We start from the raw sequence: 56,838 nt of genomic DNA, 5'->3' as shown, positions 1-56,838 counted from the left end.
GTTCAGGACGTCGGCCAGACTGCGCGCCGCCTGGGCGTCCATCTGGTCGCGGGTGACGACGGAGATCGACTGCGGCGTTTCCAGGATCGGCGTGTCGGTCTTGGTGGCGGTGGCGCTCTGGCGCGCGGCGTAGCCCATGACCGGGCCGGTCGCCCGCTCGCGCGTGCCCTCGACGGTCACCGGGTCCAGCACCGTCTCGCCGGCTTGCTGCCGCGACAGCACGGCGCGGCCGGGGCCGGTCATCTGGTACGACACGCCGGTGCCGGACAGCAGGCGGCGCAGCGCCTCGTCGGCGCTCATGGTGCCCGACACGCCGGGCGAGGTCAGGCCGCGCGCCACCTCGGCCGGGAAGCCGACCTCCCAGCCGCTGGCCGTGCTGAAGGCGTTGAGGGCCGTCACCAGCCCCTGCGGGGCGATGTCGAAGCGCTGCCCCGTCACTTGCCCGCCCATCGGCCCAGACGCTTGGGCCACCTGCCCGCCGGTCGTCGCCGGCGCCGCCAGGGCGGTGCTTCCCGCCGCCACACCCAATCCGGCCACCGCCGACGACAGCAGCGCCGCCCGCAGCAGGGCCGTCCCCCGACGCCCCCCCCGCGCACCCCGATCCATCATCCCCGCACCCATCGTAACGCTTTCCCCATGATCGCGACGTATCGACCGGCCGGAGCACGCCGCTTGTTGCAATTGCGACGCATTCCTAATAGCCGTGCCGACCTGACGTTCGGGCATCGTGAAAAGCGGAAATTTTTTTTTGGAGAGGTTTCGCGGGCTGGAAAAGCCGGTGGCCTCAGGGGCGTGGCCTCAGGGGCGCGGGCGCAGGATCAGCAGGGCGTCGGACACCCGCAGCGTCTCGGCCCGCACCAGCCCGGCCAGGGCGGTCGCCGTCCGCACCGGATCGTCCAGCCGGTAATTGCCGGTGATCCGGCGGTCGGCGAGGGAGTCGGGAACCAGGATCAGCCCCGGATAATAGCGGTCCAGCTCATCCAGAACCTCGCCCAGGGGGCGGTCCTCGAAGACCAGCCGGCCATCGACCCAGCCGAGCGCCGCGGAGAGGTCGGCGGGGTGCTCCGCGCCGACGCCCGACGCCGTGACCACCACCTCCTCGCCCGCGCGCAGCCGCACGGCGGGGCCGCCGGACCGCGCCACATCCACGGTGCCGTGGCGCACCGTCACCGTCACCCGGTCGTCGAGGTAACGGACGGCGAAGGCGGTGCCGACCACGGTCACCACGGCGGGACCGGCCGCGACCCGGAAAGGACGGGCGGAGTCGGGCGTCACCTCGAAGAAGGCGGCCCCGCGCAGCAGCCGGGTCCGCCGCTCGCCCCCCTCGACGTCGGTGGCGAGCGCCGTCCCGGTGTCCATCAGCACCCGCGATCCGTCGGCCAGTTGCAGACGCTCCTGCACGCCGGTCGCGGTGCGGTGGTCGGCCTGCAGGCGCAGCGGCAGGTCGGCGGCCAGACCGAGACCGACCGCCACCAGGAGGCCCGCCGCCCACGCCATCGCCCGGCGCGCCAGCGGCCGGAAACGGCGTGGCTGCCGGAGCGGAGCGGTGGGCGCGTGGCGGCGGGGCGGGCTGTCCGGAACGGCGGTGGCCGAAGCCGCCGTGACCGCCAGCGCTTCGCTGAGGAGGGGCGAGGCCCACATGTCCTGCGCCAGGGCCCAGGCGCGGGCGTTGCGGGGATCGGCGGCGCACCAGTCGGCGCAGGCCCGCCGGCATTCCTCTCCCGCGTCCTCCGCCTGCAGACGGATGAACCAGTCGATCGCCTGTTCCAGCGGTAAGGAGGGGTCGGTGTCGTCAGGCGTGGAGGGAGGCATGGGCGTCGCGGGTGGTGCCGTCACGGTTTGTCTCTTTGTAAGACGTTCGGACCGGCGGAAACCCGCAATCCTTCCCGGTCGAGCCGGGCGAAAATCTCCAGGCAGGCCAGCAGGGCGGACTTCAGGTCCTTCTGCACGGTGCTGACCGAGACGTCGAGCCGCTCGGCGATCTGCGCGTGGGACAGCCCCTCCATCCGGTTCAGCAGAAGAATGCGGCGCTGCCGCTCCGACAGGGTCGCCAGCGCGGCGTTCATCCGGGCCAGCCGCTGGCGGTCGCCGGCCTGGGTTTCCGGAGAGGGCAGGGGGGCGGCGATCTCCTCCATCCCCTCGGCGGTCACGTCCTGCACCACCACCCCGGCGAGCCGGCGCTCCCGCCGCAGATGGTCGAAGGCCAGATTGCGCGCCGTCTGGAACAGGAAGGGCAGGGGATGGTCCACCGGCCGGTCGCGTTCCGCCGCCCTCACCTTGAGATAGGCCTCGTGCGCCAGATCCTCGGCGGTGGCGGCGCTGCCGACCATGCGGGAGAGCAGGCGGACCAGCGTGCCCCGGTGCCCCATGAAAACCGTGTCGAGCGACGGCTTGACGGTGTCAGCCATGCACCACCGGACGGGGAACCGGCGCCTTCACGCGGTGCGGATCGGGCCTGCGATGCGGATCGGGCATGGCGTCGCCCCGTTGCTCCACGGAAAAGCGGCGTGGCCGCGCCATGACCGGCTCATGGCGGCGGCAATATACTTAGAATGCGTATTATTCGCAATGATATGTTCCGCCTGTGGAACCGCCGCGCACCGGGGCACGGCGGTTCCCTGTGGGTCAGCGGGCCAGCTCGAAGCGGATCGGCTGCGCGCCCTGCCACAGGGTGCGCTTGCCGAGTTCGGCCAGATTCTCCAGCCCGTCGGTGATGGTGATGAAGTGGTTGCCGGCGAGCTGGCCCATCTTGCTGGAGAACTGCACGCCGCCGTAGGCCAGCAGGATCTCGGTCTCGCTGATGCCGCCCGGATAGAGAATGATCTGGCCCGGCGCCGGGTGGCTGGTGTGGTTCTCGTAGCCGAGGCCGAAATCGGTGTCGCCCAGCGGAATCCACACGCCTTCGCCGCTCCAGCGGACATGGACGATCTGGCCCTCGTAGGGCAGCAGGCTGCGGAACTTGGCGCAGGTCTTCGGCGCGGCGGCCGATTCGAAGCGGGCGCCGAAGGTGAAGGGGCCGGCGGTGATGGTCAGGGCGTCCATGGTGTGGCGGTCCTCGTGTCCTGGGTTCTTATAAGGCCCCACCCTAATCCTCTCCGGCCCGGTGGGGGAGGGTTCAGGGTGGGGGAAAAGTGCTTTGTGGGGAGAATGTGCTTTCTCAGACCGCCGCCACCTTCGGCCGCGCCAGATCCGGCGTGTCGCAGCGCAGGAAGGCGCCCCGGCCGGGCTGCGCCACGCAGGCGCCGCCCTCCACCACGACCTCGCCGCGCGACAGCACGGTTTCCGGCCAGCCGGTCACCTCAAGCCCCTCGTAGGGGGTGTAGTCGACGTTGTGGTGCAGCATGGCGTTGGTGATGGTGACCTTGCGGTCCGGGTCGTAGATCACGATGTCGGCGTCGGCGCCGATGGCGAGGCTGCCCTTGCGCGGGTGCAGGCCGTACATCTTGGCCGGGTTGGTCGAGGACAGCTCGACGAAGCGCTGGAGGCTGATGCGGCCCTTCTTGACGCCTTCCGAGAACAGGATCGGCAGGCGCGTCTCGATGCCCGGCACGCCGTTGGGGATCCAGTTGAAGGGCGTGTTGGCGCCGTGCAGCATCTTGCCCTTGGGGTCCTGGTAGCGGAACGGCGCGTGGTCGGACGACACGATGTGAAAGGTGCCGCCGGCCAGCGCGTCCCAGACCGCCGCCTGGTTGGCCTTGTCGCGCGGCGGCGGGCTGCAGATGCACTTGGCCCCCTCCATCCCGTGGCCGTGCAGGTCGTGCTCGGTCAGCACCATGTATTGCGGGCAGGTCTCGGCGTAGATGCGCATGCCGCGGCCCTGCGCCCAGTGGATCTGCTCGATCGCCTCGCGGCCCGAGACATGGACGATCAGAATCGGCACGTCGGCCAGTTCAGCCATGGCGATGGCGCGGTGGGTCGCCTCGCGCTCCACCAGCATCGGCCGGGAATCGGCGTGGTAGCGCGGCGCGGTGTGGCCGGCGGCGAGCAGCTTGTCGGTCAGCCAGCCGATGAAGTCGGCGTTCTCGGCGTGGATCATCGCCATGGCGCCGTCGCGCCGGGCGACGCTCAGCAGCTCCAGCACCTGCCGGTCGTTCAGCTTCATGTCGTCGTAGGTCATGTAGATCTTGAACGACGTGTAGCCGTCATGGATCAGCGCCGGCAGGTCCTGGCCGAGGAGCTGGTCGGTCGGGTCGCTGACGATGAGGTGGAAGGCGTAGTCGATCACCGCCTTGCCGTCGGCCCGCCGGTGGTAGTCGGTCACCGCGTCGCGCAGCGACTGGCCCTTGAACTGGCAGGCGAAGGGGATGACCGTCGTGGTGCCGCCGCAGGCCGCCGAGCGCGTGCCCGTCTCGAAATCGTCGGCCGACTGCGAACCGTCGCTGGTCGGCTGGTCGAGGTGGCAATGGCCGTCGACGCCGCCGGGCAGCACCAGCTTGCCGGTCGCGTCGATCTCGCGGGCGCCCGGCCCGAGCCCGGTGCCGATGGCGGCGATGCGGCCGCCGATCACGCCGAGGTCGGCGGCGAACACGTCGGACGCGGTGGCCAACGTGCCATGGCGGATCACGGTGTCGAACTGCGGCATGGAACTCTCCTTGGTCCTTGAAGGGCGGTCCTTTAAGGGACGGTTCTTGCGGTGACCGGAATCACAGGAAATAGCCGCCCGGGTTGGCCTCGGCGGCGATGGCGCGGCGGGCGTCGTCCTGGAGGTTGCGCAGATGCGCCAGCATGGCGGCCGTGGCCGCGGCGGCGTCGCGCCGCTCGACCGCCTCCAGCACCGCGCGGTGCTCCGTGTCGATCTCGCCCTTGCGGTGGAAGGCGCTGGAGATGCGGAACAGGCGGGCGACGACGCGCATCCGCGTGATGGTCTCGGCCAGCGTCGCGTTGCCGCTGACGCGGGCGAAGAAGCTGTGGAAGTGGTTGTCGTAGAGCCAGTGCTGCATGTCGTCCTCGCTGCCGTTCAGCGATTCGAGCCCGCGCCGCAGCTCGGCGAGGTCGGCGTCGCCGACCAGCGGCACCGCCGTCGCGATGGCGTGGCACTCCAGCAGCTCGCGCATCTGCATGCACTCGAAGAACTCGCGGGCCGAGACGACGCGGACGCGGTAGCTGCGCTCGCTGGTGCGCTCCAGCAGCCCCTCGCCGACCAGCCGGACCAGCGCTTCGCGCATCGGCGTGCGCGACACGCTCAGCCGCTCGGCCAGCCGCCCCTCCGGCACCTCGGCGCCACCGGGGATCTGGCGGCTGAGGATCAGCTCGCGCAAATGCCCGTAGGTCTGGTCGCCGAGGTTGGCGGGCCGGGGGAACAGCGGGTCGGGCGGGGGAGGGGTCATGAGCGCAGCCTCACTGGCCGTCGACGATCGCGATGTTGCGGTAGGCGCGGCCGAAATGGCGCTCGATGCGGCGCTGGACGATGTCCCACAGCGAGGTCATCAGCAGATAGTAGAGGGCGGCCACCGTGAACAGCTCCAGCACCATGAAGCGTTCCTGGATGAGCAGCTGGGTGCTGCGCAGCAGCTCCTCCATCGAAATGACGGAGGTGACCGAGGTCGTCTTCAGCAGCCCGTTCACGCTGTTGCCGAGCGCCGGGATGATGATGCGGATGGCCTGCGGCAGCACGATGTAGACCATCACCTGGGCCGAGTTCAGGCCGAGCGCGCGGCCGGCGTTGCTCTGCCCGGCGGCGACGCCGAGGATACCGCCGCGGATGATCTCGGCCAGATAGGCGGCCTCGTTGAGGATCAGGCCGATCAGCGCGGATTCCGTCACCGACAGCTTGATGCCGATCTGCGGCAGGCCGGTGTAGATGATGATGAGCTGGACCAGCAGCGGCGTGCCGCGGAACACCCAGATGTAGGCCTGCGCCGCCGCCGACACCCAGCGGTAGGGCGACAGCCGCAGCAGCGCCAGCAGGCAGCCGACCACGAGACCGCCGGCGATGCCCGCCAGCGTCAGCCACAGGGTCGTGATCGCTCCGCTGAGCAGGTAACCGTTGAACAGGTAGTCGAAGAAGCCGTCCCAGTTCCAGCCGCTGGTCATTCCGTCAACCTTTCGCTCTTATCCGTCGCGCGGGCGGCGGCCGGGACGCGCCCCGCCGCCGCCCGCACCCACTCACATGCCCGGGCCGTTGACCTTGAAGGCGCCGTCGTTGGGCAGCAGGCCGTACTCCTCCATCAGGGCCTTGTAGGAGCCGTCCTTCTGCATGTCGTTGAGGACGGCCACCACCGCCTCGCTCAGCGCCTTGCTCTTCATCGCCAGGGCGACCGGGGTGGGGAACAGGCCGTGCAGGGCGCGGTCGAAGTCGCCGCGCTTGCTGTATTCGGCCGCCGTCGGGTCGATGGCCACCGACGCCTCGGTCTGGCCGGCGCGCAGCGCCTGATAGGCCGTGGCGAAGTTGTCGAAGGTCTTGATCTCGATCGGCTTCAGCCCCTTGGCGACAATCATCTTGTCGAGTTCGCGGAGCTTGCGCTCCTCGAAGCCGCCCAGCTCGACGCCGACCGGGCGGCCCGACAGGTCCTCCGGCTTGGTGATCTTCAGCGGGTTGCCCTTGGACACCGAGATGCTGATCGCCTGGGATTCATAGTTGATCATCGGCATCATCTTGGCCCGCTCCTCGGTCCAGAAGATGCCGGTGTTGATCAGGTCCCAGCGGCCGGCCTGGAGGCCGGGGATCATCGCCGAGAACTCGATGCGGACATATTCCGGGGTCAGGCAGAGCCGCTTGGCGATCTCGTTGCCCAGCGTGATGCGCATACCCTTCAGCTGGCCGTTGGAGTCGACGAACTGCATCGGCGGCAGGGTCGGGTTGGTCGACATCACCAGCGTGCCGGGCTTGACCAGCTCGGAATCGGCCACCGCCGGCTTGCAGGCGGTTTGGGCGGCGGCCGGCAGCGCGAACAGGGTCAGGCCGGCGGCGATCAGCAGCGTGCGAATGGTCATCGTGGTCACCTTCTGTCTTGGTTGGACGGTCCAGCACTCACACCCGGTCAGCGCCCGGCTCCGGCAACGGAGGGAGCGCCCAGGGAATTGATCAGCCCGTAAGCCGCCAGATCGGCGCGCAGGGCCTCGGCGTCGCCCGCCGGCAGCGGCAGGCGCGGCGCGCGCGGTTCGCCCACGGCCAGGCCCATCATGCCCAGCCCGGCCTTCGACGCGGCGACGTAGCGGTGGCCGCCGACCCAGCGGACGATCGGCAGCATCTTCTTGTAGAGCGCCAGCGCCTGATCCTTGTCGTTGTGGTCGGCCACCAGCTCGAACAGCCGGGCCGAATCGCGCGGGATCAGGTTGGAGCAGACGGCGACCCAGCCCTGGGCGCCAAGCCAGAAGGATTCGTAGCCGAGGATGCCGGCGAACACCGTCATGCGGTCGCCGCACAGCTCGATGATGTCGCGGACCCGCGTCACCTCCAACGTCGATTCCTTGATGTAGAGCACATTGTCGATCTCGCTCAGCCGCGCGACGATCGGCGGGGTGAGGTCGACGTTGGCGGTCGCCGGGTTGTTGTAGATCATCACCGGCAGCGAGATCGCCTCGCCGATGCGGCGGTAATGCTCGAACAGCTCGTCGGGGGTCGGGGAGCTGTAATAGGGCGGGATCACCATGATCCCGTCGGCCCCCATCCGCTCCGCTTCCTTGGCGTGGGCGACGGCGTCGCGGGTCCATTCCGCGCCGGTGCCGATCAGCACGGGCACGCGGCCCGCCGATTCTTGCACGCAGATCTCGATGACCTGGGCCCGCTCCTCCGGGGTCATCGACAGGAACTCGCCGGTGCTGCCGAGCGGGATCAGCCCGTGGATGCCCTGCTCGATCTGCCAGTTCACCAGCTTCTTGAGGGCCGGAACGTCCACAGCGCCGCCGTCGGCGGTGAAGGGGGTGATGAGAACCGTGTAGGTGCCGCGCAATGCCGTCATGGGTTCCCCCAAGCTCCTGCCTAATTTTTGACCTTGCCTAAATACTACTCGTATACTATCTGTATACAGGAATCCAGCGCATTTTGACGCACCCTCGAAATGCCGCTTCCCACCGCAATCCGGACACAGCCGCCCGCCCATGCGCCTCGACCATCCCAACGTCCGCCGCGACGGCGCCCCCATCGAGATCACCTACGACGGCGAGCGGATTCCCGCGCTGGCCGGCGAGACCGTGGCGGCCGCCCTGGCGGCGCACGGCGTCGCGGCCTACCGCCACACCCGCGACGGCGGGCGTCGCGGCCTCTATTGCGGGATGGGCGCCTGCTTCGAGTGTCTGGTGACGGTGGACGGCAAGGCGAGCCAGCGCGCCTGCCTGACCAAGGTGGCCGAGGGGCAGGTCGTCCGCTCGCAGCCGCCGGCCGGGACCGCCGCCGATCCGCTGGCCCCGCTGGTGCCGCCGCCGCAGGGCGCGGCGCCGGAGGAGCGGACGCCGGATCTGCTGGTGCTCGGCGCCGGCCCGGCCGGTCTGGCGGCGGCGGAAGCGGCGGCGCGGCGCGGCGCCGAGGTGGTCGTGCTCGACGAACGGCCGCAGAGCGGCGGCCAGTATTTCAAGCCATTGGCCCCGTCGCACCGGGCCGACCGGCCGACCGACCGCCAGTTCCGCGCCGGCCGCGCCCTGGTCGACGCGGCGCGGCTGGCCGGCGCGACGATTGTCCAGGAGGCGACGGTGTGGGGCGCCCATGCCCCCGACGAGGTCGTCGCCGTCGTCGCCGGGCGCGAGACCGTCTACCGGCCGCGCCGGCTGGTGATCGCCAGCGGCGCCTACGAACGGCCGGCGCCCTTCGCGGGCTGGACGCTGCCCGGCGTGATGACCACCGGGGCCGGGCAGACCCTGGCGCGCGCCTACCGGGTGGCGCCCGGCCGCCGGGTGGTGATCGCCGGCAACGGCCCGCTGAACCTGCAACTGGCCTGCGAACTGGTCGAGGGCGGCGTCACCGTCGCCGCCGTGCTGGAAAGCGCGCCGCGCCCGTCGCCCGCCCAGTGGCGCGCCCTGTGGACGGCCATCCGCTCGTCCCCCGGCCTGATCGGCGACGGCGCCCGCTATCTGCTGCGGCTGCGGCGCGCCGGGGTACCGGTGCTGTGGTCGCACGGGATCGTCGCGGCGGAGGGCGGGGAGCGTCTGGAGCAGGTGCGCTACGCCCCGCTCGGTGCCGACGGCGCGCCGCGGCTGGGCGAAGCCGTCTCCGTTCCCGCCGACGCGCTGTGCCTGGGCTACGGCTTCATCCCCTCCACCGAGATCGCCCGCGCGCTCGGCTGCGCCCATCGGCTGGTCGACCGCCATCTCGGCTACCTCGCCACCGAGACGGCGGAGGACGGCGCCACCAGCCTGCCCGGCGTCTTCGCGGTCGGCGACGGCGTCGATCTCGGCGGGTCGAAGGTGGCGCAGGCGCGCGGAACCCTCGCCGGGATCGTCGCCGCCGCCCAGCTCGGCTTCGTCGACACCGACCCGGAGCAGGGCCGGCGGGCGCGGACCGACCTGCGGCGGGCCGAGGGCTTCCAGGCCGCGCTGTGGTCGATCTACCAGGCACCGCCGCCGCGCCTCGACGCCGTGCCCGACGAGGCGATGCTGTGCCGCTGCGAGGAGGTCACCTTCGGGCAGGTCCGCGCCGAGATCGCCGCCGGCCACGACAGCCTCGCCGCGCTGAAGCGCAACACCCGGCTCGGCATGGGCCGCTGCCAGGGCCGCTACTGCGCCGCGACCGCCGCCCTGCTGCTGGAGCAGGCCACCGGCCGGCGGCGCGCCGCCGAGCAGTATCTGGCGCCGCGCCTGCCGGCCAAGCCGACCCCGGCCGGCGCCTTCGCCTTCGAGAAGCCGGAATGGGGCGGCCACCAGCGCGCCATCACCCCCAACCTCGCCCGCCCGCTGGAGGACGGCCCGCTGCCCGACCAGGAGGCCGAGATCCTGATCGTCGGCGGCGGCGTGGTCGGCGCCTGCCTCGCCTACTATCTGACCCAGGCCGGCCGCGACGTGCTGGTGGTCGAGCGCGGCGACACCAACCTGCAGGCCTCAGGCGCCAACGCCGGCAGCCTGCACGTCCAGCTCCTGTCCTTCGACTTCGGCGCCAAGGCCGAGGCGGGCGGCGGCCCGGCGGCGGCGACGCTGGCGCTCGGACCGCGCTCCATCGCGCTGTGGCGCGACCTGGAGCGCGCCTGCGGCGTCGATTTCGAGCTGGCCGTCACCGGCGGCCTGATGGTCGCCGACAGCCCGGCCGGCATGGACTTCCTGCGCGCCAAGGCGGCGCTGGAGCGGCGGTACGGCGTCGAGAACGCCATCATCGACGCGGCCGAGCTGCGCCGCCTCGCCCCCGCCTTGTCGGAGGAGCTGGTCGGCGCCGAATACGCCCCGCAGGAGGGCAAGATCAACCCGCTGCGCGCCACCTACGCCGTGCTGGAGCAGGCGCGCCGCCACGGCGCCCGCTTCCTGCGCGGGGTCAACGTCACCGGCATCGCCGCGGCTCCGGCGGTCGAGGGCGGCGGCTGGCGGGTGGAGACCCCGCGCTGCCGCATCCGCGCCAAGCAGATCATCAACGCCAGCGGCCCCTGGGCGCGCGAGACCGGGCGGCTGGTCGGCATCGACGTGCCGGTGCACAGCGCACCGCTGCAGATGATCGTCACCGAGCCGGCGCCCAAGCTGGTCAGCCAGCTCGTCGCCCACGCCGACCGCCATCTCAGCCTGAAGCAGGCGGTCACCGGCGGGCTGATCATCGGCGGCGCCTGGACCGCCGTCTTCGACCCGGCGCGCCGCTTCAACACGGTGTCACGCTCCAGCATCGAGGGCAACCTGTGGGTCGCTCGCCATGTGCTGCCGCAGATCGCTGGGCTGCATGTCGTGCGCGCCTGGGCGGCGATGAACATCAACATCGACGGCGCGCCGATCATCGGCCCGGTGCCCGGCCTGCCCGGATTCTTCAACACGGTGACGTCGAACGGCTACACGCTGGCCCCGGTCGTCGCCCGCATGACCGCCGACCTGCTGCTGGACGGCCGCACCGACATCGACCCGACGCCCTTCCTGCTCGACCGGTTCCGCTGACGCGTCCGCCGAACCGCCCCCGTCCTTCAACGCCCGGCGCCGCAGCGGCGCCGCCCATCCGCAAGAGAAGCCGCATGATCGCCATCGAGAACGTCAGCAAGCACTACGGCACCTTCCAGGTCCTGAAGAACTGCACGACCACCGTGCGGAAGGGGGAGGTCGTGGTGGTCTGCGGCCCCTCCGGCTCGGGCAAGTCGACGCTGATCAAGTGCGTCAACGGGCTGGAGCCCTTCCAGTCCGGCCGCATCCAGGTGGACGGCATCGACGTCGGCGGGCGGAGCACCAACATGACGGCGCTGCGCGCTCGCGTCGGCATGGTGTTCCAGAACTTCGAGCTGTTCCCCCACCTGACCATCATGCAGAACCTGACCCTGTCGCAGCGCAAGGTGCTGGGCCGCGCGACGGCGGAGGCCGAGGCCAAGGGCGAGGCGCTGCTGAGGCGGGTCGGGCTGGGCAATCAGGCGCACAAGTATCCCGGCCAGCTCTCCGGCGGGCAGCAGCAGCGCGTCGCCATCGCCCGCGCGCTGGCGATGGACCCGATCGCCATCCTGTTCGACGAGCCGACCTCCGCGCTCGACCCGGAGATGATCAACGAGGTGCTCGACGTCATGGTCGAGCTGGCCAACGAGGGCATGACGATGATCTGCGTCACCCACGAGATGGGCTTCGCCCGCAAGGTCGCCCACCGGGTGATTTTCATGGACCATGGCAGCATCATTGAGGATTGCACCAAGGCCGAGTTCTTCGAGACCCAGCGCTCGGAGCGCGCCACCCAGTTCCTCGCCAAGATTTTGCAGCATTGAAAAGGGCGCCGCGCCGCATCCCGCCATCCGGATGGATCGTCGAGAAGCTTTGCAGGACAACGATTCGTCTGCTTTGTTAGAGAGAAATCAGCGTCAGGTGGCAGGACTTGGTATGAGCACGGACATGGACGGCCCGAAAACCGCGAGCCCGGCAACCGCCGGCGTGAATCTGGCGAGCATGGCCTACCGGACCATCCTGGAGATGATCCTCGACCGCCGCATCCCCAGCGGCGAGGTGATCGTCGAGGACCGGCTGGCCACCGCGCTCAGCATCTCGCGCACGCCGATCCGCGAGGCGCTGGTCCGGCTGGCCAGCGAGGGGCTGATCCGCAAGGAGTTCAACCGCCCCTACCGGGTGCGCGAGGTCTCCAACCGCGAGTATTTCCAGAGCATGCGCCTGCGCGAGATTCTGGAGGGGGAGGCGATCGCCGCCGCCGCGTCGCGCATCGACCCGGTCCGCCTGCAGGCGGTGAAGGCCGAGATGCTGCGGCTGCGCGACGAGCCCAAGATCCGCTTCGAGGATCATTGGGCGGCCGACGAGGAGCTGCACACCTTGATCGCCGAGGCGTCCGGCAACGCCGTGCTGGCGCAGATCATCCGCGACCTGCGGGTGACCACGCGGCTGTTCGAGCTGTCCGGCCTGCCGTCGCGCATCCGTCCGGACTGCGACGAGCATCTCGACGTCATCGCTGCTTTGGAAACCGGCGACCCGGCGCAGGCCCGCGCCGCCATGGAGGGGCACATCCGCAGCCTCGCCAAGGACGTGCTCGGCGAGATCGCCAAGAGCTGAGACGCCTCAGGCCCCGCCGGCCTCGCGGAAGGCCGCCGTCAGGTCGCCGTAGAGGCGGCGGAACAGGCGGCGGCGTGGCGCCAGGGCGGCAGCCAGGGCCGGGTCCGGCTCCACGGTGTGGCGGATCTCCAGGGGCCGGCACACGGCGTCGGGCTCCTCGCCCGTCACCGCGAGGCGCGCCAGACGGGCCGCCCCGAAGGCCGGGCCGACCTCGCCCCCCACCGGGTAGTCGAGCGGCCGGCCGAGCGCGCTCGCCAGGATGCGGCCCCACAGGGCGCTGCGCGCGCCGCCGCCGATCACCAGGAACCGCTCGACGCGCCCGCCAGCTTCTTCCAGGGACTCCAGCCCATCAGCGAAGGCGAAGGCCACCCCCTCCAGCACCGCGCGGGCGAGCGCCCCGCGGTCGGTGTCGTGGGTCAGGCCGAAAAAGACGCCCTTGGCGTGCGGGTCGTTGTGCGGCGTGCGCTCCCCCGACAGGTAAGGCAGGAAGACCAGGGCGCCGGGGTCGCCGTCATAGGCTTCGGCCTCGCGCAGCAGCGCCGCCTCGTCCGCGGCGCCGGTCAGGCGGGCGGCGAAGGACAGGCAGCTCGCCGCGCTCAGCATCACCGACATCTGGTGCCAGCGGCCGGGCAGGGCGTGGCAGAAGGCGTGCACCCCGCGTTCGGGGTTGGGCGCGAAGCGGTCGCCGCTGACGAACAGCACGCCCGAGGTGCCCAGCGACAGGAAGGCGCTGCCCGGCGCCACCACCCCGACTCCCACCGCGCCGGCCGCGTTGTCCCCGGCCCCGGCCGCCACCACGGTTCCCGGCGGAACGCCCCAGTCGGCGGCGACCTCCGCCCGCAGCGCACCGGTGGGCTGGCATCCTTCGTACAGCCGCGGCATGTGCGCCTCGCCGAGCCCCGTGGCGGCCAGCAACTCGTCCGACCACGCGCGCCGGCCGACGTCCAGCCACAGCGTGCCGGCGGAATCCGACAGATCCGAAGCGTGGTCGCCGGTCATGCGCAGGCGCAGCCAGTCCTTGGGCAACAACACCTTGGCGACCGCCGTGAACAGCTCCGGCTCGTGTGCGGCGACCCACAGCAGCTTGGGCGCGGTGAAGCCGGGCATGGCGCGGTTGCCGGCGATGGCGCGCAGGGTGGGCGCGCGGCGCTCCAGCTCCGCGCATTCCGCACCACTGCGCCCGTCGTTCCACAGGATGGCCGGGCGCAGCACGCGATCCTGCCGGTCGAGCAGGGTCGCCCCGTGCATCTGCCCCGACAGGCCGATCCCCCGCACCGCCGCCATCGCGTCGGGATGGGCGGCGCGCAGGCCGGCGACGGCGCGCCCGGTGGCGGCCCACCAGTCCTCCGGGTCCTGCTCCGACCACAGCGGGTGCGGGCGGCTGACATCCAGCGGCGCGGTGGACTGGCCGACGAGGCGCTGTGCTTCGTCGACCAGCACCGCCTTGACGCCGGACGTCCCCAGGTCGATGCCGAGATACATGGAGCCTCCCCCAATCAGCCGGCGGCCTCAGACGAGGCGGTTCACCAGATTTTCCAGCATCTCCTGCCGGCCCGAGCGTGGCCGGGGATCGAGGCCGAGGCCGGCGTCCGCCGCGCCGGCCAGATCCAGCCCGCCGAGGAGCCTTTGCCCGAGAACGCCCTTCCAGCCGGCGTAGCGCTCCGCGCGCAAGTCTCGCAGCCGGCCGTCCTCGACGAGGCGCGCCCCGGCCAGCAGCGCGCGGGCCAGCGTGTCGATGCCGCCGACATGGGCGTGCAGCAGGTCGTCCGGTTCGACGCTCTGGCGCCGGATCTTGGCGTCGAAGTTGAAGCCGCCGCTGGTGAATCCGCCAGCCTCCAGGATGCGCGCCATGGGCAGCGCCAGCTCCACATGGTCGTTGGGGAACTGGTCGGTGTCCCAGCCGTTCTGCGGGTCGCCCCGGTTCATGTCGATGGAGCCGAAGACGCCCAGCGCCAGCGCCGTCGCCACCTCGTGCTCGAAGCTGTGGCCGGCCAGCGTGGCGTGGTTGACCTCGATGTTGACGGCGACCTCCCTCTCCAGCCCGTAGCGTTTCAGGAAGCCGTAGACCGTCGCCACGTCGTGGTCGTACTGGTGCTTGGTCGGCTCCATGGGCTTGGGCTCGATCAGGATGGTGCCGGTGAAGCCGATCCTGTGCTTGTGCTCGACCACCATCGTCAGGAAGCGGCCGAGCTGGTCCAGCTCCCGCGCCATGTCGGTGTTGAGCAGCGTGTCGTAGCCCTCACGCCCGCCCCACAGCACGTAATTGACGCCGCCCAGCCGGTGCGTCGCCTCCAGCGCGTCGCGCACCTGCGCCGCCGCGCAGGCGAAGACCTCCGGGTCGGGGTTGGTGGCCGCGCCGGCCATGTAGCGCGGGTGCGAGAACAGGTTGGCGGTGCCCCACAGCAGCTTGACGCCGCTGCGCTCGATGCAGCCCTGCAGCCGCTCGGTCAGGCGGGCGAAGGTCGCCTGGGTTTCCCGCAGCGAGCCCATCTCGGGCGCCACGTCGCGGTCGTGGAAGGTGAAGAAGGGCGCGCCGAGCTTCTCGAACAGCTCGAACGCCACGTCCATCTTCGCTTCGGCCAGCGCCACCGGATCGCCGCCGCCCATCCAGGGCCGGTCCAGTGTGCCGCCGCCGAACGGGTCGGAGCCGGGCCAGCAGAAGCTGTGCCAGTAGCAGACAGCGACGCGCAGATGGTCGGCCATGCGCCGGCCCAGGACCATGCGGTCGGGGTCGTACCAGCGGTAGGCGAGCGGGGTGTCGCTGTCCGGCCCTTCGTAGCGGATGCGCTCGACGCCGGTGAAATAGGCTTCGGTCATGGCAAATCCTTTCAAATCTCGACCCAGGCGGCGTCCCGGCGGCTCGATTCCACGGCGGCGTGGATGAAGCGCACGCCGCGCACGCCGTCCCGGACGGTGGGGACGAGGGCCGCCTGTTCACCGGCGGTAGCACCGCCCATGCGGGCGACGATCAGGTCGGCGGCGTCGCGGTAGATCTGGGCGAAGCCTTCCAGATAGCCTTCGGGATGGCCCGACGGGATGCGCGTGGCGTGCGCCGCCGCCCCGTCAGATCCGGGGCCGCCGCGGGTGATGGTGCGCGGCGGCTCGCCGAGCGGGCTGAAGCGCAGGTGGTTCGGCTGCTCCTGGAACCACTCCAGCCCGCCCTTGTCGCCGTAGACGCGCAGGCGCAGCCCGTTCTCGTGGCCGGGCGCCACCTGGCTGGCCCACAGCATGCCGCGCGCGCCGTCGCCGAAGCGCAGCATCATGTGCGCGTTGTCGTCGAGCCGGCGCCCCTCCACGAAGGCGGTCAGATCGGCGGCGACCCGCGTGCAGCGCAGGCCGGTGACGAACTCCGCCAGCTGGAAGGCGTGGGTGCCGATGTCGCCGACGCAGCCGGCGATGCCGCTGCGCGCCGGGTCGGTCCGCCATTCCGCCTGCTTCTGCCCGCTCTCTTCCAGCCGGGTGCTCAGCCAGTCCTGCGGGTATTCGACCTGAACGACGCGGATGGTGCCCAGGTCACCGGCCGCCACCATGGCGCGGGCCTGCCGCACCATCGGGTAGCCGGTGTAGTTGTGGGTCAGCGCAAAGACGAGGCCGCTGCGCTCCACCGCCGCCGCCAGATCCTCCGCGTCCTCCAGCGTGGTGGTCAGCGGCTTGTCGCAGATGACGTGGATGCCCGCCTCCAGGAACGCCTTGGCGGCGTCGTGGTGCAGGTGGTTGGGCGTGACGATGCTGACCACGTCGATGCCGTCGTCGCGCGCCGCCTCGGCCCGCGCCATCTCCGCGAAGCTGGCGTAGCAGCGCTCCGGCGGCAGGAACAGGTCGGCGCCGCTGGCTTGGCAGCGCTCCGGGTCCGAGGAGAGCGCCCCGGCCCGCAGCTCGTAACGGTCGTCGAGGCGCGCGGCGATGCGGTGCACCGCCCCGATGAAGGCGCCCCGCCCGCCGCCGACCATGCCCAGGCGCAGCCGGCGGTTCGGCCCGGAGGCCGTCTTCCCTTCGATGGTCATGGTTCCCTCCCGCTCAGCCGATGCCGAGCATGCGCCGGTTGGCCGAATCGTCGGTGCCGGCTCCGGCGAAGTCGTCGAAGGCCTTCTCGGTCACCCGGATGATGTGCGCGTCGATGAATTGCGCGCCTTCGGCGGCCCCCTGCTCGGGGTGCTTCATGGCGCATTCCCACTCCAGCACCGCCCAGCCGTCGAAGCCGTACTGGGTCAGCTTGGAGAAGATGCCGCCGAAATCGACCTGCCCGTCGCCCAGCGAGCGGAAGCGCCCGGCCCGGCCGATCCAGGGCTGGTAGCCGGAATAGACGCCCTGGCGCGGGGACGGGTTGAACTCCGCGTCCTTGACGTGGAACATCCTGATCCGCTCGTGATAGACGTCGATGTAGCCGAGATAGTCGAGCTGCTGCAGCACGAAGTGGCTGGGATCGTAGAGGATGTTGCAGCGCGGGTGGTTGCCGACGCGCTCCAGGAACATCTCGAAGGTGGCTCCGTCGAACAGGTCCTCGCCGGGATGGATCTCATAGCAGAGGTCCACCCCCGCCGCGTCGAAGGCGTCGAGGATCGGTCGCCAGCGCCGCGCCAGCTCGTCGAAAGCCGTTTCGATCAGCCCCGCCGGGCGCTGCGGCCAGGGGTAGACGTAGGGCCAGGCCAGCGCGCCGGAGAAGGTGACGTGCGCCGTCAGCCCCAGGTTGGCCGAGGCCTTGGCCGCCATCAGCAGCTGGTTGACCGCCCATTCCTGCCGGGCCTTCGGGTTGCCGCGCACCTCCGGTGCGGCGAAGCCGTCGAACGCCTCGTCATAGGCCGGGTGCACGGCGACGAGCTGCCCCTGGAGGTGGGTGGACAGCTCGGTGATCTGCACGCCGGCCTCGGCCAGCACGCCCTTCACCTCGTCGCAGTAGCCCTTGCTCTCCGCGGCGCGGGCGAGGTCGAACAGGCGGCCGTCCCAGGACGGGATCTGCACGCCCTTGAAGCCCAACCCGGCGGCCCAGGCGCCGATGGCCGGAAGGCTGTTGAACGGCGCCGCGTCCCCCGCGAACTGCGCGAGGAAGATCGCCGGTCCCTTGATCGTTTTCATGATGGGTCTCCCCATGAGTGTGCTGGTGTTCCCTCCACCGCCAAAGGCGGGGGAGGGCCAGGGAGGGGGCAGAGGTTCTTAGAACGGCGAGTCCGGGTAGTAGTATTTCGCGGCGTTCTCCGGGGTCACCAGTGTCGCCTCGATGATGTATTCCTTCTGGATCGGCGCCTTTTCCACCAGATGTTTGGCGGTGATCTCCATGGCCTCGGCGATCATCGCGGGCGGGTAGAGGACGTCGGCGGGGACCAGCACGTCCTTGTCCATGACGCGCTTGATCATGTCCTTCATGCCGGCGCCGCCGAGGATGAACATCTCCTTCTCGCGGCCGGCCTGCTTGACCGCCTCGATGACGCCGAGCGCGATGTCGTCGTCCTGCGCCCACACCGCGTCGATCTTCGGGAAGCGGGACAGGAAGTCCTGCATCACCTTGAAGCCGTCATCGCGGTTCCAGTTGGCGTACTGCATGCCCAGCACCTTGATCTGGGTGCCCTCGATCTCCTTCATGAAGGCGTCGACGCGCTGGTTGTCGATCACGGTCGGGATGCCGCGCAGCACCACGATGTCGCCCTTGCCGCCCATCTTCTCCTTCATGAACCGGGCGGAGACCTCGCCCATCTGCGGGTTGTTGCCGGCGACGTAGAGGTCCTGGATGGACGGGTCGGTCAGGCCGCGGTCCACCACGGTGACGAACTTGCCGGCCTGCTTGACGGCGCGCACGGGGTCGGTCATCGGCGCGGATTCGAAGGGCAGGATGACCAGCGCGTCGATCCGCTGCACCGAGACCAGATCCTCCAGGTCGTTGGCCTGACGCCCGACGTCGCGGGCGGTGACGATCACCACGTCGAGGTTCGGGTACTGCTTCTCCAGCCGCTTCTCGGCCTGCTGGGCGTGCCAGTTGAGGCCGCCGGCCCAGCCGTGCGTCGCGGCGGGGATGGACACGCCCATCTTGATCTTCTGCTGCGCCCAGCCGGCGACCGGCGCCACCATCAGGCCCGCGGCCAGCGCCGCGGCCAGACCGAAACGGAACGTCATGGTCGATTCCTCCCTCTTCGTGTTTTTTCAGCGACGCGCCGCGGTTCCCCGTTGCAGGAGCACCGCGACGATGATGATCACCCCCTGGATGGTGCCGTTCAGGTAGACGCTGATGGCGCCGGTCAGGTTGAGGATGTTGTCGATCAGCGTGAGCATGACGGCGCCCACCACCGTGCCCCAGATGCGGCCGTAGCCGCCCTTCAGCATGGTGCCGCCGATGATGACGGCGGCGATGGCCTCCAGCTCCCACAGCAGGCCCGTGGTGGCCGAGGCCGAGCCCAGCCGCGGCACGTAGATCACCACCGCGATGGCGACGCAGATGCCTTGCAGCACGAAGGCCAGCAGCTTGACCCGGTCCACGTTGATCGCCGAATAGCGCGCCACGTCCTCGCTGGAGCCGATGGCGGCGCAGTAGCGGCCGAAGCGCGTGCGGTACATGATCAGCGCGCCGATCAGCGCCACCACCGCGAAGGCCAGGATCGGGTAGGAGATGCCGAAGACGCCGCCGTAATAGACGGGCCGGTAGATCGTGCGGATCTCCGAATTCAGCGACAGCGTGCCGCCGTCGGCGATGTAGGTGACCAGGGATCGGAAGATGCCCATCGTCCCCAGCGTGACGATGAACGCCTCCATCCGGCCCTTGGTCACCAGCAGCCCGTTGACCAGCCCCGCCGCCAGCCCGAGCCCCAGCGCCACCAGGACGCCGACCAGGATGACCGGCAGTCCGGCGCCCATGGAGCCGACCAGCGCGTTCATCACCACGATCATGACGCCCGACGCGAAGGCGGCCAGGGAGCCGACCGACAGATCGATCCCGCCGGCGGTGATGACGAAGGTGGCCCCGACCGCGATGATGCCGATGAAGGCGGTGCGGGTCAGCACGTTGCCGATGTTGCCCGGGCTGAGGAACACCGGGTTGACGATGGTGCCCAGCACGATCAGCGCGGCCAGCGCCAGGAACGGCCCGTAGAGTTTCAGATCGAAGCCGGAGGAGGGCTTCCGCGCGGCCTCAGGCATGACCGACGGCGTCATGCGCGTCTCCTTTTGATGTGAAGCCCTTCAGACCATCGACCGTGCGGCCCTTCAGGCCGGTGGCGTAGCGGACGATCTCGCCCTCCTCGACCTCGTCACCCTCCAGGATGCCGGTCACCACGCCGGAGCGCATGACCACCACCCGGTGCGACAGCCCGATGATCTCGGGCATTTCCGAGGAGATGAGGATCACCGACCCGCCCCGGCGGGCGAACTCGTGCAGGAACCGGTAGATCTGCTGCTTGGTCCCGATGTCGATGCCGCGCGTCGGCTCGTCGACGATCAGGATCTCCGGATCGACCTGCATGGTCTTGGCGAGCAGCAGCTTCTGCTGGTTGCCGCCGCTGAGGCTGCCGACCGGCACGTCCAGCGTCCGGACGCGGATGTCGAACTCCGTCACCGCACGCTCCAGCGCCGCGGCCTCCCGCCGCTCGTCGACGAAGACCCGGCCGTAGCGGTCCAGCGCCAGCAGCGTCAGGTTCGGCTGCAAGCCCTTGGCGAGCAGCAGGCCTTTGCCCTTGCGGTCCTCGGTCAGGTAGGCGATGCCGGCGGCCACCGCGTCCTCCAGGCGGCGGACGCGCAGCGGCTCCCCGTTGCGGGACAGCGTGCCGGCGGTGCGGCGGCGCAGGCCGAGCAGCCCCTCGGCCAGCTCGGTCCGCCCGGCGCCGATCAGCCCGGCGAAGCCCAGGATCTCACCGCGGCGCAGGTCGAAGCCGGCGCCCCGCACCCAGCCGGGAACGTCGATCCCCAGCGCCTCCAGCACCACGGGCGCGTCCGGCGCCGGCGGCGTCTTGGCCGGGAACAGGTCGCTGATCGCCCGTCCGACCATGAGCTGGGCGATGCCGTCCTCCGTCAGTTCGGCGGTCGGGCGGGTGGCGATGTGGTGGCCGTCGCGCAGAACCGTGACCCGGTCGGTGATGGCCCGCACCTCGTCCAGCTTGTGGGAGGTGTAGACGATCCCCACCCCCTGGTCGCGCAGCCGGCGGATCAGCCCGAACAGCACGGCGGACTCGGTGCCGGTCAGCACCGCCGTGGGCTCGTCCATGATGAGGACGCGGACCTCGCGCGACATCGCCTTGGCGATCTCGACCATCTGCCGCTCCGACACGGCGAGGTCGCGCACCCGCGCGCGCGGGTCCACCGGGCATTCCAGCTCGGCCAGAACGGCGAGGGACCGCTCGCGCATGGCGCGCTTGTTGAGGAACGGGCCCCGCCGCAGCTCGCGCCCGAGAAAGATGTTCTCCTCGACCGTCAGATGTTCGGCGAGGTTGAATTCCTGGTGGATCAGCACGACGCCCGCCGCCTCGGCGGTGCCGATGCCGGAAAAGCTCATCGGGCGCCCATCCACGCGCACGGCGCCCGAGGTCGGCTGGTGAAAGCCGGACAGGATCTTCATCAGCGTCGATTTGCCGGCCCCGTTCTCGCCGACCAGGGCGTGCACCTCACCGCGCTGGACGGTGAAATCCACCCCATGGAGGACCTCGACGGGCCCAAAGCTCTTCGTGACGCCGAACGCTGCCAAAAGCGGCTCGGCCATGGGGTCGCCCCCTCCCTGGATTGCGGCTTCTCATGTGGCCGCGAATTAGATAGACGGTCTAACAAATGGGAGCGTATGATTCGAATCAGCCCGCGTCAAGCCATGTCGGGGCGACATCCCCCACCTTTTCGGTGTATGCCCCGCCCGGCGCCCAGCGATTGCCGCCCGACGCGCGAGACAGGAATCCGCATGCTGCCAAGGGTCAACTCGGCCGCGATCCGCCGCCTCAACATGGTCCGCGTCTTCCACGCGCTGCGGGAGAACCCGCGCTGCGCGCAGCGCGACCTCAGCCGGCTGACCGGCCTGGACAAGGCGACGACCTCGGCCATCGTGGCTCAGATGGTCGAGGAGGGGCTGGTCGAGCGAAGCGAGGCGCCGCGCGCCCGCCGCATCGGGCGGCCGGAAACCGCGCTCGGCATCGCTCCGTCGGCCGGGCTGCTGGTGGGCGCCCGGCTGGAGCCGGGAACGATCCGCATCGTCTCCACCACTCTGGCCGGCGCGGTGGTCGAGCAGTCGCAGATCCCCGGCAGCACCGATCTCGCCACGGCGCTGCGCCACCTGCACGAGGGGATCGATGCGGTCGTCGCGGCGAGCCGGCCCGAGGGCGGAGCGGCACCGCCGCCCTTGCGCGGCATCGGCATCGGCATTCCGGCGCTGATGGACCGCGCGGGCCGGCTCGTGCTGGCGCCCAACCTGGGCTGGCGTGACACGCCGATCCGGCCGCTGCTGGAGGAGGCATTGGGCGCGCCGGTCCATGTCGACAACGACACCAAGGCCGCCGCCATGGCCGAGCGGCTGTTCGGCGCCTGCCGGGGGGTCGAGGACTTCGTCTATCTGACCGGCCATTCGGGCGTCGGCGGCGGGCTGTTCCTCGGCGGGCGGCTGTACCGCGGCGCGCAGGGCTTCGCCGGGGAGATCGGGCACCTGACCGTGGTGCCGGGCGGGCGTCCCTGCGGCTGCGGCAAGCGGGGGTGCCTGGAGACCTACGTCTCCGAAACCTCGATCCTCGCCCAGGCGGGCGAACGGGGGCGCGCCCTGCCCGACCTCTGGGCCGCCGCCGCCGCGGCGCGTGACGGCGACCCGGTGGTGCGGGCTTTGCTGGAGGCAGCCGGTTCGCACCTCGGCGTCGCGCTGTCCCACATGGTCAACCTGACCAATCCGGAGTTGGTGGTTCTGGGCGGCAATCTGTCGATCGTCGCGGAGTTCGTTCTGCCGACTCTGAACGCCGCCCTCGACGAGCACGCGCTGGAACCGTTGCGCCGCGACCTGCGGCTTGTGGTCTCACCACTCGGCCCGGACGCCGTTCCCATGGGGGGGATCGCGTTGGCTATGGACGGCTTCCTGTCGGTGCCCGGCCCGATCCTGTGACGCCGGGGTCCGGCCGCGGGGCGCTGCCGGCTCTTCTTCACCGCTTCCTCCAGCGCAGGCAGGCCGCTGCGCGTCGCGCCAGAACGACGTCTTCGGTGCCAAGCCGCGCAAGGTTTGAGTAGCGAGTAGGCGGCGGTGTGGATGAGCAGCCGGAACTGGTTGGCGGTTGCCTTGCTGCAGGACGTCCGGTCGGAGGCGAGATGCAGTTTATGCGCCTCGATCCGGTTCTCCATCCGTCCACGGGCACCGTCGATGGTCTCGTACCGCGTCTTGGGCGTGCTCGAACGAACTATGCGGGAAACTGGGTGACGGTCTGGTCAGGCTGCGTCCTGTGAGGCGGTTTCCGTGGGCTTAATGCCGTTACGGGATGTGACGCCCTGGATGACCTTGGGCAACTGGCTCCCCCTGCGGGCGGCGCCATGGTTTCGCGGCGGTGATCAGCTTGAAGACCATCAGCTTGGCGGTTCCTTGTGACAGCACCCCCTTCGAGCGAACGGTCCGGTGGCGGACAGTGTCCCGCCGGGACCGCCTGCCTGTCGGCTTCGGCGGCCCCGGCGGGAGCAACGGTTCAATCATGGTTCAAAGGGGGTCGGGTGCGTGGGGTGCAGCCATTCCCCTCTCAACGGCCAGAACGCCACCGCGTCAGTTCTTTAAGTTGATGTCGCCGCTCATGATCTACTTGAGATTGGATTTTGTTACAAAACTGAGCTGGTTTAGAGTATCTTCGAACCAGAGTTCACCAATTCGGTTGATCAAACCGGTCATTTTCCATCAAAAAGCCAATTTTCCTAGATAGAGGTTGTGCATCCTATGTCAGTGATTTCAAACCAGCTTTCATTCCTGGCTGATGATCTGAACATGTGGGGTGAGGGGTCTTCCCTATCGTTCAATACGGTCTGGGACGACCTTTACTGGCAGCACAACAGCGCCACGACGTATTCCTGGAATGGCCTGTCGGCAACGGTCAACCTGAATGCCGAGGTCGGGCTGATCGGGCATATGTGGGCGGAAACCGGCAGCGTCGATATCGCCTACCCGATCACCGTCGATGCCACGCTGCCGGAGGAGGTCCGGAGCGGGGACTGGTTCATCATCGACACCTCCTCCTGGATGGTGGGCAACTCGATGCTGTCGAGCGTCGGCCCCGGTGGAGAAACCTTCGGGGCGACGCTGGATTTCCTCTTCGATGTCTCGGCGTCGGTGACGGACATCGCCTATCATCCACCACTGGTGGAGCCGGTCACCTTCGAAGACATCGTCCTGGCGCAGATCGGCACCGATCCCATCCGCCTCGTCGATCTCACGATGGGCAATCCGAGCCTCGACGCCCGGCTCGGGCCGCTCGAGGCTTCACTTTCGGTGCCGTCTTCCCTGAGCACCACGGGCAGCGGCGCGTCGTCGTCCGGCACGCTGCCGAGCCTGCACAGCAGCGGGACCGGCGATCCGTTCATGACCCTCGGCCTCGACCTCGACGACATCGCACAACGGTTGTTCGGCATCCCCGGTGATGCGCTGGAGGGCGATTATTCCTGGAACAGCACGGCCGGTTCGCTGGCACTCGACTACACCATCCTGGATGTCGACGCGGAAGCCCGGCTCAGCGAGGCGCAAAGCTTCACCTTCACCCCCACCGCGGTGCTGGTCGATATGGTGTCCTCGACCGGGGAGCGCCAGACCGGCCAACTGGGCAGCAAATTCCTGTTTTCCACGCCGACAACCGGATCGGGGGATCTGACGGTCACCGCGACCTATTCGCTGACCGGCGTCCTGCGCAATCAGACCGGCATCATCGCCAACGCGGCCTTGACCTTGAAGGCCGGCGATCTGGCTTTTTCGGGCGATGTGGTGGGGTATGACTTCAATTGGCCGGCCACCGGCGGCCCGCTGATTGACGCCGAATTTCCCGATGGCGGCCTGTCTTCCGACCCGCTCTACCTCTACGATCACACCACCAACGTCAGCCTGGGCGCGCAGACGGCGATCTACACCGTGCATTACTCGCCAACAGCGCTCCCTGTGGATGTCGGAAACGGGTCTGGTGATTTTGTCGTTGTTTTTGGAACGCCTAACAATGACAGCAATTCTTATTATTACTACTCCGGAGGAGTAAAACATGACTACACATTGGGAGCTGCCGCGGAAATAGTTATTGCCGGTGCTGGAAACGACTCTGTCTATTCGGCCGGAGGAGACGACACCGTCTATGGCGGGGATGGAAACGATTTCATTTACGGAGGCGATTTCTACTGGGCCGATGATGGTAATGATGCCCTCTATGGAGGAAATGGAAATGACTACCTCCATGGACAGAATGGCAATGATGTCCTTTATGGTGAGGATGGGGATGATACTCTCGACGGCGGAAATGGGAACGATGTTCTGTATGGCGGAATTGGCATCGATCAACTGGCAGGCGGCAACGGTGATGACACCATTTACGGTGGCGATGGCGATGATCATTTAATAGGCGGCAGCGGAAACAACTACATTCAAGGTGGTGCCGGCGACGACTGGTTTGACATCAGCAATGGGCACAGCATCTTCTATGGCGGCACCGGAAACGACAGCTATGTATACAACCGCGGCATTAGTTCCCTTGTGAATGATTACATCGCGGATTTCTCAGCGGGAGATGAGATCTTCCTATGGACCTACTACAATGTGGAATTCATTGGAAATGCAGCCTTCGCCGGCGTCGGGCAGGCCCAGATACGCTTTGAGGTGCAGGGGCAGAACACCGTCATCACCAGTGATGCCGATGGAAATGGCACGGCCGACGCTACGCTGACCCTGGCGGGTTGGCTCAACCTTGTGGAGGACCGGCCCGGATCAGGAGTCCTGGTCGCCTTCGACCAATACGGAACCTCAGGTCCCGATTCTCTCTACGTCGGTGATGGAGGCAAGAGCCTTGGCGGCGGCTACGGCAACGACACCCTGAACGGCAGCAACGGCAAGGACACACTCTATGGTGGCGAGGGCGATGACGAGTTGAACGGTGGCGATGGCGATGATTCCCTTGATGGTGGCTTCGGCTACGACGTACTGATCGGTGGTTCCGGTGCCGACACCCTCTACGGCTATTATAATGACGACACCTTGTGGGGTGGGGGTGGCAACGACTTTCTGTCCGGCGGCGAAAGCTACGATTCGCTGATCGGTGGCGATGGCGATGACTGGCTCACCGGTGGTGATGGCAATGACACGCTGGACGGCGGTGCCGGAGACGACAGCCTCTATGGCGATTATGACGGCGGCATCTTGTGGACGGCGGGTGAGTACGCGTCTCTGCCCAGCGGCTACAACTCCGATGTGCTGATCGGCGGTGATGGCAATGACTGGCTTACCGGTGGTTTGGGCAACGATACGCTGGACGGCGGGGCCGGAGAGGATAGGGCATTTTTCCTCGGGCTCGATTCCGACTATGAGATCACCCGCACCGGTGCCAGCATCACGGTGCGTGATCTGCGGGGTGTCTACGGTACCGACACCCTGACCGGCATTGAGACTCTTGTCTTCAGCAACGGGGCAATCACGGTCCCGGCTGCTGCCGCGCCACGCCTTGACTTTGACGGGAACGGTCGGGCGGATGTGGTGTGGCAGAACGCGCAGGGCGGCCTGACGCTGTGGTCGATGAACGGGGCGCAGGCGACGGCGACCTTCATGGGCGACGCCGGTTCCACCGACTGGCGGCCGGCCGGCTTCAAGGACTTCTCCAGCGACGGCAAGGCGGACATCCTGTGGCGCTCGCAGTCGGCGGGCATCATGTCGCTGTGGACGATGGACGGCCAGGGCGGCGTGGCGGCGGTCAGCGCGGTCGGCGATCCCGGCTCGACCGACTGGCAGGTGGCGGCCACCCAGGACTTCACCGGCGACGGCCAGACCGACATCCTGTGGCGCTCGGCCTCCCAGGGTATCATGTCGCTGTGGACGATGAACGGCACGAGCGTGGCCGCGGTCAGCGCGGTCGGCGATCCGGGGTCCACCGACTGGCAGATCGCCGCGGTGGAGGACTTCACCGGCGACGGCCGGCCGGACATCCTGTGGCGCTCGGCCTCGCAGGGCAACATGTCGCTGTGGACGATGAACGGCACCAGCGTGACGGCGGTGAACGCGGTGGGCGACCCCGGCTCGCTGGACTGGCAGCTGGCCGGGGCGGCGGACTTCACCGGCGACGGCCAGACCGACCTGCTGTGGCGCTCGCAGAGCAGCGGCACGATGTCGCTGTGGGAGATGCACGGCAAGGACGTCTTCAAGGTCCAGCCCGTCGGCGACCCCGGCTCCACGGACTGGCGGATCGCCAAGCTCGACGACTTCACCGGGGACGGCCAGACCGACATCCTGTGGCGCTCGCAGAGCAGTGGGGCGCTGTCTCTGTGGAGCATGAACGGCACCACCGTCCAGTCCGCTCAGACGCTGGACACCGCGCCTCAGCAAGGGTGGAGCTTGCTGTAACTGTCTGGATGGCATTGTCACGCGAACAGAACTGGCATGTAGAACGTTCTGAATTCATTCCTCACGGCAGTCCTCAATGATCCGGAGCCTCATTTCAGAGGCTCCGAAAGAATGCTCACGGCTTTTTTTTAGTATGTCCCGCCCCTTGCGGACGCGATCCAGTTCGCGCCTCAAGCGCGCGCTCTCAGCCGGTTGATCGCCGGCCCCCCGGTCCGGATACGCGCCGTCGCCATGTGCGCAGCATCGACGGCTGGATGCCCAACTCCTTGGCAACGTGCTCCAGGGGCCGCCCACTGCTTTCCAGCGGGGCCACGGCCTCCCGTTTGAACTCGTCCGTGAAAAGGCGCCGGGACGTCGTCATGTCCAGCTCTCCGCTCCCAGCGGGAGCCTAACAGAGGTGTTCACCGATCCGGAGGAGGCTCAGTTTGCAGAGCACTCCATAACGGCGACAGGCAATCGATTTGTGAAGGGTGGTCGTGAGCGGTTGCGCTGCGGGGATCAAGCCGTGGACGGCTCCATGGCGCCTGACAGGATGACGACACCCAGAACGATGACGGCGATGCCGAGCAGCGCCGACGGGGCCAGGGCTTCGCCGAACAGCCACCAGCCGCCGATGGCGGCACCGGCCATGCCGGACCCCGCCCAGACCGAATAGACGAGCGAGATGGGGAAACGTTGAAGGGATATGGACAACAGCCAGAAGGACAGGGCATCGCCGACGGCGACGATCACCATCGGGCCGATCCGGGTCATCCCATGCGCGGCTTCCTACGAGCTGGGAGGAACGCTCGGCATCGCGCTGCCGGGCAGCCTGATGTCGCTGCTTTACACACGGGCCATGCTCGTGCCGCCCGGGATTGCAGTCGCTCCCGAGGCGCGCGACAGCATTGATGAGGCCCTTGCTCTATCGGAAGGACTGGTACCATTCCAGGCCGAGCAGGTGATCGGCGTGGCCCGGGTGGCCTTCGATCAAGCCTTCACCGGTGTCGTCGGCACGGCCGCCCTGATGCTGATTGCCGTCGCCCTGGACGTGCGTCGCATGCTCGCCGGTCAGGAAGGGGCGAAAGACAAGGGTTCTTCGGAGCGACGGGTTGATGGTTGCCGAGGTTGATGCGGCCGGCGCCGATGCGCGGGCAAGCTGGCGGTTCGACAGGTCCAGCTTGGCCTCGGCCTGCTGCTGCTCCGCCGGGCCCGCCTGTCCTTGCCCCTGGAATGACCGTCTCCGTTCCCAGCGCACCGATGGATGAATGGATCGGCACAGCTCCACAGGACGAGAAGGTTGCAGCCGTCAGCCTCCATAAAGAGGGGAGTGAAAGCTCTTCATGTCGGCGCGTGATTATGGCGATTGGCATCGCCGGATGCCCAGCGGTCCGATATCCGGCCATGAAGCAGCACGAATGTCAGGAAGGCGGCGATCCACAAGGCACCCGCCAGCGGAATCAGCAGCATCGTGCGCTGCGGGTCGAGCGCGGCGGCGATCCGCGCGCAGGCCGCCGCCGCCACGGCGAGCTGGATGCCGGTCGTCAGCCGGGAGGCGGTGGGCGCAGGCCCGCTGTGACCGGCGGCGGTCCGCGCCATCACCGTCAGCGCCATGCCCCCAATGGCGCCCATGGTCCAGGCGTGGAGCGCCGCGGCGTTGAGGGCCGTACCACCGCCCAGCGAGGCCCAGGCCGCCAGCAGGAACCCGGCCGGGATGAAGGCGCAGGAAACACGCAGCACACCCACGGATCGCCCGGACGGCGCGTGACGCGGTCGCCACCGTGCGAGCCGCGCCGCCTGCGTGAATCCGGCGGCCAGCAGCAGGGCGCCGGACAGGTGTTCGTTCAAAATGCCCTCGTCCTGAACGATCCAGATCCCGAGGGCAAGCAGCCCGAGCCCCATCGCCACCCCGTCGATGCGGGAGGAGGGAGCTTGCGGATGGGAGGGGCTGTGCGCCTTCCGCCAGCCTCCGGCGATGCCCGGCATGATCCCGGCTTCCAGCACGGTCCAGGCCAGAAGCGCCGCCACCGCGAGGCGCGTGCCTTGGATGCTTCGTCCGAAGCGCCACAGCTCCCAATGGAACAGGCCCTGCGCGCCGACCAGGACGGCAAGGACAGCGAGGATCGTCAGGTTGCGGCCGTTTCTCATCAGAAGAAACTCCCGTCCGGCCACAGCGAGGAGGGCGACCGGGAACAGCAGGGCGAGCAGCGCGACGGTCATCGGCCCCAGCGCCGCCGATCCGGCCAAGCCCAGCCGCCCGACGATCCAGACAGCCAGCAGCATGATCAGCGGCCAGCCGGCCGGAGGCGGATGACCGGTCCGGCTCGGCGCCGCCGTCAGCAGAACGCCACCGATGACGGCCGGCACGACGCCGAACAGAAACTCATGCGCGTGCCAGGAGGAGGGTGGGAGTGCCATCTCCGGGCTGATGAGGCCGAGAAACCACGGCACCCAGACGGCGGCCAGCACCGCGGCGTGGAGCGCTCCGAAGAGGAGGAAGGGGCCGCCGCCGGCTTTGGAGGGGGAGGGGGGATTCATCGGGTTTCGCCTGCCTCGCCGCGGGATCAGCACACGGCGGCCTCCTCCACGCGGGGCCGCGACAGGAAGGGCCAATAGGCCTTGAGCCAGGATAGGAAGGCCGCCGCCCAGAGCAAGGCCGCCAGCGCGTGGGGCGGTCCGGGCGGCGCCGGCAGGACGCCCAGCTCCGGCAGGACCCGCAGGGCCACGGCCCCGGTCAGCAGCGCGACGGCCAGACGCGCCGCCGCTGGAAGGGGGAAGGTCCGGCCGGTGTGGAACAGCCCGGCGATGGCGAAGACCGCCAGCACGCCGAGGCCCAGCCCGCCCATCAGCGCCAGATGCAGCGCCGGCGTCTCGGCGAACCCAGCCCCCAGCCGGGAAGCCCCGACCAGCAGCAGCCCGGCGCCGGCCATCAGGCTCGACCCGGCCAGGGCCAGGATCTCCGCGCGGAAGACGGCGCGTCCGATGAAGGATTCCGCGACCCGATCGAGGAAGGCGGCCCCGGCGGCGATGAAGAGATAGGCGCTCACCGCGGGCGACAGCCCGGCGATCTCCCCGGCCAGGGCGATGGCGACCAGACCGGGCGCCAGATTGAGGCGTCCCGGATGAGGCCGGTAGGGTGAACTGCCCTGGCTGGGGTCGAGCACGAGATTCGTGACGGGCACCGAAACGCGCGCCAGAACGAGGCCCAACAGCCCGAGCAGCACCAGACCGGCGGCGTGCAGTCCGGCCTGCGCCCACTCAACGTCACCGATGACAAAAGCGGCGTGGACCACGGCACCCGAAACCGCGAGCGCGCTCAGCCAGAGGAGAACGCCGAGCAACCGGCCCGTGCGCTTGCGCCAGGACACCGTCGCGACGTAGACGGGCAGGGCGGCGAGCCACGCCGTGTCGGCCACCGCGGCGACGATGGCCGCCCCGTCGGTGCCGGCCAGACCGGCGACCCGCCCGATCCCCCACAGCGCCGCCAGCGCGAAGAGGGCGCGCCCCTGAAGCCGCCGGCTGTCGGTCCATTCCGGGATGGCCGTGGTGATGAAGCCGATCACCGCCGCGCCGAAGGAGCCGAACAGCATCTCGTGCGCGTGCCACAGCCCCGGCGGGATCGTGCCGTCGAAGGGCAGGGCGAAGCCGTTGACCACCGCCCACAGCACCGGCCACAGCGCGGCGTGCAGGGCCGACAGCGGGAAGAACAGCCGCAGCCCCTCGTCGCCGAGGATGCCGGCGAGGGTCGGCGCATGGGCGGTTCGGATCGCGTCCGTCATGGCGTCCGCCTTTCGTCGATGTCGTGGATGTGGCGGAACAGCGGGTCGTCGGTCAGGAATCCGGCGACCAGCCGGTAGACGGTGCCGTCGTCGCGCCCGCCCGGTTCGCCGGGAACGGCGCGCGTCCCGGCGATGCCGCGCCCCTGCGCGTCCATGACCACGACGCGGTGGGCGATGCGCACCGCCTCCATCAGGTCGTGGGTGATGAACAGGGCGCCGAACCGCGCCCCGCGCGCCGCCTCGATCACCAGATCCTGCATGCGGCGCTTCAGGGCGACGTCGAGCGCGGTGAAGGGCTCGTCGAAGTAGACGAAGTCGGGGTCGATCGCCAGCGCCCGCGCGATGGCGGCGCGTTGGCGCATGCCGCCCGACAGCTCGACGGGGTACTTGTCGAGGTCGGCGCAATCGAGCGCCACGCGATTTGCGGCCTCCTCCGCCCGCTCCCGCCGTTCGCGGCGGGGCAGGCCGAGCAGGCGCAGCGGGTAGGCGATGTTGGCCCGCGCCGTTGCCCAGGGCAGCAGGCGCGGGTCCTGGAACACCATGCCGTGGCGGCGGTAGCGCCGCGCGACGCGGCCCCGCGACGGCTCGACCACCCCGGCGGCGATGTGCGCCAGCGTGCTCTTGCCGCAGCCCGAGGGGCCGACGAGCGCCGCCACCTCGCCCGCCGCCAGCGACAGGTCCACGGCGTCGAGCACCGTGCGTCCGAGATAGGCGTGGCCGATGCCGGACAGCGTCAGGGAGGGGGTGGCGCCCGTCGTTTCCAGAGTCATGGCAGGGTGCCTTTACGATTTTAGAAGCTGACCTTCAGGCCGGCGTAAAAGGCCCGCCCGTCGCCCGGCAGATAGACCGCCTGGGTGGGCGACGCCTGATCGACGATCAGGGTCGAGGAGGCGTAGGTCGCGTCGAAGATGTTGCGCGCCTCGCCATAGACGCTGACATGCTCGTTGATGGCGTAGGTGCTGCGCAGATCGACGGTGGCGTAGCCGTCCGCATAGACGCTGTTCATGTTGTCCACGGGAGTCCTGCCGGGATACCAGTCCACCTCCGCCCCCACCGACAGCGCCGTCGTGATGTCGTAGCGCGCCGAGGCGTTGATGACGTGGCGTGGCGCGCCGGCCAGCCGGTTGTTGCCGCGCACCGGATCGTCCTGGAAGCGGAAATCCTGGAAGGTGTAAGCGATCCGCCCGCTCAGCCGGTCGGTGAGGAAGGCCGACAGCCCCACATCGACGCCGAAATGCCGCGTCCGGTTGGCGTTCACGGCGCCGAGCGAGGCTCCGGTGGCGTCGCGCAGGCTCAGCAGCTCGTTCCTGACCCAGGAGTAATAGGTCCCGGCATCGACCGCGACGACCCCGAAACGGCCGCGCCAGCCCGCCTCGACGGTGGTCGCCGTCTGCGCCTTGAGGTCCGGCGTGCGGTAGGCGGTGGAGACGAGACCGGGCTGGGCCGGGTTCGGGCGTCCCGCGCTGCTGTTCGGCGTGCCGTTGACGGTGGCGATCAGGTCGTCGTGGGTGGGCGGCTCGAAGCTGCGGCTGACCGCGGCGTAGAGGGTGTGGTCCTCCTGCGGCTTCCAGGTCAGGCCGAGGCTGGGGCTGACCCCGTCGTAGCTGCGGTCGTAGCTGGTGTCGCCGGCGGGGATCGAGCCGGCCGGCAGCGCCACCCGCGGGTTGGCCGGGTTGAAGGCGATGGTCGGCCGCCGCGCCGCGCCGAAGGTGTCGTCGTTCTCGCGCGTGGCGTGGGTGATCGTGACCGCCGGAGACAGGGTGACCGCGTTGCCGAGCGGCAGGTTCAGGCCGCCGTGCAGCGCCAGGGTGGAGGCGTCCATTGCGCTGCGTCCGAACAGGGCGCCCTGGCTGCCGGCGTTGTTCAGGTAATCCTCGCGGTCCGCCGATCCGACGACGTAGCGCAGGGTCGTCTCGAACAGCGGCAGGGGCTGGCTCGCGTCCGGGCTGTAGGCGTATCGCGCGACGGCGGTGACGTCGCCGCCCTCCGTCTTGCGGATGCCCGAGGAGATCGGGAAGCGGAACGTGTCGTCCGTGTGGGTGTAGCCCAGCGCCACGTCCAGCAGGTGCGCCCCAAAGGTCGCCGTCGTCCGGTTGCCGACGCGGAACTGCCTGGCCTCACGCTCGGGCCGGTCGCGGACGACGTTCGGTCCCGGATTGGTGGCGACACCGTTGACCACGCGGGGACCGGTGTAGACCGCCCTGGGGTTCGATTCCAGAAGCTGGCGGGTCAGCGGGCCGGCCACGTCGAAGGACAGGTCGGTGAAGCCGGCGAAGAAGCGGGTGATGACAGTATCGGACAGCACGGCGCCCGCGTTGGCGTCGAAGCCGGTGCGTTCCGAGCTGTTGTAGTCGCGGTAGCCGTCGCGCTGGCTGCGTTGGACCTGGATCAGCCCGTCCAGCTTTCCGGCGCTGCCGCCAGCCTGCAGGCTGGTGTTGAACTGGCCGAAGCTGCCGCCCTCGACTCCCAGCCGGTAGCCCGGCGCGGAGGAACCGGTGGGCGAGATGACGTTGATCGCCCCGCCCAGCATGCTGGCGCCCAGCCGGTTGGCGGTGTAGCCGCGGTAGATCTCGGTGAATTCCGCCTGACGCGGGTTGGCCAGCCCGACGATGTAGGAACCGTCGGCGCGGTTCAGCGGCAGGCCGTTTTGCAGGGCCAGGATGCCGCGCTCCACCGGATTCTGCTGAAGCCCGGAGCCGCGGATCTGGATGCGCGGCTGGTCGTTGCCGCCGAAGAAGTTCTGCACCACCACGCCGGGCACCCCGGACAGCGCGTCGGACACCGTGACGTTCGCCTTGCCGGCCAGATCCTCCTCCGCCACCAGGGCGGTGCCGCCGGGGATCGCCTCCAGACGGCGGCGGGCGGTCGCCTCGGCGCTGTCGGCCTGTCCCTCGACCATGACCGGGGAGAGCACGACGGCGGCCCCCGGCGCCGCCGACTGCGCATGAGCCGGCGGCGAGGCCGCGGCGCCCAGAGAGGCCAGGGCCAATCCGGCCAGAAGGATGGGGGCGCGGGTGGCGGTGTCCGCTCGCGCGGTTCGGAACGCCGCTTGGCCGGCCTGTCCCCGTGTCGTCATGGTGCTCGTTTCCCCGAAAAAGCCGATGGCTCGGACTTAAATGCAAATGATTGTCGTTCGCATTTTATCGGCCTTTCGGGCGGGCTGTTTGTCCGCGGTCAAGTTCGAGGCGGAAAAGCAGCGTGCACGGTCGATTTTTTCCCCGCTGGCGCCGGCCCTGCCAGTCAGCGTCTGGCGGTCAGCGCTTGACGCCCCAGGGGCGCGCGGCGTTGCGCCAGCGTTCGAACTCGGACCGGATGGGGTGGACCAGCGTGTGTTCGACGACGATCAGCCCGGCCACCGCGATCAGCACCCAGGCCAGCGCCTCGGCCACGTCGAGGTTGGCGCGGGCGGCGGCCAGCGCGCCGCCGATGCCGCCGGTGTTGGCGAGAAGCTCGGCCATCACCGCCACCTTGAAGGCCGACCCCAGCGCCACGGTCAGCGCCGGGAACAGGAAGGCGGCGACGTGGCGCAGCCCGAGCGTGGTCAGCCGGGCGAGCGGGCCGGCGCCGAAGGCGCGGGCCATGTCGTCCAGCCCGCGGTCGCGGGTGACGGCGCCCTCGGCCACGCCGACGAAGACCACCGGGGTCGCGGCGACGAGAACCGTCGTGATGATCGTTCCGTCGGTGGAGCCGAACCAGATCATCGCCAGAACGATCCAGGCGATGGGCGGCACCCCCAGCAGGACGGTCAGGATGGGGCGGGCCAACCGCATCGTCGCCGGCGAGTAGCCGGCGGCCAGCCCGCCCGCCGCACCGGCCAGGGCGGCCAGAGCGAAGCCCTCGACCGCGCGCAGCGTGGTCTGTCCGGCCAGCTCCCAGGCGGCGGGATCGCCGGCAATGGTCAGGCCGGCGGCCAGGGTCGCCAGCGGGGCCGGCAGGATGAAGTCGCCGTAGCGCTCATGCCCCGCCTGCCAAAGGGCGGCGAACAGGGCCAGCCCGGCCAGCCCGGCCCAGCCCGACCACAGGAATTGCCCAACCCGGCCCAGCCGGTCGAGGATCGCGTCGGCGTGCACCGTCGTCATGCCGCACCTCACAGATAGAAGTCCGCCGCCGGCAGCGCGCCGCCGATGATCTTGGGGTCGAACGCCGCCAGGGCGCGGAAGACGGCCTCCATCGGTTCGCGGACGGCGCTGGCGCGCTGGGCGACCAGATTGGAATGGGGGATGGCCTGCTCGATGACCGGCCAGGGCAGGCCGAGCGGCGCCGCGGCGTCGTTGGCGGCCCGCGCCGGGTCGGCGTTGACCGCAGCGGTCGCCTTGACCAGCGCGTCGTGCAGCGCCTCGACGGCGGCGGGATGCTCCGCCAGGAAGGCGCCGGAGACGCCGAGGCCGGCCTGCGGCAGCACGGTCGCCAACCCGGTGGCGGCGCCCCAGGCTTGCTGGATGTCGAGGACCCGGGTCACCGTCTTTCCAGCCATCCCGGCGCGCAGGATGGCGGCGGAAGCCGCCGGCTCGGGCAGCAGGGCAGTGTCGGCCCGTCCGGTGACGAGAAGCTGGATCGCCTCCATCGGCGTGCCGGTGAATTGAAGGGCGACATCGCCGTCGGCGGTCAGCCGCTCCGCCGCCAGGAGGCGCCGGAACACGTATTCCGGCGTGTCGTTGCGGAAGGGGATCGCGACGCTCCGGCCCTTCAGCGCGGCCACCGAAGTCAGCGACGGATCGGCCGACAGCAGATAGAGCAGCCCGTTGGTCATCACGTTGACCAGCCGGACGCCGAGCCCCTTGTTGAACAGGTTGGCGGCGGACTGGGTCGGCAGCACGAAGGTCTGCATGGTGCCGGAGGTCAGGCCGGCGCGCAGTTCGTCGGGGGTGCGCCACGCCTTGAACACCACCTTGTCGGCGACCGGGCGGAGCAGGCCGGAGGCGATGGCATGGACCAGCGTGATCGACGGCCCCGCCGGCGGCCCCCACAAGGTCAGTTGCGGGAGGGGGGCCATGGCGGCTGCGGCGGGGCGGTGGAGGGCGGGATGGGCCAACAGGGCGGCGAGCCCCGCCAGCGCGGCGCGGCGGTTCGGATGGATCATGGAGGAGGCCATCAACGGATTGTTGTCTTGGCGGTGCCGACGATGCCCCGCTTCAGGGCGGTGACGGCTTTCCAGGGCTCTTGAACGAAGGTTTGCAGATCTTTGGGCATGATGGTGTCTCCTACCGAGGCCGCATGCTCATGAGCGGTATCGGAAGCGACAGTGCCGGTCGGCTGGTCGTGGATCGTTGTGCAAGAACAAGCAGGATCACCGCGGGCTTCGATTTTCGCTGCGTCTCCCGATCACACGACGTTTTCCCGCCGCGCGATCGCGGTGCCGGGCGACACCGCCGAAGGCAGCCCCGGCCAACACGCGGGCATGCGTCCGCCTCGACGCCGCGGAAGTCCGCAGCGACCGAGGAGGAACGCTTTTTGCTCCGACCCCAGCGGTTCACAACGCGGGGGCATGGAGCGGCATCACCATCCTGAACGGTGGCCTATGTCACCGCCATCATTTCTTCACGAGGGGGCAATCGCTCTGCGACAGCGGCCGGAAGGCCTCCTCCGCGGGGATTGTGGCGCGCAGGGTGTAATAGTCCCAGGGATATTTGGACTCCGAGGGCTTCTTCACCTGCATCAGGTACATCTCGCGCATGAAGCGGCCGTCCTCGCGCACCCAGCCGTCCTTCACGAACACGTCGTTGATCCGCATGCTCTTCAGCTTTTCCATGACCGGACCGGCCTCGTCGGTGCTGGCGGCCTCGATGGCCTTGAGGTAGGCGAGCGTCGAGGAATAGACGCCGGCCTGCCCCATGTTCGGCATGATCTTCACCCGCTCGTGGAAGCGCCGGGAGAAGGCGCGGGTCTCGTCGTCGCGGTCCCAGTAGAAGGCGGTGGTCAGGTACATCCCCTGCGTCGCCTCCAGCCCGAGGGCGTGGACGTCGGTGTCGAACAGCAGGAGGCCGGCGAGTTGCTGCCCGCTCTGGGTCAGGCCGAATTCGGAGGCGGCCTTGATGGCGTTGCGCGCGTCCATCCCGGTGGTGGCGAGGCCGACGATCTTGGCCCCGGACGCCTGCGCCTGCGTCACGTAGGAGGCGAAATCGAGATTGTTCAGCGGAAAGCGCACCGCGCCCAGGACCTTGCCGCCGTTCTCCTGCACGATCTTCGCCGTGTTCTCCTCCAGCCCGTGGCCGAAGGCGAAATCGACCGTGAGGAAGTACCAGGTGTCGCCGCCCTGCTTGATCGTCTGCGCCCCGGTGCCCTTGGCCAGCGCGTAGGCGTCGTAGGCGTAGTGGATGGTGTTGGGCGTGCATTTGTCGCCGGTCAGGCGGGTGACGGACGGGCCGTTGAAGATGGCGACGCGGTTCTTGTCGCGGACGATGTCCGCCACCGCCAGCGCCAGACCGGAGTTCGCCACGTCCTGGATGAGGTCGACGTTCTGCGCGTCGATCCATTCGCGCACGATGGCCGACCCGACGTCCACCTTGTTCTGGTGATCGGCCGTCAGAACCTCGACGGGCTTGCCCAGCACCTTGCCGCCGAAATCCTCCACCGCCATCTGCGCGGCGGCGATGGAGCCGCGGCCGCTCTGGTCGGAGAAGGCCCCGGACAGGTCGGTGATCACCCCGATCCGGACGACGTCGTTCGAGATCTTCGCACCCTGCTGCGCCGCCGCCGGCAGCATGGTGGCGAGCAGCAGCGCGGTACCGGACAGCAGCGCGGTGCCCAACTGACGCTTCATCGCTTCCTCCCAATTTTGCGTCGTCCCGGCGAGCCTTCACCGAAACCCGTTGCCATACCGTCCCGCCCCATGGTCGATTCCACAACGGCGTGCGATCCGGGGCATGGGTAAAATGGGGAAAAACGGTCGGTTCGACGTACAAATCGTTTCTGCGCTCCGTCCCTCGGCGGAAACGTCCGATGAGCGGCTGTTTTGCCCGGCCTTCGGCGGGCATCCGGTGGACCGCGCCGAGTATCTGGCCCTGCTTCCCGTCCAGGACAGCAACGGGCGGCTGCTCGCCGCCTTGGCCGAATTGCCGGACGGCGCGCCGGAGGGCGTGTGCGTCGGCGTGCTGGCGGTCGACCCCTTCCGGCCGGTGGGTCCGTTCCTGAAGACCCTGCACCGGTTCGGGGTGCGCGCGGTCGCCAACTTCCCCACCACCGCGCTGTTCGATGGGGAAACCGGCGAGACGCTGCGCGGCGTCGGGCTCGGCGCGGAGCGGGAGGTGTCGTTCCTGGAGCAGGCCGCCCGTGCGGGATTCGCCGTCACCGGTTTCGCCGCCGACGCGGACATCGGCCATCGCCTGAGGGCGGTGGGGGCGGGACGCCTCGTCGTGCATCCGGGCGCCGCGACCGGCGATCCGTCACGCGACGCCGAGGCGGTCGCGAACGCCGCCGCGGTCGCCGCCGACCTGCGCGGAGAGGGCGGCGGTCCCGTCCTCCTCTATCGAGCGGCCGGCTTCGAAGACCATCATGATGTCATGAGGCGGGCGGCCGATGGGCTGGTGCTTCCGCCCGGCGCCGGTCACTCCAACAGGCCGTAGTGCCGCATCTTGTTGTAGAGCGTCTTGCGCGACAGGCCGAGGAAGCGGGCCGTCTCCCCCCGGCGGAAACGGTGCCGCCGCAGGCCGTCGAGAATCCAGTCCCGCTCCGACTGTTTGGGCGACCGGTCTCCGGGCGCGTCGGGGCGTGGACGGCCCGTGCGCTTGCCGTCCAGAACTGGCAGGGCTTCCGCCTCGATGACGTCGCCGCCGACGTCCAGCGCCTGCTCGACCACGGCGCGCAGTTCGCGGAGGTTGCCCGGCCAGTCATGGGCGATGAGCAGCCGGAACGCCCGTGGCGACAGGCGCACGGGACCCGCCGACGGGCGCAGCGCCGCCGCGAAATGCTCGACCAGCAGCGGAATGTCGTCCAGCCGATCGCTCAGCGGCGGCAGGTCGATGCCGCGGCGGGCGAGGCGGCGGGCCAGGTCGGGCACGAGCGTCCCGGCGCCGGCCGCGGCCTCCAGGCCCGCCGTCCCGATCAGGATGATCCGCGCGTTGGAGCGCAGGTTGTCCTGGCCGCCTTGGCGGCGGAAGCTGCCGCGCTCCAGGAAGTCGGCAAGCTCGGCCTGCGTGCCGGAAGGCAAGCTCTCCGCGTTCTCGATCACCAGCGTCGTCCCGTTGGCGGCCTCGACCCAGCCGAGGCGGCGGCGTCCGCCCTCCACCGGCTCCGCTCCGAACAGCCACCCGCCGTCCAGATGGCGGGCATCGACGGTCATCGGCGGGCGTTGGCGCTGCGGCCCGCGCCCGTGCAGCAGAGTGGCCACCAGCGACCGACCGCTGCCGTCCGGCCCGGCGACCCACACCGGCCCGCCGTCGGCGCCGAGATGCTCCAGCCGCGCCCGCGCCTCCACCAGCGCGTCGGTGCGGCCGACCAGCCCCATCCCCTGGCCGGTCTGATCGAGGCGGCGTTCCAGCCGGTCGATGCGCCGCTGCAGGGTGGAGACCAGCTTGAAGGCGGCGGTCATCTCCTCCATTGAGCTTTCCGAGGGCAGGCGGTCGATGGTCGAGCCGCCGATGTAGCCGTCGGCCCGCGCTTCGCGACAAGCTTCGTGCATGTGCTGGGGAGTGGTGATCGGCCCGCCCTCGATCACGCACAGCGCGCCAGGGTTGGCGGTGCGGATCGCCTTGATGTGGCCGCGGGCACGGTTGCCGACCTGCAGCACCGACTCCCCGCTGGGCACGCCCACGGCGCCGCCGGCGTTCCAGCCGATGTTGAAGCAATAGACGTCCACCCCCGCCCGGGCGAGCGCCAGCGCCTCCTCCCGGCGGCGGAAATAGCCGACGGTCGCCATCCCGGCCGCCCGCGCCGCCTCCAGCAGGCGGACCTCCCGCGCGAAGCCCAGGCCGGTGCGCTCCAGCGCCTCGCGGAAGCGCCCGTCGACATGCGACACCGTCGGGAAATTCACCACCCCGGCGAAGCCCCAGCCGCGCAGCCGATTCATGAAAGGGGAAAACTCCTCCTCCGCGAGGCCCCAGGCGCAGGCGCCGAAGAAGACCGGAATCGGCGTCGCGTCGACGATCTCCGAGCAGGCGAAATCGGTGACGAGGGCGTTGCTGTCGCGCAGCGCCAGCATGGTGGCGATGGACGACGCCCCCATGGTGCGGAAGCGCCCAGCGGCGAGCGCCAGCAGGAAGTCGGCGCCGCCGCGCGCCGCCGCGCGGGCGGCGAGGCCGGTGCCGATGGCGGCGCCGACCAGCAGCGTGTGCCGGCCCGCGCAGGCTCGCCGCAGATCGTCCAGCAGCTGAGTCCGGTGATGGGTCATGCCAACCACTATACCCAATATTACCCGCTCCGCCGCAACGCTCCGGTTGGCACTCCCGGCGGGCGGCCTACACTTCCGGAAAAGACGATGGGAGGAGGCCCGACCATGGCGGATGCGGAGCGAGGCGCGGCGACGGTCTATGTCGTCGGCTGCTACGACACCAAGGGAATCGAGTTGGACTATGTGCGGGGGCTGATCGCGGCGGAGGGGCTGCGCACGGTGACGGTCGATGTGGGTACCCGCCCGCCGGTCGTCCCGGCCGACGTCTCGGCGCGGGACGTCGCCTCCTGCCACCCCGACGGGGCGGAAGCGGTGCTGGGCACCGACGACCGCGGGCTGGCCGTGTCGCGCATGGCCGACGCGTTCCGGCGCTTCGTCGAACGGCGCACCGACGTCGCCGGCATGATCGGGCTGGGCGGCTCCGGCGGCACGGCGATCATCGCGCCGGGCATGCGGGTGCTTCCCGTGGGAACGCCCAAGCTGATCGTGTCCACGGTCGCCTCGGGCAACGTCGCGTCCTACGTCGGCGAGACGGACCTCTGCATGATGGCCTCGGTCACCGACGTCGCCGGGCTGAACCGGATTTCGCGCCGCGTGCTGGGCAACGCCGCCCACGCCATGGCCGGCATGGTGGCGCGCGCGATCCCCGAGACGGACACCAAGCCGGCGCTGGGCCTCACCATGTTCGGCGTGACGACGCCCTGCGTCACGCAGCTGTCCCAGGCGCTCGACCCCGCCTACGACTGCCTGGTCTTCCACGCCACCGGCACCGGCGGGCGGGCGATGGAGAAGCTCGTCGCCTCGGGTCTGCTGGCGGGCGTGCTGGACGTGACGACCACCGAGGTCTGCGACCTGCTGATGGGCGGCGTCTTCAGCGCCGGGGAGGAGCGGCTGGACGCCATCGCGCGGGCCGGCATCCCCTATGTCGGGTCCTGCGGCGCGCTGGACATGGTGAATTTCGGCCCGCGCGACACCGTGCCCGACCGCTACCGCGACCGGCTGTTCTACGTGCACAACCCGCAGGTCACGCTGATGCGCACCACGGCGGAGGAGAACCGGGCGATGGGCGCCTGGATCGGCCGCAAGCTGAACGCCTTCACCGGGCCGGTGCGCTTCCTCATCCCCGAAGGGGGCGTCTCGGTGCTCGACGCGCCGGGCCAGCCCTTCCACGATCCCGAGGCGGACGCCGCGCTGTTCGACGCGCTGGAGCGCACCGTCGAGCAGACGGACGCGCGCCGGCTGATCCGCCTTCCCCACAACATCAACGACCCCGCCTTCGCCGCCGCGCTCGTCCGGGCCTTCCGGGACATCGCCGCGGCCGGCCACGGCACGACGCCATAAGGAGCCTTCGACGATGCCCCGCATTCCCCGTCAACAAATCCTCGACCGGTTCCGCGGCATGATGGCCCGCGGCGAACCCATCGTCGGCGGCGGCGCCGGGACCGGGCTGTCCGCCAAATGCGAGGAGGCGGGCGGGATCGACCTGATCGTCATCTACAACTCCGGCCGCTACCGCATGGCCGGGCGCGGCTCGCTGGCCGGGCTGCTCGCCTACGGCAACGCCAACGAGATCGTCGTCGACATGGCGCGCGAGGTGCTGCCGGTGGTCCGGCACACCCCGGTGCTGGCCGGCGTCAACGGCACCGATCCCTTCATGATCCAGGACCAGTTCCTGCGGCGGCTGGCCGATCTGGGCTTCTCCGGCGTGCAGAACTTCCCGACCGTCGGGCTGATCGACGGCGTCTTCCGGGCCAACCTGGAGGAGACCGGCATGGGCTACGGGCTGGAGGTGGACATGATCCGCGCCGCTCATGAGCTGGACCTGCTGACCACGCCCTACGTCTTCTCGGAAGGGGAGGCGGTCGCGATGGCCGAGGCCGGGGCCGACGTCATCGTCTGCCACCTCGGCCTGACCACCGGCGGCAGCATCGGGGCGGAAACGGCGCTGTCGCTGAAGGATTGCGTCCCGAAGATCGACGCCTGGGCGGAGGCGGCCCTGCGGGTGCGCAAGGACGTGATCGTGCTGTGCCACGGCGGCCCGATCGCCACGCCGGAGGACGCCTCCTTCGTTCTCGGCGCGTGCACCGTCTGTCACGGCTTCTACGGGGCGTCCAGCATGGAACGCCTGCCCACGGAAACCGCGCTGACCGAGCAGACGCGCCGTTTCAAGGCCATCACCAAGCAACGCTGAAGGGGGGGAACGCATGGCACGGGTCTATGTCAGCGCCGTCATCGACGCGCCCGTCGGGCAGGTCTGGGACAAGGCGCGGGATTTCAACGGCCACCACGCTTGGCATCCCATCATCGCGGACAGCCACATCGAGGACGGGCTGCGCAGCGACACGGTCGGCTGCGTCCGCAACTTCGGGCTTACGCCCGGCGGCCGGCTGCGCGAACAGCTGGTGTCCTTCAGCGACCGCGAGCGCTCCTACACCTACACGATTCTCGAATCCCCGCTGCCGCTCACCGACTACGTCGCGACCTTCCGCCTGACCGAGGTGACGGAGGGAAACCGGACCTTCGGCGAATGGTGGGCCGACTTCGACTGCCGGCCCGAGGACCTGCCCACGCTGCGCGAGCAGGTCGGCCGGAACACCTTCGCCGCCGGGTTCCGGGCGCTGGCGGACCTGTGCCGCGCCGGCGTCACAGCGCCTGCTGCAACTCCGGCCCCGCCTTGAACAGGTCGGCGGCCTGGAGGCCCCCTGGGATGCCGACGGCGATGTGACGCTCCGGCACCACGATCTGGCCGAACTGGACTCACTGCACGACAGTGATTTTCGACTGAAACCGGTCCACGGTGTGTCGGCCACCCCTCGACCGGTCGGACGTTTAGCAAGCAACGTCTGGTGCGGGAGTTGATGACAGGCGTCTACAACCCGTGCCGCCGCTGCACGATGTCAGCCGCGCGCTCGCCCACGATCGCGCATGGCGCTTGCGTGTTGCCCGTCGTGACCCTCGGGAGGATCGAGCCGTCGGCGACGCGCAGCCGGTCGATGCCGTGAACCGCCAATGACGCGTCGACGACCGACAGGTCATCCATGCCCATCCGAGCCGTCCCGCATTGGTGCCAATAGGTCACCGCCGCGTCGCGGAGGAATTGATCGTCGATCGCCGCTCCCACCCCGGGGATGGCCTCGCGCCGGACATGGGGGGCGAAAGCCGCAGCGTTTCCAATCTCGCGGCACAGCCGCACGCAGGCGCGGGCCGTCTCCAGGTCCCGTGGATCGGACAGCATGTTGGGATCGACCAGAGGTGCTGCGGCCGGGTCCGCCGACCGCAGCCGCACCTCGCCACGACTGTGGGGCTGCGCCAACCCTGCGAACATCGTCCAGCCATGATCGGGGACGCCGCGCACCGCCGTGCGCTCGCTGGGAACGGGGAACTCGACCTGGCAGAACAGAAGGTCCGGGGCCTCCAGGTCGGGACGGCTCTTCCAGTAGAGGGTCGCCTCGCTCCCGCTGGCGCGTGGAGCGATCGGCTCCCGATACTCCCAGGTGCAGCCGAACGACACATGATCCTGCAGGCCGCGGCCGACGCCGGGCAGATAACCCACCATCGGAATGCCGTGCCGGTCGAGCTGGCTCCGGTCGCCGATTCCGGACAGCATGAGCAGCTTGGGCGTGTTGATGGCGCCGGCGGACAGGATGACCTCCGAACCCGCCATGAACGACCGGATCGCGCCGCCCCGTTCGACCTCGACACCGGTTGCCGTCGTCCCGTCGAGGAGCACGCGGCGCACGAGCGTGTCCGTCAGGATCGTGAGGTTCGGTCGGTCGGCCACAGGATGGACATAGGCGCGGTAGAGCGAGTTGCGCCGTCCGTCCCGCACGAGCATGTCGGTGTAGGCCACACCTCCCGCGCTTTCCATCATCCGGCCGTTGGGGCTGTCGTAGCGCGGGATGCCGAGGGACTCGGCCGCGTCGAGCAGAGCGCCGGCGATCGGGCTCGGGTCCTGCGGGGGCTGCACCCACACCGGCCCGGAATCGCCGCGATACTGCGGGTCCGGCGCGCCCTGCCAGTTCTCGATGCGTCGGTAGATGCCGAGAACCGCCTCATAGCCCCAGCCGGCATCGCCGGATTGTTCTGCGAAATAACCCCAGTCGGCGCGATGGCCCCTCGCCCAGACCATGACATTGATGCTCGACCCGCCGCCGAGCCCCTTGCCCATCGACATGGGAAGCGCGCGGCCGTCCAGATGCGGGTTCGGCTCGGCCTGGAATCCCCAGTCGCGCCGACTGCCGAGATTCGTGGGCCACAATGCCGGATTCAGCACCGCCTCATCCTCGTCGCCGCCCCCCGCCTCGATGAGAAGCACGGAGCAGTCGGCGTTGTCGGCCAAGCGGCGCGCGATCACGGATCCCGATGCGCCGGCGCCACAAACGATGAAGTCGTAGGCAGACTTGAGGTTGGCGAGTCTTTGCGTCTGATTGTCACGGACGCGTCGGTTGAACTCCTCGGAGCCTTCGGACGTGGGTTCGCTCATGTCATGGACCTTTCAGTGAGCGGGGAGCGTGGTCTGACGAGACCGGGGATCAGGGCGACGCCGCGCCCGACTGTTGGGCCGCTTCGTCGATCACCTTTGCGACGACGTCCGACTGCGTGAAGTAGACGGCATGGCTGGCCGGGACGTTCGTGACCTTCGCACCGATGCGTTTCGCCATGTCCTGGAGCATCCGCTGATCGAACGCCTTGTCCTCCGTCGCGATCACCGCCCAGCTGGGCTTGGTCCGCCAGGCGGCATGCTGGAGCTTCACGCTGAAGCTCGCCATATTGATCGGAACCTGCGACGCCTTCAGGAAATCGGCATCGGCCTTCGTCGCATCCGCCGCGAAGCCGGCGGCGAAATTGTCGGGCTTGATGAAGCCGAAGCCGTCCTTGCTCGTCTCGATGACGAACTCGGGCGGTGTCGTGTAGCCGCCATATTGCTGAGCCGTGGTCTCGCCGGCGTCGGGCGACAGGGCCGACACATAGACCAGCCCACGCACCGTCGGATGGACGCCGGCTTCGGTGATGACCGTGCCGCCCCAGCTGTGGCCGACCAGAATGGCGGGACCATCCTGCCTATCGAGCGCGCGCCGTGTGGCCGCCACATCGTCGTCGAAAGAGGTGAGCGGATTCTGGACGATCGTGACCCGGTAGCCACGGGTGGTCAGATCCTCATAGACCTTCCGCCATCCCGATCCGTCGGCAAAGGCGCCATGAACGAGGACGATGTTCTTAACGGCCGCCTGATCGGCGGAATGGCTGATCGTCTGCGCCTGCGACACCGACAGCGGCAGCGTGACGACCGAAGCGGCCAGGATCAGGGACTGAAGCGTGTTTTTCATGTTTGCCTCCGCTCAATGGCGATAACTGTTATCGCGATAACTGTTTGTATCGCCGAAGGGCTGCCTTGTCCAGAGAAATTTATCGCGATATATATTTTTGGATGATGCGTTGCGAAGGGAGCCAGCCTATGTCGGATGAGAACAACCCGCCGGTGCCATTGGAGGAGCAGCTCTGCTTCGCGATCTACTCGGCCGGTATCGCCATCCAGCGGGCCTACAAACCGTTGCTGGACGCCCTTGGTCTCACCTATCCGCAGTATCTCGTGCTCAACATTCTGTGGCGGGAAGACGGACAGACGGTGGGGAGCATCGCCCAGCAGCTTGCCCTTGAATCCAGCACGCTGACGCCTCTGCTCAAGCGCCTGGAGGCTGCGGAGCTGATCCATCGCACGCGCAACCCGACCAACGAAAGGCAGGTGATCGTGTCGCTGACGGCCAAGGGAGCCGCTCTGCGCTCCAAGGCCGGTTGCCTGGGCGATACATTGCTTCACGCCTCCGGGGAGTCACCCGCCGCATTGGCAAAGCTCAACCGCGAGATCGCGCAACTGCGGGATTCCGTTTACGCCCATATCGGCGGCTGGACGTCACTCGACGCACATTGAAGAGAGAAGCGCGCATTGGCGCCGCTGGAACCATCCCTCCGGTATGGACGTGGTCCCCGTTACCCGGCCAGTCGGATAAGCTTGGTTCGCCCAGGATGAAGTACGGACTTGATGACGGGGAAACGGAGGCGGAATTTGGCCGGCTTCCTCAGCCGACGCGGTGCAGGAAATGGCGGGCGTACTTGCCTGACAGCGCGTCCATCGGCACGATCAGGCAGACGTCCGTGGTGTTGAAGGCGTGATCGACCACGGCGCCGTCGCCGATGAAGCCGCCGACCCGCAGATAGCCCTTGAGAAGCGGCGGCAATCCGGCGGCGCCGGCGCGCGGCTCGAAGCGCGCCGCCACCTCGTCGCCGGATGCGGCGCGCACCGACAGCGGATCGAGGTCCACGCGACGGTCGGGCAGGGCGCGGGCCCGCAGGGCCTGCGGCGCCAGATGGTTGCGGTGCAGGTAGGCGAGCGCCGGCGCCAGGGCGTCGAGGTCGGTGCCCGGCAGGCTGGCGCAACCGAACATCAGCGCCACATCGTGGCGGAGGATGTAGGCGGAGATGCCCTGCCACAGCAGCTGCATGGTGGCGCCGGTGCGGTAGGCCGGATCGACGCAGGACCGCCCCAGCTCCAGCAATTCGCCGGGGTGGGCCAGAAGCGGCGCGATGTCGAACTCGGTGGCGGTGTAGAAGCCGCCACAGCGCTCGGCCATGGACCGGCGCATCAGCCGGTAGGTGCCGACCACCGCGCCGCCGGGCGCGGCCTCGTGGTCGAGGATCACGAGGTGGTCGCAAGCCGCGTCGAACGCGTCGACGTCGCGGCCGGGAACGCCGCCGGTCAGCGCCGCGCCCATCTCGTCGTGGAAAACGCGGTAGCGCAGCGCCTGCGCGGCGTCGATCTCGCCGGAGCCGGCGGCCAGACGGACTTCGAGCCGGGACGGCTTCGCGGCTACGGCCGGAGCGGCGGCGTGCGGTGTTCTCACGGTCATATCCAGTCCGAACGGTTGGCTCTGACCTTTTGATGACGGAAGTTCGCGACAGCTTGATGACGGCCCCGCGACGGTCGTGTTGCAACGCGCTTCCGGTGTCGCGACGGGCGCGTGCCGACCCTCGGACCGACATGCGTGTCATGAACGCTGTTCAAGTCACTGTCGTGTGATAACATGCGCTGGAACGAACTTGTCGAGGATACGGTGATGAGCGGTGCCACCAAACCGTCTGCGGACACGACGCCAAGCGAAGCGCGCATCGGCGTGAAGATCCGGCACACCCGGATGCTGAAGGGACTCACGCTGAAGCAATTGGCGGACGAGGTCGGGTGTTCGGAGTCCCTGCTCTCGAAGATCGAGAACGGCCGGGCCAACCCGTCGCTGAACATGATCCAGCGGCTGGCCAGGGGCCTCAGCATGACCGTGGGGGAATTGTTCGCACAGGTGGACGACCCGGCCCACATCGTGGCGCGCGCCGGCAGCCGCACGATGATCCAGACCGACCAGCTCCGCCGCGGGACCGGGCTGACGCTGGAGCGCCTCATCCCCTATTCCGACGGCCATCTGCTTCAGGGAAACATCCATCACATCAAGCCGGGCGGCGGCAGCGAGGGCGACCTGGAGCACGAGGGGGAGGAGTTCGGCTACATCCTGGAGGGTGAGCTCGAACTGTCCGTCGCCGGCCGGATCTATGTGCTGCGCGTGGGCGATTCCTTCTGCTTCCGCTCCGAACACCCGCACAGCTACCGCAACAGCGGCGCGGAGCCGACGCGCGTGCTGTGGCTCAACACGCCTCCCAGCTTCTGAGGCTGGCTCCCGAAACGGGAGGCGCAGGTAAGCTCATAGAACGTTATTCAAGTTACTTGACAGAGGTTCCACCCCTCCGTACTGTTTGGTCATACCCGGCAGCAGTCAGTGCACCAAGAAATGCGCCGCGGCAGCCAACCAACATCGTTCGAGGGAGACAGGGACCGTGGTGGCAGAGCAGAAACTGATCAACGCGATCACCGACCGACGCGACCCGCATTACCAGCCCTACGGATGGCATCATTGGCCGGATCATCCCTGGATGGCCTATCAGTTCCGCCGGGCCTTGGGTGAAACCCAGGAAGGCGGCGGCGCCATCAGCGAATGCTTCCAGGCCGCCAGCCGGATGATCCCCGGCGACAAGGAAAGCTGGTACAAGGAGTGGCTGCACATCGCCGACCGGAACGACCGGCGCGGCGACGAGGAGGAGGCGAAGGGGCACATCGAGACGGCGAAGGCCTGCTGGCTGCGGGCTGCCGATTACTTCCGGCAGGCGGAGTTCTGGCTCGACGCGGCGGACCCCCGCCGTCTGGAGACCTTCACCCGGATGGAGAACTGCTCCAAGAAGTGGGGGCGCTGGCTCAACCCGCGGATGGAGGAGGTCACGATCCCCTACGAGGGCGGCCAGATGTACGGCTACTTCGTCCGCAGCCCGGTGCGCGTCGAGAAGCAGCCGGTGCTGATCGCCTTCGGCGGGCTGGACAGCATCAAGGACGAGATGTGGTTCATGAGCGCGCGGGCGCCGGTCCAGCGCGGCATGTCGGTCCTGATGATCGACGGACCGGGCCAGGGCGGCACGTTGCGCCGCCACGGCATCCCGAACCGGGCCGACTACGAGGTACCGGTCGGCGCCATGATCGATTATCTGTACACGCGCGACGACATCGACCGCGACCGCATCGCGGTCTGCGGCTCCAGCCTGGGCGGCTTCTACGCGGCCCGCGCCGCCTCCTACGAGCACCGCATCGCGGCGGTGATCTCGCACGGCGCCGTGTGGGACGTGAACGAGCTGTGGGGCGAGGCCAACGAGGGCCACGGGCTCGCCGACCACATCAAATGGGTCTTCGGCGCCTCCTCCATGCGGGAGGCCTTCGAAAAGGGCCGCGACTTCAAGCTCGAAGGCCACATCGACAAGATCCGCTGCCCCTACCTGATCTGCCACGGCGGCAGCGACGTGCTGAGCGTCCGGCAGGCCACCCAGGTCTACGAGTACGCCAAGGCGCACGGCGTCGACGTCACGCTTGAAATGGTCAGCGTCGAAGAGACGGGCGCCGAGCATTGCCAGCACGACAACCCGACGATCGGCCAGGAGAAGATGGCGGACTGGCTGGCCGACCGGCTCGGGATCGACCAGCGGGAGATGAACGCGCTGCGCTGACGTCCGCAACGCATGCCCCAGCGGGAAGACCGGGGCATGCCCCGCCGAACATGAACAGGGCAAACACGAACAGGGAGAGGCGAAACAATGCGACTCAAGGGATTCTTCTTCACCTTCACCGCCGCAGTGATCGCCCTGGCCTCGGTGGGTCACGCGGCCACCCCCACCATGAAGATCGCGCACGTCGTGCCGTCCGGCGACCCGCGCGACCTCGGAGCCGTCAAGGTCAAGGAACTCCTCGCGGCGGACACGCGCTGCAGCATCAACGCGACCGTCTATCCGTCCGCCCAGCTCGGCGGCACCACCGACCTGATCGAGGGCATGCAGATCGGCTCGGTCGAGGCGGTGGTCCTGCCGGCCTCCTTCATGGTCGGCTTCGAGCCCAGGATCGGCATCTTCGACTTCCCTTTCTTCTGGCCGACGAAGACCGAGGACCTCTTGAAGGTCCACAAGGGTCCGGCGATGGCGAAGCTCCTCAAGACCACCGAGGCACAGGGCGTCGTCAGCCTGGGCGTCTGGCACACCGGCTACAAGCAGTGGACGGCCAACAAGCCCCTGAAGCAGCCATCGGACTTCGCCGGCCTCAAGGCGCGGGTCATGCCGTCGCCCGTGCTGGTGGAACAGCAGAAGATCCTCGGCCTCAACCCGGTCAACATGCCGTTCCCGGAGACCTACAACGCGCTGCAGAACCGCACGATCGACGCGCAGGAAAACCCGCTGGTGACGACCTTCGTGATGAAGTTCCACGAGGTCCAGAGCAACGTGACGATGTCGAACCACGGCAACCTCGACCAGCTGTTCATGGTTTCGAAGGCGTGGTGGGACGGGTTGTCCGCCGAGTGCCGGACGGCGGTGAGCGAAGCCGTCGACACGGCGGCCGGCGTGGTCGTCGCCAAGACCGAGGAGATGACCGGCCAGGCGATGACGGCCTTCAAGGAGCGCGGCGTCACCGTCACCGAGCTGTCCGACGCCGAGTACCAGACGCTTCGTGAAACCACCCTGCCGGGGCTGGAGAAATTCTACGTGGCCAAGGCGGGTGCCCCTGGCCAGGAGATCCTCGACAGCTTCAAGAGCGAGCTGGGGCTCAAGTGATGGCGGAGCGGCAGGGGGAGCGGGTGTCCCGCTCCACCATGCCGGGCCAGTCCCTCGTGTGGTGGCTGGACCGGCTCCTCCAGGGCGCCGACCTGCTTGCGAAGGCGTTCGTCGGCCTCGCTCTTCTCGCCATAACCCTGACCCTGTTCGTCGGGGCGCTCGGCCGCTACGCCCTCGACTTCAGCTTCGTCGGCGGTGAGGAGTTGGCCCGCTACCTGATGGTCTGGATGACCTTCCTCGGGTCCTATGTGCTGGTCCGCGAGCAGCGGCATATCATGATCGACATCGTCCTGCGCATGGTCCCGCCGCCGGTGCAGCGCTGGATCGCCGTGCTCATCGGTACCGTCGGCCTCGTCACCATGCTCTACATCACCAAGTACGGCTACGCGCTGGCGGAGCGCATGCTGACCGGATTCCAGATGAGCCCGGTGCTGCCGATCCCGCGCGGGCTCCTCCACGTGTCCCTGCCCCTGGGCAGCGCGCTGATGGCGATGGCCTTCCTGCACATGGCGCTGTCGCACCTGCTCGACCCGCGGAACGCGCGCCCGCTGTTCACCGAACAGCCCGCCGATCAGCCCAGGGAGGACTGAGAATGGCTGTTCCTTTCTTCACGGCGGTCTTCATCGGGCTGCTGGTCCTGTCCTTTCCGATCTTCCTCGGCATCCTCGTCGCGACGATCACGACGTTCGAGGCCTTTGGTCCGCCCCTGCCGTCGATGGTGATGGCGCAGCGGGTGGTGGAAGGCGTCAACATCTTCTCGCTCATCGCCGTGCCGCTGTTCGTCTTCGCGGCGGACATCATCGCGCGGGGCGAGATCGGCGCCCGTCTGGTGGCCCTGGTCGAGGCGATGGTCGGGCACATCACGGGCGGGCTGGCGATCGCCACCGTCATGTCCTGCGCGCTGTTCGGCGCGATCAGCGGCATCGGCGCCGCGGCCGTGGTTAGCATCGGGCCGATCGTCTATCCGTCCCTGCTGCGGCAGGGCTACGGGGCGGGCTTCTCGGCGGGGCTCATCCTGTCCGCCTCGACCCTGTCGATGCTGATCCCGCCGGGCGTGGCCATGATCCTCTACTCGGTGCAGACCTCGGCGTCGGTCGGAACGGTCTTCCTGGCCGGTCTCGGCGCGGGCGTCCTGTTCACCGCCGTCCTCGCCGGTTACGCCTATTATTACGCCCGCCGACACGGCATCATGCGGGGCGCCCGGGCCTCGCTTCCCGAGATCGTGACCGCCGCGCGCCGGGCGGTGTGGGCGCTGGGCCTGCCGGCGGTGATCTTCGGGGGCATCTACGGCGGCGTCTTCACGCCGACGGAAGCGGCCGCCGCGGCCTGCGTGTACGCCATCGTCGTCGAGTGCTTCATCTACCGCCAGCTGCCCATCACAGACCTGTTCAAGGTCTCGGTGGCGTCGGGCACGGTCATCGCCACCCTGCTCATCCTGATCGCGGCCGGCGGGGCGATGACCTGGTACCTGACGCTTCTGCAGGTGCCGCAGCAGATCAGCGGGCTGCTCGACGGGCTGAGCCCGTGGGCCGTCCTGCTCGTCGTCAACATCGTCTTCCTGATCGCCGGCATGTTCATCGATCCCAACTCGGCGATCATCGTGCTGGCGCCGCTGGTCTATCCCGCCGCCATGGCGGCCGGCATCGATCCGGTGCATTTCGGCGCGGTCCTGGTGCTGAACCTTGCCATCGGCATGATCACGCCGCCCTTCGGGCTCAACATCTTCATCGGCATCACGACCTTCAAGATCAGCTACGCGAAGATCGTGCAGAGCGTCATTCCCTTCATCCTGCTCGCGCTCATCACGCTGTTCCTGGCGACCTACATCCCGATCACCGTCATGTGGCCGACGATGCTCCAGGGCTGAGCGCGCGACCGGACGGCCCTTCATCAAAGCGAAAGGATGCTTCCCATGGACTTCGGAGTCGACAGCCCCAAGCCGGCCGTCATCGCCATCGACCTGCACCGCGGGCACCTCGATCCCGCGGTGGCGACCATGCCGCTGGCGGCGGACCGCGCCGCCGTGGTGGTCGAGGCCAACCGACGCTTCTTCGACGGCTGCCGGGCGGCCGGCATCCCCATCGTGCACCTCGTCACCACCTACCGGGATGCCGACGAGATCCGCTCCAACCCGTTCTGGCGCACTCGGGCCGACAACCCGACGGCAACGCGGAAGAACGTCGAACGCCACAACATCGAAGGCATGCCCGGCTGCCGGATCATGCCGCAGCTCCATGCGGACGGTGACTGGATCGTCAACACGAAGAAGCGCTACGACTGCTTCGTCGCCAGCGATCTGGACTTCATGCTGCGCCGGCACGGCATCAACACGCTGCTGATCACCGGGGTGAACACCAACAGCTGCGTGCTGGCGACCACCGTCCGCGCCAACGTCATGGATTACGCCGCGGTGTGCATCGAGGACTGCGTCGACACCATGGACGGCCCGGCGGCGCACCAGGCGGCGCTGACCTGCATCCGCGCCGCCTTCGGATGGGTGATGACGGGCGACGAGGCACTGCGCACCTTCAGCCGCCGCTGAGGGGGCGCCCCGGCCCATGGTCTTCAAAAGCCGGAACACACCGGGCGGAAGCCGAACCATCGGCCTGCCAAGGGGGGAGTATTGCCGATGCCAGCCGAGCGGAATCAGCGGACATGGGGCATGTGGATCGACGGGGACTGGCGGCCGTCCGCGTCCGGCCGAACCTTCGCCGTCGAGAACCCGAAGGACGCGTCGGTCCTGGCCGAGGTCGCCGAGGGCGGCGCGGCGGACATCGACGCGGCGGTGGCCGCGGCGCAGCGCGCCTTCGACGGGTGGAGCGAGACCCCGCCCGAGGCCCGCGCCCGCGTCATGGCGAAAGCCGCCGAGATTCTGCGCAGCCGCATGGACGAATTCGTGCGCATCGAGGTCGACCAGACCGGCCGGGCGCGGCGGGAGCTGTCCGCGCAGCTCGGCCGCCTGCCGGAATGGTACGACTATTTCGGCGCGCTGGCCCGCACCCACGAGGACACGGTGCCGCCGTTCAATGGCCCCTTCCTGAACTACACGCGGCGCGTGCCGCTGGGGGTGGTGGGCCATGTCACGCCGTGGAACCACCCGCTGCTGATCCTGACCAAGAAGGTCGCCCCGTCGCTGGCGGCGGGCAACAGCATGGTGGTGAAGCCGAGCGAGCTGGCGCCGCTGACCCCGCTGCTGCTGGGCGAGGTGCTGCGCGACGCCGGGCTGCCCGACGGGGTCTACAACGTGGTTCCCGGCTTCGGTGCCGATGCCGGCGCGGCGCTGACCCGGCACAAGGGCATCCGCAAGATCGACCTGACGGGCGGCACGGAAACCGGAAAGACCGTGGCGTCGCTGGCCGGCCAGAACCTCACCCGCTTCGCCGGCGAGTTGGGGGGCAAGGCCGCGATGGTGGCTTTCCCGGGCGTGGCGCCGCAGGCCGTCGTGAACGCGGCGCTGTTCGCCTCCTTCATCGCGACGGGGCAGACCTGCGTGCAGGGCTCGCGCCTGATCGTCCACCGCTCGATCCACGACGCCGTGGTTGAGGAGCTGGTGGCGCGGACCCGGGCGCTCCGCCTCGGCGATCCGCAAGACCTGAGGACGCAGGTCGGTCCGCTCGTCTCGGAGCGCCAGCGCGCCATCGTCGAAAAGTACGTCCGCATCGGCCAGGAGGAGGGCGCGACGCTGGCGGTCGGCGGACGCCGGCCCGAGGGGGCGGCCTACGAGCGCGGCTACTGGTACCTGCCGACCGTGTTCACCGGCGTGCGCAACGACATGCGGATCGCGCAGGAGGAGATCTTCGGGCCGGTCGTCTGCGTGATGCCCTTCGACGACGAGGAGGAGGCCATCGCGCTCGCCAACGGCACCGAGTTCGGGCTGGCGGCCAGCGTCTGGACCGAGGACGTCCGGCAGGCGCACCGGGTCGCGCACCGGATGCAGGCGGGCATCGTGTGGATCAACGACCACCACCGCATCGACCCCGCCTCGCCCTGGGGCGGCTTCAAGATGAGCGGCATCGGCCGGGAGAACGGCATCGCCGCCTACCACGAATACACGCAGATCCAGAATGTCATCGTCAACCTGTCCAGCGCCGCCTTCGACTGGTTCGCGGATGACGGCGCGATGAAGAGGTACAGCTGAGCCATGCGCATCGACCTTCACAGCCACGTCATCCCGCCCCGGATCGTCGAGGCGATCGCCGGACAGCCGCAGACCTTCGCCGCCCGCATCGAGGGCGAGGGGAACGCGCGGCGGGTCGTCCACGACCAGGGCTACGTCTACCCTCTGTTCCAGGAATTCTTCGATCCCGCGGCCAAGCTCGAGTCCATGGACCGCAAGGGCATCGACGTGTCGGTGATCTCGCCGGCGCCGCCGATGTTCTACTATTGGGCCGACGCCGACCTCGCGCTGACGGTCGCCGGGCTGGTCAACGACGGGGTGGCGGACATGGTCGCCGCCCGGCCGGACCGGCTGCGCGGGATGGCCAGCATCCCCATGCAGCACCCCGACGCCGCCGTCGCCGAGCTGGAGCGGGTCGTCAAGGAATGGGGCTTCAAGGCCGTCGAGATCGGCACGTCGATCGAGGGCGCCCAGCTGGCCGAGGAGCGGTTCCGCCCGGTGCTGCGGCGGGCGGCCGAGCTGGGCGTGTTCGTCTTCGCCCATCCCTACTATGTCGGGTCCAAGTCGGGGCTCGAATGCCACTATCTGACCAACCTGATCGGCAACCCGCTCGACACCGCGGTCTGCGTCGCCAACCTGATGTTCAGCGGCGCGCTCGACGAGCTGCCCGACCTCAAGATCCTGCTGGCGCACGGCGGCGGCTTCGCGCCGTACCAGATCGGCCGGCTGGTGCACGGCCACAAGGTCCGCCCCGAGACCCACGCCCACACCAGGACCAATCCCAAGGACCTGCTGCGCCGGTTCTACTTCGACAGCCTCGTCTTCGATCCGCAGGCGTTGCGCTACCTGATCGATCTGGTCGGCGCCGACCGCATCGCCATCGGGACGGACTCGCCCTTCGACATGGCGGATCAGACGCCGCTGGACACGCTGGCCGCCGTTCCGGGGATCACCCACACGGAAAACCACGAGCTGTGCTGCGGAACGGCGCTGCGCCTGCTGGGCGAAGGCCGTTGAGCGGGCCGGGCCAAGCGAAGCAGCGAGGGGGTAACCAATGACAAAGCCGACGGTGACGGTGCTGACGCTTGGCGGCACCATCGCGATGACTCGAAGCGACCGGGGCGGCGTCGTGCCGACCCTGACCGGGGAGATGCTGGTCGCGGCGGTGCCGGCCCTGACCGAGCTGGCGGCGATCGACGCCCGGTCCTTCCGGCAGGTGCCGGGCGCCCATCTGCGGTTCGACGATCTGGAGGCGCTGGCGGCCGCCGTCGAGGAGGCCGTCGCCGGCGGCGCCCGCGGGGTCGTGATAACCCAGGGGACGGACACCATTGAGGAGACGGCCTTCGCTCTCGATCGTCTCCTCGACCTCGCGGCGCCGGTGGTCGTCACGGGCGCGATGCGCAACCCGACCGTTCCCGGCGCCGACGGCCCGGCCAACCTTCTGGCCGCCGTCCAGGTGGCGACCAGCGAGGCGGCGCGCGGGCTGGGCTGCCTGGTGGTGCTGAACGACGAAATCCACGCCGCCCGCTTCCTGCGCAAGACCCACACCAGCAGCCCGGCCGCCTTCACCTCGCCGCAGGCGGGGCCGATCGGCTGGGTGGCCGAGGGCAGGGTGCAGCTGGCGGCGCGGGTGGAGCGCGTTCCCGCGCTGCCGCGATCCCACAAGGCCGGCGAGGCGCGCGTCGCGCTGATCACCGTCGCGCTGGGCGATGACGGGAGGTTGGTCGATGCGGCCCGGCAGGCGGGTTTCGACGGCATGGTCGTCGAGGCGACGGGCGGCGGTCATGTCGCCACCGCGGTCGCCGACGCGCTGGAGCGGGCGGCGACGGCGATGCCGGTCGTGCTGGCGTCGCGCACCGGGGCCGGCGAGACCCTGGCCCGGACCTACGGCTTTCCGGGCGGGGAAATCGACCTGCAGCGGCGCGGCCTGATCCGCGCCGGCTGGCTCGACGGGCTGAAGGCGAAGCTGCTGCTGACCCTGCTTCTCCGCCGGGGACAGGCCGGACGCGACGAGGTGTCGGCGGCCTTCCGCCCCTGGGGCGGCGGGGTGGAAACCTGATCGGACCGCCTCCCGATCGATGGCGGCGCGGCGCTTCCGCCGCGTCACAGGGGCCAGAAAACGCAAGGAGACAACGATGACGAATGATGTCGGGGCGAGCATCCGTGCCCGGGTGCCCTATGAGCCGATCCACAAGCGGCGTCCGTTGCGTTTGCCCGGCGACGCCCGGGTGGCCGTGTGGACCATCGTCAACGTCGAGAACTGGAGCCCGCAGGCGGCCATGCCCCGCGCGGTTCTCCCGCCGCCCATGGGCCAGCCGCTGCTGCCCGACGTGCCGAACTGGGCCTGGCACGAGTATGGGATGCGCGTCGGATT

At 69.2% G+C, this 56,838-nt stretch carries 49 protein-coding genes and 3 pseudogenes (2 of these 52 running past the window's edge); 21 read left to right on the top strand and 31 right to left on the bottom strand.

Annotation, left to right across the window (positions count from 1 at the left end):
- The 9 genes from FBZ83_RS14675 to dapA form a co-directional block, all read right to left on the bottom strand.
- Positions 1–609: the 5' portion of a TonB-dependent siderophore receptor gene (locus tag FBZ83_RS14675; RefSeq protein WP_247888305.1), read on the bottom strand. It extends 1,884 nt beyond the left edge of the window; 609 of the gene's 2,493 nt are visible here — the first part of the coding sequence; it begins with the start codon at positions 607–609; the stop codon falls past the left edge of the window.
- Positions 610–798: 189 nt separating this feature from the next.
- A complete protein-coding gene (locus FBZ83_RS14670; RefSeq protein WP_247888304.1) occupies positions 799–1,836 on the bottom strand; it encodes a FecR family protein in 1,038 nt (345 codons plus the stop codon).
- Positions 1,833–2,408, bottom strand: a complete 576-nt coding sequence (locus FBZ83_RS14665; protein WP_145684087.1) for an RNA polymerase sigma factor — start codon at positions 2,406–2,408, stop codon at positions 1,833–1,835. Before FBZ83_RS14665 ends, FBZ83_RS14670 begins: the two co-directional genes overlap by 4 nt.
- A 217-nt stretch (positions 2,409–2,625) precedes the next feature.
- The gene (locus FBZ83_RS14660; protein ID WP_114859247.1) at positions 2,626–3,042 is read right to left on the bottom strand and encodes a DUF3830 family protein; all 417 of its coding nucleotides are present in this window, start codon (positions 3,040–3,042) and stop codon (positions 2,626–2,628) included.
- 115 nt (positions 3,043–3,157) lie between these two features.
- A complete protein-coding gene (gene hydA / locus FBZ83_RS14655; RefSeq protein WP_145684085.1) occupies positions 3,158–4,582 on the bottom strand; it encodes a dihydropyrimidinase in 1,425 nt (474 codons plus the stop codon).
- A gap of 61 nt (positions 4,583–4,643) precedes the next feature.
- The gene (locus FBZ83_RS14650; protein ID WP_145684083.1) at positions 4,644–5,327 is read right to left on the bottom strand and encodes a GntR family transcriptional regulator; all 684 of its coding nucleotides are present in this window, start codon (positions 5,325–5,327) and stop codon (positions 4,644–4,646) included.
- Between the two features lie 10 nt (positions 5,328–5,337).
- Positions 5,338–6,033: an amino acid ABC transporter permease gene (locus tag FBZ83_RS14645; protein WP_094305872.1), complete on the bottom strand. Its 696-nt coding sequence runs from the start codon at positions 6,031–6,033 to the stop codon at positions 5,338–5,340.
- Positions 6,034–6,105: 72 nt separating this feature from the next.
- Positions 6,106–6,933: an ABC transporter substrate-binding protein gene (locus FBZ83_RS14640; protein ID WP_145684081.1), complete on the bottom strand. Its 828-nt coding sequence runs from the start codon at positions 6,931–6,933 to the stop codon at positions 6,106–6,108.
- A 47-nt stretch (positions 6,934–6,980) separates the two neighbouring features.
- Entirely contained in the window at positions 6,981–7,901 is a 921-nt protein-coding gene (dapA, locus tag FBZ83_RS14635) for a 4-hydroxy-tetrahydrodipicolinate synthase (RefSeq protein WP_145684079.1), read from the bottom strand.
- A 139-nt stretch (positions 7,902–8,040) separates the two neighbouring features.
- Here dapA and FBZ83_RS14630 point away from each other — a divergent pair, with 139 nt between their 5' ends.
- The 3 genes from FBZ83_RS14630 to FBZ83_RS14620 all read left to right on the top strand — a co-directional run bounded on the left by FBZ83_RS14630 (position 8,041) and on the right by FBZ83_RS14620 (position 12,588).
- Positions 8,041–10,995, top strand: coding sequence for an FAD-dependent oxidoreductase (locus FBZ83_RS14630; protein ID WP_145684077.1), 2,955 nt, complete (start codon positions 8,041–8,043; stop codon positions 10,993–10,995).
- A gap of 74 nt (positions 10,996–11,069) precedes the next feature.
- The gene (locus FBZ83_RS14625) at positions 11,070–11,798 is read left to right on the top strand and encodes an amino acid ABC transporter ATP-binding protein (RefSeq protein ID WP_145684075.1); all 729 of its coding nucleotides are present in this window, start codon (positions 11,070–11,072) and stop codon (positions 11,796–11,798) included.
- 112 nt (positions 11,799–11,910) lie between these two features.
- The gene (locus FBZ83_RS14620; protein ID WP_145684072.1) at positions 11,911–12,588 is read left to right on the top strand and encodes a GntR family transcriptional regulator; all 678 of its coding nucleotides are present in this window, start codon (positions 11,911–11,913) and stop codon (positions 12,586–12,588) included.
- 6 nt (positions 12,589–12,594) lie between these two features.
- Here the strand turns inward: FBZ83_RS14620 and xylB are convergent, their stop codons facing one another.
- From xylB to FBZ83_RS14585, 7 genes are all read right to left on the bottom strand, one after another.
- Positions 12,595–14,070 carry a xylulokinase gene (gene xylB / locus FBZ83_RS14615; protein ID WP_145684069.1) on the bottom strand — a complete coding sequence of 492 codons (1,476 nt, stop codon included), beginning with the start codon at positions 14,068–14,070 and terminating at the stop codon, positions 12,595–12,597.
- Between the two features lie 27 nt (positions 14,071–14,097).
- Entirely contained in the window at positions 14,098–15,405 is a 1,308-nt protein-coding gene (gene xylA / locus FBZ83_RS14610; protein ID WP_145684067.1) for a xylose isomerase, read from the bottom strand.
- Between the two features lie 11 nt (positions 15,406–15,416).
- Complete coding sequence (locus FBZ83_RS14605) at positions 15,417–16,592, bottom strand: Gfo/Idh/MocA family protein (protein WP_145684064.1); 1,176 nt, start codon at positions 16,590–16,592, stop codon at positions 15,417–15,419.
- 13 nt (positions 16,593–16,605) lie between these two features.
- Entirely contained in the window at positions 16,606–17,661 is a 1,056-nt protein-coding gene (locus FBZ83_RS14600) for a sugar phosphate isomerase/epimerase family protein (protein WP_145684061.1), read from the bottom strand.
- A 78-nt stretch (positions 17,662–17,739) separates the two neighbouring features.
- Positions 17,740–18,693 carry a substrate-binding domain-containing protein gene (locus FBZ83_RS14595; RefSeq protein ID WP_035681887.1) on the bottom strand — a complete coding sequence of 318 codons (954 nt, stop codon included), beginning with the start codon at positions 18,691–18,693 and terminating at the stop codon, positions 17,740–17,742.
- Between the two features lie 27 nt (positions 18,694–18,720).
- The gene (locus FBZ83_RS14590; protein ID WP_186466083.1) at positions 18,721–19,725 is read right to left on the bottom strand and encodes an ABC transporter permease; all 1,005 of its coding nucleotides are present in this window, start codon (positions 19,723–19,725) and stop codon (positions 18,721–18,723) included.
- Positions 19,703–21,262 carry a sugar ABC transporter ATP-binding protein gene (locus tag FBZ83_RS14585; protein ID WP_145684059.1) on the bottom strand — a complete coding sequence of 520 codons (1,560 nt, stop codon included), beginning with the start codon at positions 21,260–21,262 and terminating at the stop codon, positions 19,703–19,705. Before FBZ83_RS14585 ends, FBZ83_RS14590 begins: the two co-directional genes overlap by 23 nt.
- Before the next feature lie 189 nt (positions 21,263–21,451).
- Here FBZ83_RS14585 and FBZ83_RS14580 point away from each other — a divergent pair, with 189 nt between their 5' ends.
- Entirely contained in the window at positions 21,452–22,630 is a 1,179-nt protein-coding gene (locus tag FBZ83_RS14580) for an ROK family transcriptional regulator (RefSeq protein ID WP_145684057.1), read from the top strand.
- A 66-nt stretch (positions 22,631–22,696) separates the two neighbouring features.
- Here the strand turns inward: FBZ83_RS14580 and FBZ83_RS14575 are convergent.
- Positions 22,697–22,878 (bottom strand): annotated as a pseudogene (locus FBZ83_RS14575) (transposase); the annotation flags it as partial.
- A 69-nt stretch (positions 22,879–22,947) separates the two neighbouring features.
- Positions 22,948–23,143, bottom strand: a pseudogene (locus FBZ83_RS31960) (IS256 family transposase); the annotation flags it as partial.
- Between the two features lie 297 nt (positions 23,144–23,440).
- On the opposite strand from FBZ83_RS31960, the gene FBZ83_RS14565 reads away from it, so the two are divergent.
- Positions 23,441–27,082 carry an FG-GAP-like repeat-containing protein gene (locus tag FBZ83_RS14565; RefSeq protein WP_145684055.1) on the top strand — a complete coding sequence of 1,214 codons (3,642 nt, stop codon included), beginning with the start codon at positions 23,441–23,443 and terminating at the stop codon, positions 27,080–27,082.
- Positions 27,083–27,154: 72 nt separating this feature from the next.
- On the opposite strand, the pseudogene FBZ83_RS14560 reads toward FBZ83_RS14565, so the two are convergent.
- Both FBZ83_RS14560 and FBZ83_RS14555 read right to left on the bottom strand, forming a co-directional pair.
- Positions 27,155–27,443, bottom strand: a pseudogene (locus tag FBZ83_RS14560) (transposase); the annotation flags it as partial.
- A gap of 137 nt (positions 27,444–27,580) precedes the next feature.
- A complete protein-coding gene (locus FBZ83_RS14555) occupies positions 27,581–27,835 on the bottom strand; it encodes a DMT family transporter (protein WP_145684051.1) in 255 nt (84 codons plus the stop codon).
- Between the two features lie 61 nt (positions 27,836–27,896).
- Here FBZ83_RS14555 and FBZ83_RS31445 point away from each other — a divergent pair, with 61 nt between their 5' ends.
- Positions 27,897–28,193 (top strand): hypothetical protein, encoded by a 297-nt coding sequence (locus tag FBZ83_RS31445; protein ID WP_211101663.1) that lies wholly within the window; start codon positions 27,897–27,899, stop codon positions 28,191–28,193.
- Between the two features lie 209 nt (positions 28,194–28,402).
- Here the strand turns inward: FBZ83_RS31445 and FBZ83_RS14545 are convergent, their stop codons facing one another.
- The 7 genes from FBZ83_RS14545 to FBZ83_RS14515 all read right to left on the bottom strand — a co-directional run bounded on the left by FBZ83_RS14545 (position 28,403) and on the right by FBZ83_RS14515 (position 37,600).
- Positions 28,403–29,632, bottom strand: coding sequence for an NnrS family protein (locus FBZ83_RS14545; protein ID WP_247888303.1), 1,230 nt, complete (start codon positions 29,630–29,632; stop codon positions 28,403–28,405).
- Positions 29,626–30,840: an NnrS family protein gene (locus FBZ83_RS14540; protein WP_145684047.1), complete on the bottom strand. Its 1,215-nt coding sequence runs from the start codon at positions 30,838–30,840 to the stop codon at positions 29,626–29,628. Before FBZ83_RS14540 ends, FBZ83_RS14545 begins: the two co-directional genes overlap by 7 nt.
- The gene (locus FBZ83_RS14535; protein ID WP_145684045.1) at positions 30,837–31,610 is read right to left on the bottom strand and encodes an ABC transporter ATP-binding protein; all 774 of its coding nucleotides are present in this window, start codon (positions 31,608–31,610) and stop codon (positions 30,837–30,839) included. Before FBZ83_RS14535 ends, FBZ83_RS14540 begins: the two co-directional genes overlap by 4 nt.
- A gap of 20 nt (positions 31,611–31,630) precedes the next feature.
- Positions 31,631–33,916: a TonB-dependent receptor family protein gene (locus FBZ83_RS14530; RefSeq protein ID WP_145684043.1), complete on the bottom strand. Its 2,286-nt coding sequence runs from the start codon at positions 33,914–33,916 to the stop codon at positions 31,631–31,633.
- 178 nt (positions 33,917–34,094) lie between these two features.
- On the bottom strand, positions 34,095–34,919 hold the full coding sequence (locus FBZ83_RS14525; protein WP_145684041.1) for an ABC transporter permease: 825 nt from the start codon (positions 34,917–34,919) through the stop codon (positions 34,095–34,097).
- Positions 34,920–34,927: 8 nt separating this feature from the next.
- Complete coding sequence (locus FBZ83_RS14520; protein ID WP_145684040.1) at positions 34,928–35,920, bottom strand: ABC transporter substrate-binding protein; 993 nt, start codon at positions 35,918–35,920, stop codon at positions 34,928–34,930.
- Positions 35,921–36,370: 450 nt separating this feature from the next.
- On the bottom strand, positions 36,371–37,600 hold the full coding sequence (locus tag FBZ83_RS14515) for an ABC transporter substrate-binding protein (protein ID WP_145684037.1): 1,230 nt from the start codon (positions 37,598–37,600) through the stop codon (positions 36,371–36,373).
- 217 nt (positions 37,601–37,817) lie between these two features.
- On the opposite strand from FBZ83_RS14515, the gene FBZ83_RS14510 reads away from it, so the two are divergent.
- Complete coding sequence (locus FBZ83_RS14510; protein ID WP_186466082.1) at positions 37,818–38,402, top strand: phosphoenolpyruvate hydrolase family protein; 585 nt, start codon at positions 37,818–37,820, stop codon at positions 38,400–38,402.
- Here FBZ83_RS14510 and FBZ83_RS14505 read toward each other — a convergent pair.
- Positions 38,384–40,165, bottom strand: a complete 1,782-nt coding sequence (locus FBZ83_RS14505) for a phosphoenolpyruvate hydrolase family protein (RefSeq protein ID WP_145684033.1) — start codon at positions 40,163–40,165, stop codon at positions 38,384–38,386. The genes FBZ83_RS14510 and FBZ83_RS14505 overlap by 19 nt on opposite strands.
- A gap of 105 nt (positions 40,166–40,270) precedes the next feature.
- On the opposite strand from FBZ83_RS14505, the gene FBZ83_RS14500 reads away from it, so the two are divergent.
- The 3 genes from FBZ83_RS14500 to FBZ83_RS14490 are packed head-to-tail and all read left to right on the top strand — an operon-like array spanning position 40,271 to position 42,843.
- Positions 40,271–41,506 carry a Tm-1-like ATP-binding domain-containing protein gene (locus FBZ83_RS14500; protein ID WP_145684031.1) on the top strand — a complete coding sequence of 412 codons (1,236 nt, stop codon included), beginning with the start codon at positions 40,271–40,273 and terminating at the stop codon, positions 41,504–41,506.
- A gap of 13 nt (positions 41,507–41,519) precedes the next feature.
- Complete coding sequence (locus FBZ83_RS14495) at positions 41,520–42,356, top strand: phosphoenolpyruvate hydrolase family protein (protein WP_040137909.1); 837 nt, start codon at positions 41,520–41,522, stop codon at positions 42,354–42,356.
- Between the two features lie 13 nt (positions 42,357–42,369).
- On the top strand, positions 42,370–42,843 hold the full coding sequence (locus FBZ83_RS14490; protein ID WP_145684029.1) for an SRPBCC family protein: 474 nt from the start codon (positions 42,370–42,372) through the stop codon (positions 42,841–42,843).
- A 191-nt stretch (positions 42,844–43,034) separates the two neighbouring features.
- Here the strand turns inward: FBZ83_RS14490 and FBZ83_RS14485 are convergent, their stop codons facing one another.
- A complete protein-coding gene (locus tag FBZ83_RS14485; RefSeq protein ID WP_145684027.1) occupies positions 43,035–44,648 on the bottom strand; it encodes a GMC family oxidoreductase in 1,614 nt (537 codons plus the stop codon).
- 49 nt (positions 44,649–44,697) lie between these two features.
- Positions 44,698–45,492 (bottom strand): alpha/beta fold hydrolase, encoded by a 795-nt coding sequence (locus tag FBZ83_RS14480; protein ID WP_145684024.1) that lies wholly within the window; start codon positions 45,490–45,492, stop codon positions 44,698–44,700.
- Positions 45,493–45,620: 128 nt separating this feature from the next.
- Here FBZ83_RS14480 and FBZ83_RS14475 point away from each other — a divergent pair, with 128 nt between their 5' ends.
- Entirely contained in the window at positions 45,621–46,094 is a 474-nt protein-coding gene (locus FBZ83_RS14475) for a MarR family winged helix-turn-helix transcriptional regulator (RefSeq protein ID WP_145684022.1), read from the top strand.
- Between the two features lie 148 nt (positions 46,095–46,242).
- Here FBZ83_RS14475 and FBZ83_RS14470 read toward each other — a convergent pair whose 3' ends face one another.
- Positions 46,243–47,070: a GNAT family N-acetyltransferase gene (locus tag FBZ83_RS14470; protein ID WP_145684020.1), complete on the bottom strand. Its 828-nt coding sequence runs from the start codon at positions 47,068–47,070 to the stop codon at positions 46,243–46,245.
- A gap of 207 nt (positions 47,071–47,277) precedes the next feature.
- On the opposite strand from FBZ83_RS14470, the gene FBZ83_RS14465 reads away from it, so the two are divergent.
- The 10 genes from FBZ83_RS14465 to FBZ83_RS14420 all read left to right on the top strand — a co-directional run.
- Positions 47,278–47,877 (top strand): cupin domain-containing protein, encoded by a 600-nt coding sequence (locus tag FBZ83_RS14465; protein WP_145684018.1) that lies wholly within the window; start codon positions 47,278–47,280, stop codon positions 47,875–47,877.
- 169 nt (positions 47,878–48,046) lie between these two features.
- On the top strand, positions 48,047–49,255 hold the full coding sequence (locus tag FBZ83_RS14460; RefSeq protein WP_145684016.1) for an alpha/beta hydrolase family protein: 1,209 nt from the start codon (positions 48,047–48,049) through the stop codon (positions 49,253–49,255).
- 87 nt (positions 49,256–49,342) lie between these two features.
- Positions 49,343–50,347: a TRAP transporter substrate-binding protein gene (locus FBZ83_RS14455; RefSeq protein ID WP_145684014.1), complete on the top strand. Its 1,005-nt coding sequence runs from the start codon at positions 49,343–49,345 to the stop codon at positions 50,345–50,347.
- On the top strand, positions 50,347–50,937 hold the full coding sequence (locus FBZ83_RS14450; protein ID WP_145684011.1) for a TRAP transporter small permease: 591 nt from the start codon (positions 50,347–50,349) through the stop codon (positions 50,935–50,937). Before FBZ83_RS14455 ends, FBZ83_RS14450 begins: the two co-directional genes overlap by 1 nt.
- A 2-nt stretch (positions 50,938–50,939) precedes the next feature.
- Positions 50,940–52,214: a TRAP transporter large permease gene (locus tag FBZ83_RS14445; protein WP_145684008.1), complete on the top strand. Its 1,275-nt coding sequence runs from the start codon at positions 50,940–50,942 to the stop codon at positions 52,212–52,214.
- 45 nt (positions 52,215–52,259) lie between these two features.
- The gene (locus FBZ83_RS14440) at positions 52,260–52,889 is read left to right on the top strand and encodes a cysteine hydrolase family protein (RefSeq protein ID WP_186466081.1); all 630 of its coding nucleotides are present in this window, start codon (positions 52,260–52,262) and stop codon (positions 52,887–52,889) included.
- 120 nt (positions 52,890–53,009) lie between these two features.
- The gene (locus FBZ83_RS14435; RefSeq protein WP_186466080.1) at positions 53,010–54,485 is read left to right on the top strand and encodes an aldehyde dehydrogenase; all 1,476 of its coding nucleotides are present in this window, start codon (positions 53,010–53,012) and stop codon (positions 54,483–54,485) included.
- Positions 54,486–54,488: 3 nt separating this feature from the next.
- On the top strand, positions 54,489–55,481 hold the full coding sequence (locus FBZ83_RS14430; protein ID WP_145683998.1) for an amidohydrolase family protein: 993 nt from the start codon (positions 54,489–54,491) through the stop codon (positions 55,479–55,481).
- A gap of 37 nt (positions 55,482–55,518) precedes the next feature.
- Positions 55,519–56,523 carry an asparaginase gene (locus tag FBZ83_RS14425; protein ID WP_145683995.1) on the top strand — a complete coding sequence of 335 codons (1,005 nt, stop codon included), beginning with the start codon at positions 55,519–55,521 and terminating at the stop codon, positions 56,521–56,523.
- Positions 56,524–56,599: 76 nt separating this feature from the next.
- A protein-coding gene (locus FBZ83_RS14420) for a polysaccharide deacetylase family protein (protein ID WP_145683991.1) crosses the window boundary here: on the top strand, positions 56,600–56,838 show its 5' end (the start). 658 nt of this gene lie beyond the right edge of the window; only the first 239 of its 897 coding nucleotides appear in the window; its start codon is at positions 56,600–56,602; the stop codon falls past the right edge of the window.

The organism is Azospirillum brasilense, from assembly GCF_007827815.1.
GTDB classification, from domain to species: Bacteria; Pseudomonadota; Alphaproteobacteria; order Azospirillales; family Azospirillaceae; genus Azospirillum; species Azospirillum brasilense_C.
The sequence above is the reverse complement of the archived record's forward strand: the minus strand, read 5'-3'. Positions and strand labels throughout refer to the sequence as shown.

Coding starts and splice junctions, on each gene's coding strand:
- FBZ83_RS14665 (WP_145684087.1), bottom strand. CDS start 2,408: ATGGCTGACACCGTCAAGCCGTCGCTCGACACGGTTTTCATGGGGCAC.
- FBZ83_RS14660 (WP_114859247.1), bottom strand. CDS start 3,042: ATGGACGCCCTGACCATCACCGCCGGCCCCTTCACCTTCGGCGCCCGC.
- hydA (WP_145684085.1), bottom strand. CDS start 4,582: ATGCCGCAGTTCGACACCGTGATCCGCCATGGCACGTTGGCCACCGCG.
- FBZ83_RS14650 (WP_145684083.1), bottom strand. CDS start 5,327: ATGACCCCTCCCCCGCCCGACCCGCTGTTCCCCCGGCCCGCCAACCTC.
- FBZ83_RS14645 (WP_094305872.1), bottom strand. CDS start 6,033: ATGACCAGCGGCTGGAACTGGGACGGCTTCTTCGACTACCTGTTCAAC.
- FBZ83_RS14640 (WP_145684081.1), bottom strand. CDS start 6,933: ATGACCATTCGCACGCTGCTGATCGCCGCCGGCCTGACCCTGTTCGCG.
- dapA (WP_145684079.1), bottom strand. CDS start 7,901: ATGACGGCATTGCGCGGCACCTACACGGTTCTCATCACCCCCTTCACC.
- FBZ83_RS14630 (WP_145684077.1), top strand. CDS start 8,041: ATGCGCCTCGACCATCCCAACGTCCGCCGCGACGGCGCCCCCATCGAG.
- FBZ83_RS14625 (WP_145684075.1), top strand. CDS start 11,070: ATGATCGCCATCGAGAACGTCAGCAAGCACTACGGCACCTTCCAGGTC.
- FBZ83_RS14620 (WP_145684072.1), top strand. CDS start 11,911: ATGAGCACGGACATGGACGGCCCGAAAACCGCGAGCCCGGCAACCGCC.
- xylB (WP_145684069.1), bottom strand. CDS start 14,070: ATGTATCTCGGCATCGACCTGGGGACGTCCGGCGTCAAGGCGGTGCTG.
- xylA (WP_145684067.1), bottom strand. CDS start 15,405: ATGACCGAAGCCTATTTCACCGGCGTCGAGCGCATCCGCTACGAAGGG.
- FBZ83_RS14605 (WP_145684064.1), bottom strand. CDS start 16,592: ATGACCATCGAAGGGAAGACGGCCTCCGGGCCGAACCGCCGGCTGCGC.
- FBZ83_RS14600 (WP_145684061.1), bottom strand. CDS start 17,661: ATGAAAACGATCAAGGGACCGGCGATCTTCCTCGCGCAGTTCGCGGGG.
- FBZ83_RS14595 (WP_035681887.1), bottom strand. CDS start 18,693: ATGACGTTCCGTTTCGGTCTGGCCGCGGCGCTGGCCGCGGGCCTGATG.
- FBZ83_RS14590 (WP_186466083.1), bottom strand. CDS start 19,725: ATGACGCCGTCGGTCATGCCTGAGGCCGCGCGGAAGCCCTCCTCCGGC.
- FBZ83_RS14585 (WP_145684059.1), bottom strand. CDS start 21,262: ATGGCCGAGCCGCTTTTGGCAGCGTTCGGCGTCACGAAGAGCTTTGGG.
- FBZ83_RS14580 (WP_145684057.1), top strand. CDS start 21,452: ATGCTGCCAAGGGTCAACTCGGCCGCGATCCGCCGCCTCAACATGGTC.
- FBZ83_RS14565 (WP_145684055.1), top strand. CDS start 23,441: ATGTCAGTGATTTCAAACCAGCTTTCATTCCTGGCTGATGATCTGAAC.
- FBZ83_RS14555 (WP_145684051.1), bottom strand. CDS start 27,835: ATGACCCGGATCGGCCCGATGGTGATCGTCGCCGTCGGCGATGCCCTG.
- FBZ83_RS31445 (WP_211101663.1), top strand. CDS start 27,897: ATGTCGCTGCTTTACACACGGGCCATGCTCGTGCCGCCCGGGATTGCA.
- FBZ83_RS14540 (WP_145684047.1), bottom strand. CDS start 30,840: ATGACGGACGCGATCCGAACCGCCCATGCGCCGACCCTCGCCGGCATC.
- FBZ83_RS14535 (WP_145684045.1), bottom strand. CDS start 31,610: ATGACTCTGGAAACGACGGGCGCCACCCCCTCCCTGACGCTGTCCGGC.
- FBZ83_RS14530 (WP_145684043.1), bottom strand. CDS start 33,916: ATGACGACACGGGGACAGGCCGGCCAAGCGGCGTTCCGAACCGCGCGA.
- FBZ83_RS14525 (WP_145684041.1), bottom strand. CDS start 34,919: ATGACGACGGTGCACGCCGACGCGATCCTCGACCGGCTGGGCCGGGTT.
- FBZ83_RS14520 (WP_145684040.1), bottom strand. CDS start 35,920: ATGATCCATCCGAACCGCCGCGCCGCGCTGGCGGGGCTCGCCGCCCTG.
- FBZ83_RS14515 (WP_145684037.1), bottom strand. CDS start 37,600: ATGAAGCGTCAGTTGGGCACCGCGCTGCTGTCCGGTACCGCGCTGCTG.
- FBZ83_RS14505 (WP_145684033.1), bottom strand. CDS start 40,165: ATGACCCATCACCGGACTCAGCTGCTGGACGATCTGCGGCGAGCCTGC.
- FBZ83_RS14500 (WP_145684031.1), top strand. CDS start 40,271: ATGGCGGATGCGGAGCGAGGCGCGGCGACGGTCTATGTCGTCGGCTGC.
- FBZ83_RS14495 (WP_040137909.1), top strand. CDS start 41,520: ATGCCCCGCATTCCCCGTCAACAAATCCTCGACCGGTTCCGCGGCATG.
- FBZ83_RS14490 (WP_145684029.1), top strand. CDS start 42,370: ATGGCACGGGTCTATGTCAGCGCCGTCATCGACGCGCCCGTCGGGCAG.
- FBZ83_RS14485 (WP_145684027.1), bottom strand. CDS start 44,648: ATGAGCGAACCCACGTCCGAAGGCTCCGAGGAGTTCAACCGACGCGTC.
- FBZ83_RS14480 (WP_145684024.1), bottom strand. CDS start 45,492: ATGAAAAACACGCTTCAGTCCCTGATCCTGGCCGCTTCGGTCGTCACG.
- FBZ83_RS14475 (WP_145684022.1), top strand. CDS start 45,621: ATGTCGGATGAGAACAACCCGCCGGTGCCATTGGAGGAGCAGCTCTGC.
- FBZ83_RS14470 (WP_145684020.1), bottom strand. CDS start 47,070: ATGACCGTGAGAACACCGCACGCCGCCGCTCCGGCCGTAGCCGCGAAG.
- FBZ83_RS14465 (WP_145684018.1), top strand. CDS start 47,278: ATGAGCGGTGCCACCAAACCGTCTGCGGACACGACGCCAAGCGAAGCG.
- FBZ83_RS14455 (WP_145684014.1), top strand. CDS start 49,343: ATGCGACTCAAGGGATTCTTCTTCACCTTCACCGCCGCAGTGATCGCC.
- FBZ83_RS14450 (WP_145684011.1), top strand. CDS start 50,347: ATGGCGGAGCGGCAGGGGGAGCGGGTGTCCCGCTCCACCATGCCGGGC.
- FBZ83_RS14445 (WP_145684008.1), top strand. CDS start 50,940: ATGGCTGTTCCTTTCTTCACGGCGGTCTTCATCGGGCTGCTGGTCCTG.
- FBZ83_RS14440 (WP_186466081.1), top strand. CDS start 52,260: ATGGACTTCGGAGTCGACAGCCCCAAGCCGGCCGTCATCGCCATCGAC.
- FBZ83_RS14435 (WP_186466080.1), top strand. CDS start 53,010: ATGTGGATCGACGGGGACTGGCGGCCGTCCGCGTCCGGCCGAACCTTC.
- FBZ83_RS14430 (WP_145683998.1), top strand. CDS start 54,489: ATGCGCATCGACCTTCACAGCCACGTCATCCCGCCCCGGATCGTCGAG.
- FBZ83_RS14425 (WP_145683995.1), top strand. CDS start 55,519: ATGACAAAGCCGACGGTGACGGTGCTGACGCTTGGCGGCACCATCGCG.